This is a genomic window from uncultured Pseudomonas sp. (assembly GCF_913777995.1).
In the GTDB taxonomy this organism is placed as follows: Bacteria; Pseudomonadota; Gammaproteobacteria; order Pseudomonadales; family Pseudomonadaceae; genus Aquipseudomonas.
Map to the genome: position 1 here is coordinate 1 of NZ_CAJYVE010000028.1, position 57,671 is coordinate 57,671.

Below are 57,671 nucleotides of genomic sequence, written 5' to 3' on the forward strand. Positions count from 1 at the left end.
GTGAAAAGAGTGGATGGCAGTTGGGCTCCTACACGTGCTCCAGGGCACCGCGGCTTAACAGTTGCCATCCACCCCTCTCACCTCTGACTTTACCCTGTCGAAAGACACAAGCGGCTTCAGCCGCGAAGCGACCGCCTGTTCACAACAGATGCAGTGAATGTCCCTGGCGCTTTCGCGGCTAAAGCCGCTCCCACCGTGCCACATGCCGCTTGAGCGAACAGTATCGGAACTAAGATCCAATGGCGTCGCGATGACGAGGAAGGCATCTGGCGACTGCGCCAAGTCCCTTCCTCTATCGTGCTAACGGTGGATCGTCGATCCGCGAACAGGATACAAGCTGCGCACGGTGAGCCTGGGCAGGTGAGCATTCGGCGCACCCTGAGGCAGGCGCGGTATCAGAAAACCTCCGAAGCGGGATAACCAGCTGCGACCCCCGGCGCTGGTTGCAGCAGGGGAGGAGGCAGAGGCGAGCGTCGCCCTAGGTACAGGCAAAACGGATCGCGTCGAGAGCATATTCTGACCAATATCATCGATGCTGTTTCTGGCGACTGTCGCCATGCCAGTACTGACCGATCCCCTGCCGATGGCCGCGGACGCCTGTCCAGCGGCCCTCGCCGCCTTGGCTGCACTGGAGGCCATCGAATAGGCCGCGCCGCCGACGAGACCGGTCACGGCCGCGCCGATTCCCAGGTATTGCGCCCATTGATTGGCCTGTTCGTCTCCCGTTGCCGTCCCGATGGCGCTGGCGACGGTGGAACCGGCGCTCAGGGCGGCAGAGGTCGAGAGCGCGCCGAAGGCGACGGCGCCGGAAAGCGAAACGCCGCCTGCGCTGGCGGCGCCACCTGCCGCCGCAGAAGTGGCCGCTGTGGCACCGGCGGCTGCCGCCGTCGCCGCCGCCGTGCCTTCCGCCGCGCCAACGGCGACCGGTGTCAGTAAGCCATAGGTGGCGATAGCCGCCGCCACGGCGGCTACGGTGCCGATCACGCCCAGCGCCACGAACACCCAACCCAGGATGCTACCGCCGCTACCGCCACTGCCCCCCCAGCTCTCGTTCTCATGGTTGGTCCGCAGCCGCCCACTGAAGCCGATCGCAGCATGACCGGTGGGGTCGCGCAGGGCGATGGGGTTGCCCAGGCAATAGGTGTAGGGGTTCAGCCCGCCAGCCTCGAACGGGCTGAGGCTGTCCGGGCTGTGAAAGCGCATCAGCGCCGGGTTGTAGGCCCGGTAGCCCTTGCCCAGCAGGTACCAGCCGCTGGCTTCGTCGAGCGGCTCGCCGTTGAAGCCCAGGGCTGCGCCGAGCGGTTCCTCGCCGGAGCGCTGACCGTAGGCGCTGTACACGGCCTGACGCAGGGTGTCGGGTGTCGCGGCGCCGCGTACGCTGTGGTTGGCATCGCAGAGCAGTAGAGTCTGCTGGTCATTGCCGGGTTGCTGCTGGCCCAGGGGTTGCTCGCCCGCGGCTGCTTGCAGCCAGTGGGTCTGCACGCCGTTGTGTATCCGGCTGCTGATCCTGTCGCCTTCGTAGAAATGCAGGGCCTCGGCCTGGCCGGCCTGCTGGGTATTGACCAACTGATCGTGGCTGTCATAGCGATACTCGCCCAGCGCCTGGCCTGCGCTATCGCTGACCCGTTGCAGGCGGCTCAGGGGGTCGTAAGCCAGTTGTCGCCCCTGTTCGTCGTTGAGCTGGTTGCCATCGGCGTCGTAGCTGAAGCTCAGGTTGCCGCTGACCCTGGCCGGCGTGTAGCTGACGCCGGTCAACTGGCAGGGTGAGGCGAGGTCATAGGTGAAGCGTGCGCGTTCGCTCTGGCCATCGTCGAAACGGCTCAGCAGGGTGGTGATGTTGTCCAGCGCATCGAAGATGAACAACTGGCTGGTGATGCTTCGGCCCAGTTCATCGCGGGGCAGCAGGGTGCCGCTGCACAGGTGCTTGCTCAGGCGCCCGCGTGCGTCGTACTCGAAGTCTTCGTTGAGCAGCGTGCTGCCTGCCTGCTGCCAGTGACGGTTCTCCAGCAGCCCGTCGAGGCGCCAGCGCTGCTCGATGATCTGCTCGGGCTGGCCGGCCGGGCTGAGGGTGCGGAGGGTTTCGCGACCCTGGTCGTCGTAGTCGATCAGTGTCTGCACCTGGTTGCCGCTGCCCTGGTCATGGCTGGTGATCGTCTGTGGGCGGCCGAGGGCGTCGTAGTCGAAGGTGCCGCGCAGCTTGCCCTGTTCCAGGGTCTTGAGCTTCCCGGCCTGGTCATAGGTCCGCCGGGTTGCCAGGCCTGCGCCGCCGTCGGCGGCCGGTTCGGTGGTCTTGACCAGGCGCTCTTGCCAGGACTGTTCATACAGGGTCTGCCATTCGCGACCCTGGGCGTCGATCCAATCCTGGCTGAGCAAGCGATTGTGCTCGTCGTAGCCATAGCGGCGGCAGCCCAAGGCGTTGCCGGCGGAGGTCAGGCGTGCACTCACCGGGTCATAGTCGAAGCTGGCCGTGTCGTTCGCCGTAGCCACCGTCACGGTGGTGGGGGTGTCGGTCAGTTGCAGGTTGTATTGATAGTCCACCTGGGCGCCGGCCCCGGTGGTGCGCTGCTGCACCTGCAGATGTCCGCCCTGATAGCTGAAGTGCTCGGTGCGCTGCCCGACGCTGACGTGGCTCAGCCGCGAAAGCCCGTCGAAGCCCTGTTCGCCCATCAGAGTGTTCGCACCTGCGGCGTCGCGAACTTCGATCGCGGTGGCCAATGCCTCGCTGCTATGGGGCGCGTAATGGCGAATGATCACGCTGTTGTCAGGCAAGGTGTTCTCGGTCAGGCGCGACCAGGCGTCGTAGGCGTAAACGGTCCGTTCGCCGTACTCGTCGGTCGATTCGATACAGCGGCCCAGCCCGTCGTAGGCGTAGCCCAGATGGCTGACTTCAAGACCCTTTGCGTCCAGGCGGGCTTCTCGCGTGGGTTTGTCGAACAGGTTCATCCAGGTCTCGCTCAGGCCGCTGATCGCGCCATCGTCGCCCGCTGCCTGAGTCCAGCTGCGCACGATGGGGCCAGCGGACTCCGGTGTGCCGATGGGGTCGGTCTGGCGATGCTGGGCGACCCCATCAGGACCGACCACGCAGCGCTGCTCGCCCCAGATGTCGTATTCGTAGCGCTGGGCAAGCGTGAGAAGCTGGCCTTCCAGCTGGTCATGGTGAACCTCCTCGCTGATACGGTTCCAGGCGTCATAGCGGGCTTCATAGAGGGTCAGGCTGGCCCAGGGATCGTGGTCATCGAGGTGGTCGCGCTGTTCTTCAACGGCCCGGCCCACACCGTCGAGCAGGGTGCGGGTAGTCACCTGGCGGGCGTCGACGACCGTCTGTTCGGCGAGGATGTCGGGCCTGTCGCTCAATACATAGCTGTAGTGCCGGACCGCTTCGAAGGCCGTGCCGGGGGAGAGGGTCTCCTGCACCACTCGGTCGAGCGCGTCGTAGCGGTAGTGGCACTCCACGTCATCGATCCGGGTCAGCAGGGTTTGTCCGCTGTACAGCGCGTCCTGGCGCAATACGGTGCGGCGGGCGTCGTCGAAGCCGATCGTGGTGTCGCTCACTTCGACCACCGGCTGCCCGGAGGGCGGGTCGTCCGGTTTGCTCCAGGCATGTTCGGTCACGGTCGTCAGGCCGTTGAGCGTCACGCTTTCCCGATGCCTGCGAGCGTGGGCGAAGGCGTCCTGGGGAACGTGCAGGTATTCGAATGCGCTGTGCTGGAGTTCGACCTCCGGGGTTCCGTCGTCCCGCCACTGCACCAGTGTTTCACTTTGCGGCGCTATCCAGTCGGGTTGGCCGCTGTCATCCAGGGCCGCCAGGCTCAGGTAGCGGTGGCGTGTGCAGGTCTGCGGCGCATCCCCTTGGCCAGGTGCCGGATGGCGGGTCCTGCTTTTGAGGTGCCGTACGAAACCCTCCGGGTCCGCCGGGCAGCCGTCTTCGGAGCCATCGGCCGGATACCATTCCAGGGTCTCGGCGACGCCATTGGCCTGTTGCTGGTAAACCACGTTGCCGTGGTCGTCGAAGCGGCTGACCAGGCGCTCGCTGCGGATGCGCGTGGCATCGTCGGCCAGGCTCCAGCGGGTCTTGACCTCGCTGGGCAGTTGGCACTGGCGGGGCTGTTGCTCGAAGGGCAGGCCGTCGCGGTCATGGTAGGTATTGGTCAGCGTCTTGCGGGTATTGCCTTGGATGGTGACTTCTTCGGTCAGCAGGTGGAAACGGTTGAAGGTGCGCTGGATGGCCCGTACCGGCTTCTCGGCGACGTGCAGGGTCTCGGTGGTCTGGTATTCGTAGGGCTGGTTGTAGCGATAGAGGTTGTCCAGGCCATCGTCCAGCCAGGCGATGGGCAGCCCGGCACCCAGGAAATTGTGCTGGTTGCTGCTGTAGGTGTAGCGCACGTCCATTTCGGGCTGGCCGCGGCCCGGGTGGATCACATGGCGGGTCACACGGGGCAGGGGCGCCCGCCCACTCTGGGCCGGAAAGGCATGCCCGGCGTCGCGGTAGTAGATGTCTTCCTGGGCTCCGGTGGGGGTATGGACCGTGCTCAGGCGCAGTTGGCCGTTGATCTCGCTGTAGTTCAGGCGCCACGAGGCGGGGTCCTCGGTGGGCAGGCTGATCCGCGTGACATGATGGTCGCTGCCTTCCAGGGCCATGACGAAGCGCGCCAGCGCGCCGTCCGGGCCTGCGTAGGGGCGCAGGAGAATTTCGACTTCATGGCTGCGGCGGATGATGCTCAGCAGCGTTTCGCCGCACGCGTCGGTAATGGTCTTCAACAGGGCGTGGCCATTGTAGATGTCGTAGTCCAGGGCAATGGCATGGCCGGCAGGAGACAGCACTTGAACCGGTACAGCCGCACGTGAATTACCCACGCCGCGAACCTCGAGCATTTCCACCAGCCCGGATTTGTGCGCCAGCCGGTAACGCTCGTTGCCCAGGTCGTAGAGACGAAACCCCTCGATCTTCTGTTCTTTCATCAGCAGCCGGCCGTTGTCGCCGGTGCCGGTGACCTTGAAACTCTCGCCGCCGCTCACGGCGATCACCTGGTTGCTCAACTGGTACTGCGACAGTTGCAGGTTCCAGCCCAGGCCGAAGCCGCTGTCCGTGGTATTGAGCGGGTTGTAGGCCAGGGTCAGCGGCAGCTCCGGGCCGCGCAGCTCGTTGGCGGCCAGGGTCGGCAGGTCGATCGACAGGGTGTATTGCCCGGTTCGCGGGTCGACGCCGTTTTTCATGTAACCCATGAAGTTGAGTGCATTGGAGTGCACGGAAGTGGAAGCGGTCATCCTCTGAGCCTCGCTGTGGGGGTCTGACGCCTGGCTGAGTGGCATGACGGCTGGCGCGGTCCAGGCAGGGCGATTGTGTTCAGACCCTATCAGCCTGCGCTGCGCCGCGGACCTAGCAGCGCTGCCAGCTGTGCTGCGGCCAGGGGCAGGGGTAAAAAAGGCGCCAGTGAACAGAACGGCCGTTGCCATCGCAAGGCACCGACCTGCGCAAGGAGACCACCATGGCATTGCCCGCTCCCAAGGTGCCCGACCTGCAACCGGAGAACTGGATCGATCTGGACCAACTGGGCAGTGATGACCTGCTGACCTGGATCGATTACCCCGGCATTGCCGAGGGGGACGAGATCTTTCCCAACTGGCGCGGCTGCGGTGCCGATGGCAGTGTCCGTGACCTGTTGATGTCCGCTACGCCGGTAGTGGGGCTGGAGCCTGAAGGCTTCGCCTACCGCATACCCAATGCGCTATTGCACGAGCTGGACCAGGGGTGGGTGTTCTACTCGTACTTCATCGCCGACCTGGTGCAGCCGGGGCAGCCGGGTGAGGAGTCGCTGCGCCGGTTCTTCTACGTCGGCCAGCGTGACCGGCCGACAGGGCTGCCGGGCCTCGGCGTGCCGCAGTTCCGTGAGTCTCACGAGCTGCAGGTGGTCCTCGAATGGATCACCGGCAATTCGGCCACGGTGGTGGTGCCGCCCTATGTCGCGATGTCGGTCGATGACCAGGTCACTCTGACCCTGGCGCTGTACTTTGGCGAAGACGATCCCTTCGATGACCTGGTGCTGAAAAAGACCCTGACCGCCGCAGAAGTGGGGCAGCCGCTGAGCTGGGCGGTGCCGCGTAATGAGCTGGAAGTGATCGAGGGCGGTTATCTGGAAGCCCGTTACCAGATCGTCTATGCCACGCCCACTACCCCCACCCAGGGGCCGCTGCAGCGTTTCGATGTGGTGCGCAGCGCTTTGTCTCGACTGCCGGCTCTGAGCATCGAGGATTTCGGCGGCGGCCCGCTGGACCCCGAGCTGTTTCCCAATGGCATTACCCTGCTGGTCGAGCCCTATCCTGGCATGCAGCCCGGTGACGATGTGCTGCTCCACGCCAATGGCATCGAGGCGTTGGACCGCGCGCTGCGGATCGACGAAACGGTGGTGGACAGCGGCTTGCTGAGCTTTGCGGTCGAGCGGCCCTGGCTGGTCGCCAATAACGGCAAACAGGTGAGCTTCACTTGGCAATATGCCCGTGGGGGCGCAGCAGGCAGCAGCGAGCCGTTGTCCGTATTGCTGCGCAAACCCCTTCACCTGCCGCCGCCGGTGGTCGAGGGCGCCGAGCCGGAAGACCCGGTCGACGGTGTGCCGAGGGGTTACCTGTTCCCCGACAAGATCACCGGCGGTGTGTACGTGCATGTGCCCAATGAGGCGGTGATCGGCCCGGACGATGCCTTGCAGATGCACTGGGATGGGCATGCCAGCACGGGAAATATCGTGGTGACCGAGCCAATGCCCAGTGACCCGCTGCGGTTCTACATTCCGAAGGCGGCCATACCCGCCAATATCGGCAAGCGCCTGAACGTGTTCTATCAAGTCACGCCGCCCGGGGAACCGGCCTCCGCCTCGGAGCTGTTCGACCTGGAAATCCGCAGCATGCCTTCCGGGTGGCCGGCCCCGCAGTTGCGCAGACCCACCCAGTCTCGGCCCTTGTCGCTGGCCCAGGTACCCGCCAGCGGTGCGCTGTTCGCACTCGCCGCCTGGGTGTTCATGGCGGTGGGGCAGACGGTACGCATCGAGGCCTTAGGGCTGCTGAGCACCGGAGAACAGGACAGCCTGTTGCTGCGCGATGATCTGCCGGTCAGTGAGGATGAGTACTACGCAGGCGAACTGCAGGCCACCTTGTCCCGTGCATTCCTCGAGCGGCTCCAGCCCGGCAGCCACTTCGAAGTGCGGGTGCGTACCAGTTTCGATGATGGCCACAGTTACATCGCCTTCGTCGATGTTTCGATCCAGTTGGTGGCGTGAGGCCGGCAGGCTGGCGCCACCACCGAAGATTCGCGCCCACTCGGTGGGCCGATTGCCAGGGAGGCAACCCCATGAGTGACAATTCACTGCAAAGCCTGCTGGAGTGGATGGCCAATCCCACTACCGAAATCTTGCATGGCTGGGACTCGATCGCGGCGCTGAGCCGTGACAAGTGCAACCTGCTGTTGGCCCAGGCTTACATCGCACGATTCGATTCGGCCAGCTACCTGCCGCCCATCAGTGGTCGGGTAACGATGGTGGAGGGCAGCTTCGAGCAGCACATCCATGATTTCGTTCTGGATGTGCCACGGCTGTCGTTCGAGAACGCCAATATCGACGACTCCCGAGCCCGCTTGAGCATGTCGGTGATGGGCGGCGTGCAGGTGGCGATGAAAAAGGACGTGGACATCTGGAGCGCCGTGCGGGTCGACGAGATCGACCCGCTGCAGGGACCTCGCCTCGAGCTGGAGCTGGAACTCGACCGAGTGCCCGGCAGCGTCGAAGCCGGCGGGCGTGTGCTGCTCGACCTCAAGCACAGCGACAATTTCAGCCTGACCTTCGCTCAGACCGAACACGAGCGGCGCCTGGGCGGCGAGTTCTTCAAGGACCTGTTCAACCAGTTGCCCGATGAGCAACGCCTCTTCGTCCTGGGGAAAATCCAGCCCAACGACCAGCTGTTGCTGAGCCCGCAGTCCTTCCGCCTGCGTACCCAGAGCAAAGGTCAAGGGGATGCCGACGGCGCGATCCTGATTCTCATCTGCATGCAGCAAAGCAACGAAGGCGCCATTCCCGGCACCGGCTATCGCTATCTGATTGCGGACGACGCCGGGAAGGATTATTCGGCAACGGTGCTGCTCGACCGTGAGCGGGTGTTCGAGGCTGGTGTATTGGAAATGGTCGCCGACATGATTGGCGGGTATCACTTCACCTACCAGCGTGACGAGTATGGAAAGCTGTTGTCCGCGACGACGACGGCAGGAGCGCTGGAAATCGCCCCCATGCTGGTCCCCATGCCCCTGCCACAGTTTCCTGGCGATGGCCAGTTTTACATTTTGAACGTGCTGTGTGAAAACCTGCGTTTCTCCGCGGCGGCTCCTCATGAGCTGAAAGTGACCTTCAATGACCAAAAGGCCAAGCTTTCATGGAGCGCTACGGCGAACGGTGACCTCCGGCTCTCGCTGCAGGATATGGATGACGTATTCGTTTCCGGTGAAATCAGCTTCGACGTGCAGATGGAAGCGGAATATGAATTGTCTGCGGTTGATCTGACCATCAAACGCAGCCATTGGGAGCCTATCGTGCGTCCGATAATCCCCCCGGAGCCGCCTGAGCAGGCAAGGGGAGGAGTGAAAGACTTATTGCTCGCGATTCTGAAGGCTTCCTGGCACCTGATCTCTATTTCGATAGGTAGCACCCTTGCGCTCGGTATGGTCCTGGCGAGCATTGAAGTGCATATGGTGCTGCTGCAGCAGCTCAACAAATCATTGGAAGCCTTGGTCCGCGACAGCATCAGACTCAACTTCAGCCAGTCCATTGTCGCGGACGCGCTGTACCTGCCCCATGATCTCGGCGCCTTTGGCCGTATCGACCCGGTACTGAGTACTTTCGCCGTCACCCCCATGCAACCGCTGATCGGCGCGGGTGAGACCTGCCTGTTCGGCACGCTGCCTGCCGTGGCGGGGCTGAGCTGGAGCGTGGATGATCTGCAGCGCAGCGGCCGCGAGGCCGGCAGCATCGACCAGAACGGTCTCTACCAGGCACCGGCGGCGAGTGCCATCGAGGGGCGCTTCCTACGCGTGCGGGTCACCGCCCGCGACCCACAGACGCTCTACCAGAGTTCGGCGCTGCTCACCATCGTGCCCAGCGGCCTGACCGTGAATCCGCTCATTCAACTGTGCGATATCGGCGGGCGAGTGGAACTGGCCGCCGGCCAGCTGGGCGAAGGCAGCCTCTTCTGGTCGATCCGCGATCCGGTAACCGGCGAAAGCGGCTCGCTGCAGCCCAGCGACAAGCCCGACGGCGATCACAGTTATGTGGCCACGACCCAGCCGATTGCCCACCGGAGCTATGTGCTCGACGAAATCGAAGTGCGCAACGACAGCACCGGGCACGTGGCCCAGGCCCATGTGCTGGTGCTGCTCGAAGCTCCGGTGCTGAGCATCAAGGTGGCGCAGGATGCCGCCTTGGCTGCCGGCCAGGTGCAACTGCAGGCCTGGAAGGGCAGCAGCCAGCGCAAACCTGAGTGGTCACTGCCGCTGGGCGGGCCAGGGAGCATCGATGCCGACGGGCTGTACACCGCTGATCCGCAGGCCACCGAACGTTTCGTGCTGGTGATGGCCCGGGAAGACTTGATCGAGCTGGTGGACCTGGTCTTCGAGGGGCACATCATCCTGCCGCTGCCGCTGGCGGATTTTCCCAACGAACTGGCCGCACTGAGCGTGCCATCACCCACCATCTGAACAACGCGACACTTGCCAAGGAGGCACTGCCATGACAGGCAACTCACTGGACAGCCTGGTGGCCTGGATGAAGGATGAACCGCGGACCTACGGTTCGGATGCGATCTTCGCCCTGGCCATTCCCTGGCTCAATCAGGCGCTGCTGGATTTGTACACCACGCGCCTGAGTGCCCAGGACCACTGGCAGCTCCCGACGCTCAGTGCCGAGGTGCCAGAGACCAGCTTCACCCACTATTTTTCCGGCCTCATCCTGGGCGCGCCCGCGTTCAGCCTGCAGGGCGCTTCGCTGGAAACTCCGCGCGTCGCCCTGCGCCTGCCGCTGCTGGCGGGTCATGACCTGCTGGTCGATACCGTGGCCGGCAACCGCAGCATCGTGCGCTTGTCGTCCTGGGCGGGCGAGGACGGTATCGAGCTGCTGCTCAACGTCGAACCACAAGGTGAGCAGCGCCAGGTGAACATCGACCTGGCCGGCGCAGACAACGTGCAACTGCAATTCCCTGGCACCCCGGCCGAGCAGCGCGAAGCCGGGCGTGCGATTCAGGCCTGGTTGCAAGGATTGGAAAGCGGCGTGCGGCAATGGCCTGTGGCGGCACTGCCGAACCTCGATCACCCGCTGATGCACATCGGTTCGCTGGCCGTCCGGCTGCAGGCTGCGCCCGCCACCCAGCGGGGTGATAACGCTGATGGCGCGTTGTTGCTGTTTGTCGGCCTGGCGCCCAACAACGTCGCCAGCGTTCCCACGCAGGGCAGCGGATTTCGTTACCTGTTGCCGGATGACGCTGAGCAGGCGTTCTCTTTCACGGCATTGTTCGCGGGTCATCTGGTGCACCGCGCAGCCTTGGGGCTGGCGGTTCAGGGGCTGCTTGAGGGCGGGCAGTTCGAGTTCCAGCCGGCCAACGGTGTGCCCGCACGCATGGTGGCCACCAGCGGGGCGCTGCGCGTGCCTGCGACAAGCCTTGCCAGCCCGCAGTTCGAGTTTCGCAGCGAGGCCTTCACCCTGCAGGCCGCAGACACGGAGTCACCCTTGGCGGCGCACTTCGATCACACCGGTGCGCGTCAGGTCGGAGTCTTTGCCTGCGAGACGGCATTCAGTTTTAAAGCCCTGGATGCGTCCGGCTGGCGCACCTATACGGGTTCTTTCCAGGTGCGGGTCGAGTATCAGTTCCATGTGCTGGGCCAGGCCTCGGCCCGCTACGGCATGCAGGGGCAGCTGTTCGTGCCTTACGACCTCGGTGTCGAAGCCGAGCCGCTCAGCGGCCTGCCGGCACTGCCGGCCGAGGAAATGGAACAGATCCAGGGCTTCATCGCCCAGACCGTCAAGCGCCGTTTTCTGCATGGGCTGGCCGAGGGGCTGACCCTGCAAGCCCCGGAAAGCTTTCTCGAGAGCGTCGAAGTCAGCGAGCGTTATGCGCTGCAGCCCGATGTGCGAGCGCTGCCTCTCGATCTGGCGCTGTTTGGCCGGCTGGCCGAGCCAGGCGCGAACTGGCACGTCGTGCCGCACCCGGCGGCGGTCGTCGCCGGTGAGCGTTTGCAGCTGCGCGCTGAGCCGGAGCAAGCAGACCTGACCTGGAGCGTGCTCGGCTTGCCTGGCAGCAGCGGCGACCCAGGCAGCATCGATGCACAGGGTCTGTACCGGGCACCACCGGCGCACGCCATGAACGCCAGCGTCAGTCGTGTATTGGTGATGGCCAGGCAGACGGCCACCGGGCAGTCGCGGCTCGCGCTGCTTACGGTCTCGGACCGGCCGATCAGCGTCAACCCGCTCATCCAGGTCTGCAACCACGGCGAGCGCCTCGAGTTGACGGCCCACCATCCGGCTGGCCAGAGCCTGGAGTGGGCGATCAAGGATCCGCAACCGGGGGAAAGCGGCACCCTGGAGCCGGGTGGGCCTTTCGCGTCATGCACCTATGTCGCGGCGGCACGTGTCGCCGACAAGACTTACGTGCTCGACGAGATCCAGGTCATCGAACCGCAAAGCGGCAAGGCGCAGTCGGCCTATGTGCTGGTGCGTCAGGCCGCCTCCACCTTGGTGATCAAGCCCGACCCCGAAGCGTTCCCTGGCGAAGCGCGACTGCAGTTGCACGCTCAGGTGGGTGGTACGCCACGACAGGCGACCTGGAGCCTGCCGCTGGGCGGGCCGGGTTTCATCGACGAACAGGGCGTATACGAGGCCAGCGCCAGCGCCCGGCAGGCGTTCGTTCTGGTGTTCGCCCACGTCGCGATGCCGGAGCTGGACCTGGATTTCGACGGCCACCTCATTCTGCCCCTGCCGTTGGGCAGCGCGCCCGCCTTGTTGCGGGACCTGGCCGGTTCACAGTGATCGCCGTCCCTGGCGCGGGCCGGGGCGAGCAAGAGAGGCACATCATGTCCAATACGCTTGAAAGTCTTCTGCAACGCATGAGCGCAGGCTCCGTGACCCAGGGCTGGGGCGCCGTCGCGGTGTTCGCTCGGGACAAGATCAACATGCTGTTGCGCCAGGAGTTCATCAACAACTTCGGGCGTCAGCGCTGGCTGCCCTTGTTGACCGGCAGCCACCGCGTGATATCCGCCAGTGGCGCGGTCGCCGAGCTGGCGGATATCCAATTGGGCACGCCGCAGTTGTCGTTCGAGACCGCCTCGCTGAGCGATTCCCGGGCCGTAGTGCGCATGGACATCGTGGCTGGCCGCTATCTTTCCAGGCAGAAGGGGGCCAATGTCCCGGCTGCGCTGCTGTCGTCGTCCAGCATCACCCATGCACAAGGCTTCTGGCTGGAGATGGACATTGACCTGAGCATGGCCATTGGTGAAGTCGATCGGCGTGGGCGGGTGGTGCTTGATCTGTCCCGCGCCGTCGGGGTGCGTTGCAATCTGGCGGGCGATGACCAGGCGACCAATGAGCTGCTGGCCGAGCTGTTCCAGCGCCAGCTCGCGCGGTTGGCACCCGACCGCAGCGGGTTCCAGGTCGGGACCCTCAATCTCAAGCGCTATGGCCCATTGGCCCCGGTCGGCTTTCGCCTGCTGACCCAGGCGGCCCCCGGTGCCCGTATCAAAGAGGCGCTGAATTACGGCGACGGGGCCGTCGTGGTGTTCTTGCGTCTGCGCGCCAATATTGTCGATGGCCGATTTCCGCCGACCGCCGACTTTCCCTACCTGATTCCCAGCGACACGCACAGCCCAGGCCCCTTTTCGGCGACCTTCGTGCTGGCCATGAGCATGCGCCTGCATCTGCTGACCCATCCGCTGGAGGCTCTTGAAGACCTGCAATTTCCCAATGGTCACCGCTTCGGGGAGCAAATTCGCGAGGTACCCGCCGACCTTGCGGTGTTCGGCAATATCGAGCCGACGCAGGACTCCGTGTACATCGAACCGAGCGCGGCGGTACTGCGCCCTGGCCAGAGCAAGCAATTCACGGTGCGTTTGGGCAACGGCACACAGCCGGCCACCCAGAACTGGCGAGCGGTCAGCCTGGAGAGCCATACCGAGCAGGGGCATGGCACGATCAATGGCGGTCGCTATACCGCTCCGGCGCCGGATCAGGTCGGCCACGACACCCTCACCGTGGTCATCAGTGCCGACTACGAGGCCCAAGGCGGGACCCGCAGTGTCTCGACCCAGGTGCGCGTGGTTTACGACAGCATGAGCATCACCCCGCGCCTGGCCTCTCGCGTACCGCAAACCGTATCGGCACCGATTCGCCTGGCGGCCTCATCGCTGGAGGGGGAAGCGGTGACCTGGTCGCTGCGGGGCCCTGAGCAGGGCGAGCTGGCAGTGACCGCTGACGGGCAGGCGCTGTTCAGCCCCGCTGCGCACCTGGGGCGCACCAGCATCGAGGCCCAGGAAGTCGAGGCGTCAGGCAACGAGCGACGCCAGGCCAGCCTGCTGCTGGTCAGTGGCCAGCAGTTGCTGGGCGTGCAGGCCGCGCAGACCCGCGGTATCCGCCGCTCGGCAGGTATCCAGCTGCAGGCCGATGCCAGCCTGTTGCCGGGGTTGCCACGACGTTGGCGGCTGCTGAGCGGAGGTGGCAGCGTGAGTGCATCGGGCCTGTTCAGCGCGCCTGCCGAGGGCATCACCGCCAGCAGTGTGGTGCTCTGCGAAATCGTCGACCACGACATCGTCCTGGCCAGCGGTTATTGCGTCATGGACATGTCCGAGCAACTGGAGGAAGAACACTGGAAAGACATCTCGCAGTTCACCCTGCGGGTCAAGGGTGGGTTGGATGACGAGCGTCGTGGCAGCCTGTATGCCAATGGCTACCAACAGCTCGAGCTGGAAGTGCTGGTAGAGACCCAGCTCGTGGGTGAGCAACCCATACCGCTGAATGCCTGGGAGCTGAACTCGATCACTATCGTGGAAAATCGTGGCGATCAGTGTGTCGAGGGTATCGATCCGCAGGAGCAAGGCATCCCCGAAACGGATGTTGAACAATGGCGCACCTGGGTCCAGCGCAACCGCTTCGAACTTGCTTCGCCTGGTCAGACGCGTTCTGACCAGGCAAAAGACGCCAATCCTTCGAGGCGCATCGTGCCGCGCTACCTGCACAGCCGGCTGGGCAGCAACACGTCGGTGACTTTTTATGCACAGTTTCAGCGCTCTGACAATCTCAAATTCGAGCGCTCCACCGATAAAAGCGAGCTGTATGGCACGGTCACCGTCACCTCGCAAGCGATTCCCGCGTTCAGCCCTGAGTACTACAAATTCGAGCGCAAGCGGGTAGACGGTGGGGGCGACCCCGGCGGTCCCGATGAAGATGATTTCGACTACCACCTGCGCACTGTGGACTACTGGACTCTGAGCTACCGCCCGCCCAGCCTGAACAGTGTGCGCTTCGAGACGCTGGAGTTCGTGGCCGAAGGTGCGCTGGATGCGCTCAACCGCTCCATGGTGGCTTGGGAAAGTGAAGCCCTGTGGGAAGAGATGTTCAGCTGGACCGGCTACATCTTCGACGACCCGCAAAGCGCGACGGACGACAGCGCTTATGTGCAGTTCGACGATGACCTGGAAAAACTCGTGAAGGGTTCCGAGGAATCGAATGACGAGCGCAACTTCCCGATTGAAATCGACCGGAACTTCTTCCAGCCAGGCACTCTGGTGATCACCCTGCATCGTTCCGATCGGGTCGCCTACGTGCCTGCCAGTTCCAGCGAGCAAAGCGTGCCGCTTATTAGCCCGGTACGCGACAAGCTCTCCAGGCCCTTGATGGTGGTGCTGCGTGACCGGCAGGGCAACGTGCACAAGCGCAGGATCAGCTTCGATGCGCCCGCCAACCTGGGGCACCGCAATCGTTTGAGCCACGTGGAGTTCGACCGATACGTGGACAGCCTGGGCGTGCCGCGCAGTTGAGCGGCGCACACCGGACCGTGCTGGCCTTAACCCAGCACTGCTCGGTCAGGCGTTATGTGCCTCGCCAGGAGCGGCTTCAGCCGCGAAAGCGCGAGGAAATTCAGCGCATCTGTTGTGAACATGCGCTCGCTTCGCGGCTGAAGCCGTTCCTGCAGGCGAGAAGCCGGCCAGACCGAACAGCATCAACCTTGAACCCCGATCATCCGCTACAGACCTGTTGCCGTTCACGGGCCTCTTTGCCACAGGAACATCGACATGACCGTTTCCACTTCCGTGCATTCCAATGCCTTCAACTTCATGAGCTTCGTCAAGGGCGGGGTGGACCCGCGCACCGGTCAGTACACCCTGGCCATCGAGTTGCCCGCCCTGCAAGCCAACGACCTGCGCGGCCCCGGCCTGCCGCTGAGCTTGGGCTATAACCCGCTCAACGGCACCGACAGCGGTTTCGGCCTGGGCTGGAGCCTGCGCCTGTCGCAGTACATGCCCGGCAACCAGGTGGTGTCGCTGGCCAGTGGCGAGTCGTTCAAGGTTACTGAGAGCGGTGACGCCGGTCGGCTGCTGATGCGCGAGCAGAAGATCGATAGCTTTCACTTCTATCAGGTTGCCCAGGATCGTTATCGCATCGCCCACAAATCCGGCCTCACCGAGTGGCTGGAAGTCCGTGGCAGCGCTTCGCATCTGGTGGCGGTACCGGTACAAGTGCAGGCACCGGAAGGCCACGTCCTGAATCTCGACTACACGACCTTCAACGGCACCTACCCGCTGCTGAACAGCGTCACCGACCAGGCCGGGCAGATGCTGCTGAGCGTCGAGCGGACCAGCAGTGAAGTGCGGATCCTGATGAATCCGGGGGCGGGTGAGGCGGGCGAGCCCCTGGCCTCTTTCATCATGAGCCTGGTGGGCAGCGACCATCATGTCATCCGCATTACCCTGCCCACTGAGGAGCAGGCCAGCTGGCGCTTCGGTTACCAGCGGGTCAACGAGCATCTGTGCCTGAGCAGCGTCGAAACCCCTACCGGTGCCCAGGAGCAGCTGTTCTATCAGGACGGCGGGCACCAGCTGCCGGCCAATGCCGGGCGCACGCCGCTGCCTCGGGTGACCCGGCATCGGGTCGAACCCGGTTTCGACCAGGCTCCGGTGGACGTGCATTACAGCTACGGGCCTGGGGTGCACAACTTCCTGGGGGGCGGCCTGAACATCGGCTGGGCAGAGGATGGCCTGGACAATCTGTACCGGCATGGCGGCACCTATGAGTATCAGTGCACCGAGACCCTGCATGTCGATGAGCAGCCGGTGCGCAGCATCCAGCGCACCTTCAACCGCTTTCACCTGGTCACCGAGGAGGTCACCACCCAGGGCAAGGCGCGCAAGAGCGTCAAGACCCTTTATCACGACCATGACGGTGTGCCGTTCGAGCAGCAGCCCCGGCAGTGTCAGCTGCCCAGCGAGACCACCACCAGCTGGGGCCTGACCGATGACGCCACGCGCTTTCGCAGCGAGAAGGTGACCACGGCTTATGATGACCACGGCAACCTGACCCGTGAAGTGCAGGCCACGGGTGTCACCGAGGTGAGTACCTGGTATTCCGCTGCGGGTGAAGGCGACGACTGCCCGCCAGACCCGGAAGGCTTCGTGCGCTGGCTGAAGGACAAGACCGTGACCCCGGCCACTGCCGAGGGCGACGCACCGCTGCTGCGCACGCGCTACCGCTACCTGGGCCTGCCTGCCCTGGACGGCAGCGGTCAGCCCGATTGGCTGGCCACCCACAGCGAAACCCTGGTGCAAGTATCGGGTGCGCAGGAACAGACCCTGCAGCAAACCACCTTCGAGTACCTGGACACGCCAGATGACGCCTTCCTGCATGGTCGTACGGACAGCGAGACGCTGTCGCTCAATGGTCATGACACCGTCACTCGTTCGCTCTACAGCAAGGAAAGCAGCCCATTGTTCGGCCAGAGCATCCTGCGCACGGTGCAGACCCTGAGCGGTTTCGATGGCGAGCAGAAGGTCATCACCCTGGAACACTCGCTGTTCACCGGCGAGCCGTTGCTCAATCGCGATGACAACGACGTGGAAATCCGCTACCACTACGACGCCCTGCGCCGGGTGGTGGAGGAAACCGTAGCGCCAGGTACGCCCTGGGAAGCTTCGCGAACCTACAACTACCAGCTGTGTGCGAAGCCTGGCGAACAGGCTTGGCAGAGCCAGGTGGATGTCAAGGGCGTGCAGACCGTCTCGTTCTTCGATGGCCTCAACCGGGTGGTACGCGAAACCCGGGCAGACGCCGACACCCTCGGCCGGCAGGACCAACAGCGGCCGATCTACGCGGCCCGCTACGACGCCTGGGGGCAACTGCGCGAAGAAACCGAGTTCGACTGGCTGGAAAGCCGGCAGTTGGCCCTGAGCAGCCAGTACGACTATGACGACTGGGGTGAGCAGCGCTGCGTGACCGGCCCCGACGGGGTGCGCAGCATCGAAGAGACCGACCCCATAGGCACCCCGGCCAGTGCCGGGCCGATCCGTCGCAGCTGGCGTGAAGAGGCGGGGGGCTCCGCTCTGCGCACCGGCGTTACCGAGACTTGGTTGAGCCTGTTCGAGCTGCCGACGCGGGTCGAGCGCTTCGACCGCAGTGGACAGTCGCTGAGCCTACTGTCGTACGACTACGACGGGTTGGGCCGCAAGATTGCAGAACGCCAGACCGTGGACCAGGGCGGGCGTGTCACCGCTTACCGCTATGACGCTTTCGACCGTGAGACCGAAACCACCCTGGCCGACGATGCGGTGGTGCATCGAGGCTATGCCGCGCACAGCGCGGAGGATTTGCCGGTGCGCATCAGTGTCGAGCACAACGGCGCTGACAAGCTGCTGGGCGAGCAGGTGTTCGACGGCCTCGACCGGCGCAGGGAAGCCATCACCGGCGGGCGTCGCCAAGTGTTCACCTACGAGCCGGGATTGTTCCAGCCCAAGGACATGACCACCGCCAGCGGCGAGTTGGTGGAGTACGAATACCAGCCGCAACTGGGCACCGAGCCGGTACGCCGCCGCCTGCCCGGCAGTGTGCAGGCGGAGTACGGTTACGACGTGAAGAACGCCTTGCTGCTCGATTGTCAGGAGCAGGGCGAGTTCCTCGCCCGCGAATACTTCAGCACCCAGCAGCTCAAGCTCGAGACCCGGCGTTCCGGCGACGGCACCGAGTACCAGATGCACTACCGCTATAGCCGCCTGGGCCGCCTGCTGGGCTACACCGATGTACTCGGCCAGGAGCAGACCTGCACCTACGATGACCAGGGCCGCTTGACCGACACCGACCTGGGCAGCACCCATGCGCACCTGGAGTACGACGCGCTGGGACGTTTGCAGTCAGTCGTGACCCGTGATGACCAGAGTGGCCAGCAGTTGGGCACCGAGTTGGCCTATGACGACTTCGACCGCGAAACCCTGCGCACCTTCGACCTCAATGGCACGGCCCAGACCCTGGAGCAGCATTGGAACGAGGACGACGAGCTGACCCGGCGAACCCTGAAAGAGGGCAGCGAGCTGCTGCGTGACGAGACCTATGCCTACGATGCGCGTGGGCGCTTGAGCAACTATGAGTGCAGCGGCAGCCAGCCGCCGGTCGACCCTTATGGCAAGCAGGTGCAGCGCCAGGTGTACATCTACGATGCACTGGACAACATCACCACCGTGATGACCTATTCCGACGCCGGTACCAACCGCGCGCGGTATTTCCACGAGGGTCCGGACCCGGCGCAATTGACCCGTATCGAGAACAACCACGCCGATTACCCGACGGTCATCCATCTGGATTACGACGACAACGGCAACCTGCTGCGCGACGAGGCGGGCCGCACCCTGACCTACGACGCGCTCAACCGCCTGCTGACGGTCAGCGGCCCTGGCGCAGGGGGCAGCTACCGCTATGACCCGCTGGACCGGGTGGGCGGGCAGGACGACGAGCAGCGCTTCTATCAGGGCGACCAACTGGCGACCCGCCAGGGCGTCCAGGGCAGCAGCAGTTACCTGCGCGGCGGCGACCTGTTGCTGGCCGAAGCCGGGCAGACCCTGCTGGGCACTGACCAGCACAACAGCGTGCTGCATGAGCTTCGCGCCACGGGCGATGAATCGAGGGCCTACCTGCCCCATGGGCAAGAAGGTGACTCCCCAAAGCCTGATGGCGGCCCGGCGTTCAACGGTCAGTACGCCGAGCCCGCCATTGCTTGGCAACTGCTGGGCAACGGCTACCGGGCCTACAACCCGGCGCTGTTGCGCTTTCATGCCCCGGACAGCCTGAGCCCGTTCGACGAGGGCGGGTTGAATGCCTATGCCTATTGTGAGGGGGACCCGGTGAATGGCGAGGATCCGAGTGGGCATTCTCCATGGGGGGCTTTGATTCGGATGTTCAGGAACACGAAGACCACCCGTTCGGAGATTGCCAGCAAGATTCCCGCACCGTTGAAGGCAACGAAGGCTGATACACCTGAGCGGTTGAGCAAGATAACCAGCAAAGACGTCGAGCGCTCCAGAGAACTCGTCCAGATAACGACGGCGCAGCATCAAAAAGCGCGCGCGCGCCTCCAGAGAGCTATCCCTCAGGGACGTGTAAATCCCGACGAGTTGCGAAGGCTTGATGCAATTGAAGGGAGCGCATTCTCGACAGCACAAGAGGCGACGGAGGCGTATGACTACCTCAAGACCAACATCGGGCATCAAGGGATCACGCTCGAAGCGCGCCGAGCCACGAAGCATGAACTGCTGAGGTTACGCAAGTTTATTCGGGATGAGATTGCCGAGACCAGTAGACAGGTTCGTCTCCAGCTCCATGCTCAACGCGTCCAAGAAAGAGGCATAGCCGTAAGTATGGGGTGATTGCGTTCCGCTAAGGGGGGCAGCATGGGTCTATCGCTACCACGGTGTGCGCTGATAGCCGGAGGATGAGAATGAGCATTGAACTGCAGCATAGCGTGGCGGCAGCCAGTGTCGGCTGTGGCACGTACTCTCCCTATGGTTATCGGTCTTTGCCCGCCGATGGCGGTGGGCAGGGCTTCAACGGTGAGTTGCACGAACCCGGCCTTGCCTGGCAACTGCTCGGCCACGGCTACCGCGCCTACAACCCGGCGCTGATGCGCTTTCACAGCCCGGACAACCGCAGCCCGTTTGCAGAGGGCGGGTTAAATGCGTATGCCTACTGTCGTGGGGATCCGCTGAACAGGACCGATCCCAGCGGGCACGGTTCGTTGTTCGATCCCTTGCTACGGCATTTCACGACCGCGTCCAGCAAGGCCGTCAAGGTGCCCAGGCTGCTGAAGGCTGTCAGCCCGCAAAAATTGCAAGGTGAGCAGCCTGCTACCAGTCGTTTCAGGGATATCACCGGCCAGGACATCAACGACCTTAGAACCATCAAGCTGCACTACGAGCAGCAACTGGCGGTGCAGCGAAAACTGCCCAACCCGCCGCAAGCCCTGAGCGCCAGCAGTGACGCCGGGTCGCTGTCTAAAACGGTACACCCGCGGTCGCTGATTCCTGCCGGCTTGACTCACGGTGAAGTTGAGCAGGCGTATGTCTACTCGCTGGTCAATCTGGACAATCCAGGCATTACGAAATACTCCCGTGCTCTCGTCTCCCGGCTCGCCGAGCAGATTCGTGTCGCACATGGGCGCCCAGCAGGAGCACGGTTTCCATGACAACCGACCTGAGCAGACGCACGTGTTTCATGCAGTCGTCGCTATTCGCTTACACCCCGTACGGCTGGCCCAACCCACCGTGCCAGCGCAGCGGGCCAGGATTTGCCGGAGGCTTTCATGAGGCGAGCCTTGTCTGGCAGCTCCTGGGCAATGGCTATCGTGCCTACAACCCGGTGCTGATGCGTTTTCACAGCCCGGACAACCGCAGCCCGTTTGCCGAGGGCGGGTTGAACGCCTATGCCTATTGCCAGGGCGATCCGCTCAACCGGACTGACCCCTCGGGCCATGGCTGGCTGACGGCGCTGGGCTTCAGGCGGATGCGCACTTCACCAGGCAGCGTCTCCGACAGGCCGCCGATGCTCGAGGTGCTTGGGCCTGGCAGACAGCGCAGCCGCCTATGGTCGTTGACAGGAGACGATCAGGGCGCGCTCGAACTGATCGTGGCCGAGCGTGAAAGTCGTGCGGCCGAGCTTGGAAGCCGCTTGCTCGGCGCTGAGCAGGCGATGAAGAAATACCAGGCCAACCCTGGCCGCTTTGCTCAAGAGCTGAAAGTGCATCGGCCGCTACTTGAAGGTGCGCGCAGTGCTCATAACGCCAGTCTGGAGCTGTTGCAAAGTGCGCAAGCGGCGCTTCTCTACACCCAGGAAAACCTGGGCCGACCGGGTATCACGCGGCATGCGCGGGCGGCGATCAACGCTCGCGTAACGGCGATTCGCAAGCACCGCAACGACAGCTATGAAGCGCAGCTTGCCGCGCTGGCACGCCATCGCCAATCCCGCGGCATTCGCCACTGACGACAGTGCCTGCCACCGCGTGGCAGGCAGTGTGGCGTCAATCCAGACGAATGATCCCCTGTTCGATGGCGCGCACCAGCGCCAGGCGCATGGTGCACACGCCGAACTTGCGGCGGATGTTGCTCTGGTGGAAGTTGATCACGGCTTCGCTGCGGCCAAGAATGCGCGAGATTTCCCAGGCGGTCTTGCCCATCGCCACCCAGTGCAGGGTTTCCAGTTCCTTGTGGGTCAGCCTGACCGGGCAGGGGGGGTCGCAGGCAGTTGCGTTGTGGTGGTTCATGACAAGTTCCTCATCCATGGAAACTTGCCGGCCAGCATAGCGCCGATACGGCGGCGGCGAACCTGACAGAAATGACACTTCGGCACCGGGCGGCCCGGCAGACGGTTGTTGGCGCTTGCTCACGAAGGCGCCGGAAAATTCACTGCATCTGTCGTGAACAGGTGGTCGCTTCGCGGCTGAAGCCGCTTACCCGGCCTAACTGACCAGTACTGCGCCTGACGCCCGGCCCGCCTGCATCTTTACGCATTCTTTATGCCGCCAGGCGGCCTTCGATCTCGTTCCTTTACGCCCCCTTTGCGGACAATTTCCCTACACGGCCGTCGCCGTACAAGGGGAATTCAATGAGCGTTCTGGATGGGGTTTCACTGTTGCTCGGCATCGGGCTGATCGTCTACCTGCTCGTCGCGCTGCTGCGCGCCGACCGCCAGTGAGGGAACGGCCATGCACAGCTATGACTATCTGCTGATCGGCGCTTTTCTGCTGTTGCTGCTGGGCAGCGCGCCGCTGCTGGGGCGCTTCTGGTATCGGGTCATGGAGGGCGAACGCACCTGGCTCACGCCGTTGCTCGGCCCGCTGGAGAAGGGCTGCTATCGACTGTCCGGGGTCGACCCGGCTGCCGGTCAGGATTGGAAGACCTACGCGCTGGCGTTGCTGGGCTTCAACCTGGCGGGTTTCGTGCTGCTGTTCGCCCTGCTCATGCTGCAGGGCGAGCTGCCGCTCAACCCGCAGCAACTGCCGGGCCTGGAGTGGACCCTGGCGTTCAACACCGCGATGAGCTTCGTCACCAACACCAACTGGCAGGCCTACAGCGGTGAAGCTTCGTTGAGCTACCTGAGCCAGATGCTCGGCCTGACCGTGCAGAACTTCGTCAGTGCCTCCACCGGCATTGCCGTGCTGGCGGTGCTGTGCCGGGGTATCGCACGGCGCTCCACCCGCGACTTGGGCAACTTCTGGGCCGACCTGACCCGTGCCACCCTCTATGGCCTGCTGCCGATCAGCCTGCTGCTGGCGCTGCTGCTGGTGTGGCAGGGCGTGCCGCAGAACTTCGCCCACTACGTCGATGCCCTGACCCTGCAAGGCGCCGACCAGAGCTTGCCGATGGGGCCGGCGGCCAGCCAGATCGCCATCAAGCAACTGGGCACCAACGGCGGGGGCTTCTTCGGCGTCAACTCGGCGCACCCGTTCGAGAACCCCACGGCGCTGAGCAACCTGCTGGAGCTGGTGTCGATCCTGCTGATCCCGGCCGCGCTGGTGTTCACCTTCGGTCATTACGTGAAGGACATGCGCCAGAGCCGCGCGATTCTCGCCTGCATGCTGGTGCTGCTGCTGATCGGCGGCGCCGTGGCGCTGTGGGCCGAATACCAGCCCAACCCGACGCTGGCCATGGCTGGCGTCGAGCAGGCCGCACCGCTGGAAGGCAAGGAGGCGCGCTTTGGCGTCACCGGCACCACGTTGTGGGCAGTGGCCACCACGGCGGCCTCCAATGGCTCGGTGAACGGCATGCATGACAGCCTCAATCCGCTCACCGGCCTGGTGGCACTGGCCAACATGATGGTCGGCGAGGTGATCTTCGGCGGAGTCGGCGTGGGCCTCAACGGCATGCTGCTCAACGTGCTGATCGCCGTGTTCCTGGCCGGGCTGATGATCGGCCGTACCCCGGAATACCTGGGCAAGAAGCTCCAGGCCCACGAGGTCAAGCTGCTGGTCGCCACCTTGCTGGTGATGCCCCTGGGCGTGCTGGTGCTGGGTGCCATCGCCGCCAGCCTGCCCGGCCCGGCAGGTGCGGTGAGCAATCCGGGGGCGCATGGCTTCAGCCAGCTGCTGTACGCCTACACCTCGGCCACCGCCAACAACGGCTCGGCATTCGGTGGCTTTTCCGCCAACACAGCGTTCCACAACCTGATGCTGTCGCTGGCGATGTTCCTCGGGCGTTTCGGCTACATCCTGCCGGTGCTGGCTTTGGCCGGCAGCCTGGCGGCCAAGAACACCGCGCCGCAGGGCAGCGACAGCTTCCCGACCCATGGCCCGCTGTTCGTGGTGCTGCTGACCGTGACCATCCTGCTGGTGGGTGGGCTGACCTTCCTGCCGACCCTGGCGCTGGGTCCCATCGCCGATCAACTGACCCTGGTGCCTTAGAGGCGATGTATGCGCAGCCAAGACCGTTCACTCATCGAATCCGAATCAGGTAGCACTGACATGAACATGCTCGCCGATAAAACCCAGCAGGCGCGTGCGCCTGCCGAACCGGCCGCCACCGGCCTGGCCGCGCTGTGGCGCCCGGCGCTGGTGCAAGCCTTCGTCAAGCTCGATCCGCGCCAGCTGGTGCGCTCGCCGGTGATGCTGGTGGTGGAACTGACCGCCATCCTCACCACCGTGCTGTGCCTGGTACCCGAAGCCGGGGTGCCGACCAGCGTGGCGCTGCAGATCGCCCTGTGGCTGTGGTTCACCGTACTGTTCGCCAACTTCGCCGAGGCCCTGGCCGAGGGGCGGGGCAAGGCGCGGGCCGACAGCCTCAAGGCCGGCAGCGAAGGGCTCAAGGCGCGTCTGTGTGACGAGCAGGGCCAGTTCCGCATGGTCGATGCGCAGAGCCTGCGCAAGGGCGACGTGGTGCGCGTCGAGGCCGGCGAGATGATCCCCGGCGACGGCGAGGTCATCGAGGGCATCGCGGCGGTCAACGAGGCGGCGATCACCGGTGAATCGGCACCGGTGATCCGCGAGTCCGGCGGCGACCGCTCGGCGGTCACCGGCAATACCCGGCTGGTTTCCGACTGGCTGCTGATCCGCATCGGCGCCAACCCTGGCGAGTCGACCCTGGACCGCATGATCGCCCTGGTCGAAGGCGCCAAGCGCCAGAAAACGCCTAACGAAATCGCCCTGGACATCCTGCTGATCGGCCTGACCCTGATCTTCCTGCTGGTGGTCATGACCTTGCAGCCGTTTGCGCATTTCGCCGGTGGCAGCCTGCCGCTGGTGTTTCTGGTGGCGCTGCTGGTCACCTTGATTCCCACCACCATCGGTGGCCTGCTGTCGGCCATCGGCATCGCCGGCATGGATCGCCTGGTGCGCCTCAACGTCATCGCCCGCTCCGGGCGGGCGGTGGAGGCGGCCGGTGACGTGCACGTGCTGCTGCTCGACAAGACCGGCACCATCACCTTCGGCAACCGTCGTTGTGCCGGCCTGTACGCGGCACCGGGCGTGACCGCCCAGCAACTGGCCCAGGCCGGCCTGCTGGCCTCGCTGACCGACGACACCGCCGAAGGCAAGTCGATCGTCGACTACCTGCGCAACCTGCACCCGCTGCAGGAGCCGGCCGCGCACGAGATCGTCGGCGTGCCGTTCAGCGCCGAGACGCGCCTGTCGGGTGTCGACTACCAGGGCAAGGTGTATCGCAAGGGCGCGGTGGACTCGCTGCTGATGTTCCTCGGCCAGACCCGCGAAGACCTGCCCGTGCCCCTGGCCCGCGAGGTCGAGCGCATCGCCAAGTCGGGCGGCACGCCGCTGCTGCTGTGTGGCGAAGGCCGCCTGTTGGGCGCCATTCACCTCAAGGACGTGGTCAAGCCGGGCATTCGCGAGCGCTTCGAAGAGCTGCGCAAGCTGGGCATCCGCACCGTGATGGTCACCGGCGACAACCCGCTGACCGCTGCGGCCATCGCCGCCGAGGCCGGGGTGGATGACGTGATCGCCGAAGCCACGCCGGAGAAGAAACTCGAACGCATCCGCTACGAGCAGGCTCAGGGGCGCCTGGTGGCGATGTGCGGCGACGGGGCCAACGATGCCCCGGCGCTGGCCCAGGCTGACGTGGGCGTGGCCATGAACGACGGCACCCAGGCCGCTCGCGAGGCCGCCAACATGGTCGACCTGGACAGCGACCCGACCAAGCTGCTGGACGTGGTGCAGGTCGGCAAGGAACTGCTGGTGACCCGTGGCGCGCTGACCACCTTTTCCATCGCCAACGACGTGGCCAAATACTTCGCCGTGCTGCCGGCGCTGTTCGCCGCCATCTACCCGCAACTGGCGGTGCTCAACGTGATGCACCTGGCCAGCCCGCAGAGCGCCATTGTCTCGGCCATCGTGTTCAACGCGCTGATCATCGTCGTGCTGATCCCCCTGGCCCTGCGTGGGGTGCGGGTGCAGGCCGCGAGTGCCGCGCACCTGCTGCGCCGCAACCTGCTGATCTACGGTCTGGGCGGGCTGGTGGTGCCGTTCATTGGCATCAAGCTGATCGACCTGCTGCTGGTCGCCCTGAAGCTGGTGTAGGGCAAGGGTTCAGCCCGGCGAACCGGGCAGGAGCGGCTGCAGCCGCGCATGGCGCACACCGCTCCCTATCAGCGCGAATCAATCGAATCAAGAGGATCACCCATGAACGCAATCCTTCGTCCCGCCCTGAGCATGCTGGTGTTGATGACCCTGGCCACCGGCGTGGCCTATCCGCTGGCCGTGACCGGCGTGGCACAACTGGCGTTCGCCGAACAGGCCGACGGCAGCCTGGTGCGTGATGCCCAGGGCCGGGTACGTGGCTCACAACTGATTGCCCAAGGCTTCGACGGCGCACAGTGGTTCCAGCCACGCCCGTCGGCCGGCGCCTTCGCCACCGTGTCCAGCAGCGCCAGCAACCTGTCGCCGGGTAACCCGGCACTGGCCAGCCGCATCGCAGCGGATAGCGCGCGCCTCAAGGCGCAAGGGTCGGGCGATGTGCCGCTGGCCCTGCTGACCACCTCTGGCAGCGGCCTGGACCCGCACCTGCCGCCGGAGGCCGCCTATTGGCAGGCCAAACGCGTCGCCGCCGCCCGGCAACTGCCGGAAGGGCAGGTGCGCAGCCTGATCGAGGCGAACACCGAACGGCCGCTGTTCGGCCCGCCGGTGGTCAACGTCCTGGCCCTGAACCGCAGCCTGGAAGCTGAAACCACAGCAGCAAACCGGTAATCTCGGCTGGCCGCTTCCGCTGGGAGCGGTTTGCGCCGCGACTGTCCATTTCTCCCTGATCGAGCGAGCATCCTGTGAGTGATTCCGGCCGAGCCGATGCCATCCTGGCCCAATTGCCCCGCGAAGGCCGTGGGCGCCTGAAAGTCTTCCTTGGCGCCGCGCCGGGGGTTGGCAAGACCTACGCCATGCTGCAGGCCGCCCACGGCCAGTTGCGCCAGGGTGTGAAGGTGCTCGCCGCCGTGGTGGAAACCCATGGTCGGGCGGAAACCGAAGCCTTGCTGGGCGGCCTGCCGCAGTGGCCGTTGCTGCGCAGCCAGTACCGGGGCATGACCTTGGAGGAAATGGACCTCGATGGGCTGCTGCAGGCCGCGCCCGATCTGGCGCTGGTCGACGAACTGGCGCACAGCAACGCGCCCGGCAGCCGCCACGCCAAGCGCTGGCAGGACGTCCAGGAACTGCTGGCCGCCGGCATCGACGTGTACACCACGGTCAACGTTCAGCATCTGGAGAGCCTCAACGACCAGGTTCGTGCCATCACCGGCGTGCAGGTGCGTGAAACCCTGCCCGACTGGGTGCTGCAGGAAGCCTTCGAGCTGGTGCTGATCGACCTGCCACCCCGCGAGCTGCTGGAGCGCCTGCGCGACGGCAAGGTCTACGTGCCGGAGCAGGCCCGCGCCGCCATCGACGCGTTTTTCAGCCAGACCAACCTCACCGCACTGCGCGAGCTGGCGATGCAGACCGCCGCGGCGCAGGTGGACAACGACCTGGCCCAGGGCTACCGGCAGTTGGGGCAGACCGCCCCGGCGCTGCGGGGGCGCCTGCTGGTGGGGGTGGATGGAGATGCCCAGGCCGACCTGCTGGTGCGCCATGCCAGCCGCGTCGCGCAGCGTCGTCATCTGCCCTGGAGCCTGGTGCATGTGGATGCTGACCGGCCGCTGGACGAGCAGGGCCGGGCCTACCTGCAAAGCGCCCAGCAATTGGCCGAGCGCCTGGGCGGCGAAGTGGTGACCCTGCGTGCCGGGGAAGTGGCGCGTACCCTGTTGCAACATGCCGAGGAGCGCCGCGCCAGCGTGGTGCTGGTCGGCCAGTCGCGGCACCGCTGGCGGCGCCGGCTGAGCGGTGGCGGGGTGGCCGAACGGCTGTTGCGCGAGGCCCATGGCCTGGAAATCAGCGTACTCGACAGCGACACCTCGCCAACCCGCCCGCGCCGCCGCGTCGGGCTGCCGTCACGGGGGTTCGACTATGCCTTGGCGGTGCTTGCCACCGTTCTGGCCAGCGCGGCAGCCTGGGCGATTTCCGGCTGGTTGGCGTTGCCGAACATCTCGCTGATCTTCCTCATGGCGGTGCTGCTGGTGGCGGTGCGCAGCAGCGTAGGGCCGGCGCTGGCCTGCGCCGCGTTGTCGTTCCTGGCCTACGATTTTCTGTTCATACCGCCGAACTTCTCCCTGAGCATCCAGCGCGAAGAAGACGTGCTGACCCTGGCGTTCTTCCTGTTAATGGCAGCGCTTACCGGCCAGCTCGCCAGCCGCCAGCGCCGCCAGTTCAAGGCGTTGCGTGCCACGCAGGAAGAAACCAGCACCTTGCTCGACCTGTCGCGCAAGCTCACCGCAGCCACGGACCGTCAGGCCGTGCTCAACGCCGCCGGGCAGCACCTGGGCGGCTCGCCGCACCAGCAGATGTGCCTGCTCGGACGCGACGCCGAGGGGGCCTGGACGGTGGAGGTGGGCGGGCCGCTGGCGTTTTCCGACGCCGAACGCGTGGCGGCGGACTGGGCCTGGGAGCATGACCAGCCGGCCGGGCGCGGCACCGGGACCTTGCCGTCAGGACGCTGGTGGTGGTGCCCGGTGTCGGCCGAGGAAGGCCCGCTGGCACTGCTCGGTGTATGCCCGCGCAACGGCCAGGGGGTCAGTGCCGAGCAGCGGCGCTTGCTGAGCGCCCTGTGTCAGCCGCTGGCCCAGGCCCTGGCTCGCGCGCAGCTGGCCCAGGACCTGGAGTCGGCGCGCCTGCATGGCGAGACCGAGCAATTACGCAGCGCCTTGCTGGCCTCGGTGTCCCACGACCTGCGCACACCGCTGACCGCCATGCGCGGCAGCATCGACAGCTTGCTGGCACTGGGCGAGGCGATTGGCGTGGACGACCGCCGCGAGCTGCTGGAAGGCACTCGCGATGAGGCCGAGCGCCTGGACCGCTACATCCAGAACCTGCTGGACATGACCCGTCTGGGCCACGGTTCGCTGAAGCTGGCACGCGACTGGGTGGCGCCGGCGGACCTCGTCGGCAGTGCGCTGAACCGCCTGCGTGCGGTGCTTGCACCGCTGCAGGTGGAGGTGCAGGTCGCCGATGGCTTGCCCTTGCTGTACGTGCACGCGGCGTTGATCGAGCAGGCGCTGGTCAACGTGCTGGAGAACGCCGCGCGCTTCTCGCCGCCCGGCGGGCGGTTGCTGATGCAGGCCGAGGCGCAGGACAGTGAACTGCGCCTGGCGGTGAGCGACCAGGGGCCGGGCATTCCCGAGGCCGAGCGCAGCAAGATCTTCGACATGTTCTACACCGCCGCACGCGGCGACCGGGGCGGGCAGGGCACCGGCCTGGGTCTGGCGATCTGCCAGGGCATGGTCGGTGCGCATGGCGGGCGGGTCAGCGTCGGCGAGGGGCTGGACGGGCAGGGCACCTGCATGACCTTGCACCTGCCGTTGCCGACGCAGCCGCAAGGTGAAGTGGAATGAGGTAGGGTAATGCACATTTGCGCAGGGCAATCATGAGCCAGACTTCGACCATTCTCGTCATCGATGACGAACCGCAGATCCGCAAGTTCCTGCGCATCAGCCTGGCATCTCAGGGCTACAAGGTGCTGGAGGCGGCCAATGGCGCCGAAGGTCTGAACCAGGCGGCGCTGAATCGCCCCGACCTGGTGGTGCTCGACCTGGGCCTGCCGGACATGGACGGCCAGCAGTTGCTGGTGGAACTGCGCGAATGGCTGCATGTGCCGGTGATGGTGCTCTCGGTGCGCGCCAGCGAGGCGCAGAAGGTCCAGGCCCTGGACGGCGGCGCCAACGACTACGTGACCAAGCCCTTCGGTATCCAGGAGTTCCTCGCCAGGGTCCGCGCCCTGCTGCGCCAGCGGCCCGAGGGCCAGCCGGCAGCGGCGGCCCTGCAGCTGGGCGCCTTGCACATCGACCTGGCCAGCCGCCGGGTGCAGCTCAATGCGCAGGACGTGGCCCTGACCCGCAAGGAATACGCGGTGCTGGCCGAACTGGCTCGCCACCCTGGGCGGGTGATTACCCAGCAGCACCTGTTGCGTGAGGTCTGGGGGCCGACCCACACCCAGGACACCCACTACCTGCGCATCGTCATCGGCCACCTGCGCCAGAAGCTGGCCGACGACCCGACTGCGCCGCGCTACATCATCACCGAGGCCGGCGTCGGCTACCGCCTGGCCGCCGCCGAGGCCTGAAAGGCGCGGCTCAAGCCACTGTCACCCAGCCTTGCTGTGCCGCGCGGCTCAGCGCCCTTCGCCTTCATAACGGTCCAGGGTGTCGCGGGCGATTTCGCGACCCAGGGCGATCAGTTCCGGGGCCTTGTAGAACTCGAAGAAGCGGCACACCCGCTTGGGCACGTTGATGAGGATATCCGGCGGGTAACCGGCGATCTTGTACTGCGCCAGGGAGGTCTGCATCACCTCGAAACTCTGGTTGATCAGGTCCAGCAGCGAGGCCGGGCCGACGTTGTCGACGATCACCGTGCCGGTGGCAGATTTCGGCGCGCCTGGCGCCTGGGGCGCGGCGGCGGGCTGCTGGCCCTGAGGGTCGGCACTGGTTTCGGTCAGCCAGGGGTTGGGCGGTTGCGGGGTGGGCAACAGCGTGTCGTCTTCACCGGCCAGCTTGCGCCGGAACGGCAGGCGCGAGCCCAGCGAGTCGAGCAGCAGGTCGAAGCGCTTCTTCACCGCCGGCGGACGTTCGATCACCGGCAGGCTGTAGTGCTGCTGGTGCGAGGCGTTGAGGTTGACGGCGACGATCAGGTCGCAATGGCTGGACACCACCGGCACGATGGGCAGCGGGTTGAGCAGCCCGCCGTCGACCAGCATGCGCGAGCCCTGCAGCACTGGGGTGAACAGACTGGGGATGGCCGCCGAGGCCCGCATGGCCTGGTGCAGGCAGCCTTCCTGGAACCAGATTTCCTGCTGGTTGGTGAGGTCGGTGGCCACCGCCGTGTAGGGAATCGCCAGGTCCTCGATGTTGATCTCGCCGACGATCTCGCGGATCTGGCCGAACACCTTTTCGCCACGGATCGCTCCCAGGCGAAAGCTCACATCCACCAGGCGCAGCACGTCGAGGTAGTCCAGGCTCTCGATCCACTGGCGGTAGTGCGGCAAGCGCCCCGCGGCGTAGATGCCGCCGACCACTGCGCCCATCGAGCAGCCGGCGATGCAGGCGATCTGGTAGCCGCGCCGTTCCAGTTCTTCGATCACGCCGATGTGCGCATAACCCCGTGCACCGCCCGAGCCCAGGACCAGTGCTATTCGTTTGCTCATTGCCAGGTTCCTTGTGCGGATTGATGTGAGGGCATCGCAAGCCGGGGGCGAGAAAAAACTGGGGTGAAACGCCGGTCGTCATGGCACTTTCGCGGCAATGCACCGTCAAAGCCGTTACCCCCAATTCTCTTCGAGGAACCATTCCCATGAAAGCCTGGATCTGTCTGCCCCTGGTCATGGTGGCGCTTGCGGGCTGTGCCGGCAAGACCAACTATCGGGCCAGCTGCGGCACCGAACTCGATGCAGCCTGGCATGAACTCGATCTGGCCAAGGCCGAAGGCTTCGCCGGCACGGTCAGTTACTCCAAGGCGCTGTCGCTGCTCACCGCGGCGAAGACCCAGCAGCAGTTCGAAGGTTTCGAAGGCTGCACCCAGAAAGCCGAGAAGGCCCGCTTCTACATTCGCGAGTCGCGCGCCGGTCGTTGATCGGTGCGTCACGCAAAAGCTTGGCCAGCGAGCCCCGTTCTGCGAGGAAAGCGCCTACGCTAACTCTATAGCGTGCTCACCTGTGGCATTGTAATGGCCACGAGCAGATGTCGAGAGAGGCTGGGTAATGGGCAGAACACTGGATGCATGCCTCAGTGCGATCAACGAAATCGTGCTGGGCAAGGAAGCGCAGGTACGCCTGGCCATGACCTGCCTGCTGGCCGGCGGTCATCTGTTGATCGAGGACTTGCCCGGCATGGGCAAGACCACGCTCAGCCATACCCTGGCCCGGGTACTGGGCCTGAGTTACCAGCGCATTCAGTTCACTTCCGACCTGTTGCCGGGGGACATCCTCGGCACTTCGGTATTCGATCGCGAAACCGGGCAGTTCACCTTCCACCCGGGGCCGATCTTCACCGAGCTGGTGCTGGCTGATGAAATCAACCGCGCCACGCCCAAGAGCCAGAGCGCGCTGCTCGAAGCCATGGAAGAAGGGCAGGTGTCGATCGAGGGCGCCACGCGTCTGCTGCCCGATCCGTTCTTCGTCATTGCCACTCAGAACCCGTTCAGCTCCGGCGGTACGTTCGCCTTGCCGGAATCGCAACTCGACCGCTTCCTGATGCGCATCTCCATGGGTTACCCGTCGCGTTCGGCAGAGCGCGCCTTGCTGCTTGGCCAGTCACGCCGCGTCTTGCTGCCCCAGGTGCAGGCGCTGCTCAACCATGCCGAGCTGGGCCTGCTGCAGGCCCAGGCACGTCAGGTGCGGGCCAGCGATGCGCTGGTCGACTACGTGCTGCGTCTGGTCGAGGCCACCCGCAGCCAGCCGCAGTTCGCCTTTGGCCTGTCGCCCCGCGCCAGCCTGGCGATCCTGGCGGCGGCCAGGGCCTGGGCGCTGCTGCTCAATCGCGACTATGTCATTCCCGAAGACGTCCAGGCCATTCTGCCTGCGGTGGTCGGCCATCGCCTGCGTGAGCGCAGCGACCCCACCGGGCATGGTGGCAACGCCCTGGTGCAGTGGTTGCTGCGCGAGGTGCCGGTGCTGTGATCGGCCCCTTCAAGCCGTTCTGGCATCGCTGGCTGGCCCGCCGTATTCCGGCGGCGCCCCGGGTGGTGCTCGACCACCGGCGCATCTTCATCCTGCCTACGCGCAGCGGCGCGGCGTTCGCCCTGGTATTGGTGCTGATGCTGTTGGCCTCGATCAACTACCAGAACAGCTTGGCCTATGCATTGACCTTTCTGCTGCTGTCGTTGGGCGTGCTTGCCATCCTGCACACCTACCGTAATCTCAGTGCGCTGGTGCTCAGTGCCAGCGCGACACGCGCGGTGTTCGTCGGTGAGACCGTGCTGCTGCGCCTGCGTCTGGACAGCACCGGCCAGTCGCACCAGGCCATTGGCGTGGGCTGGAGCCGCGAGCAACTGCAGTGCCGCGACGTGGCCAGCAACGGTCACAGCGAGCTGGAGCTGGCGCTGCCATCACAAGCCCGTGGTTGGCTGAAGGCGCCGCGTATCCGTGTCGAAAGCGTGTTCCCGCTGGGCCTGCTGCGCGCCTGGAGCTGGCTGGACCTGGAGCAAAGCGTGCTCATCTATCCGCAACCGGTGGCCGGGCGCATACCGCTGTTGGCCGGGGTGCAGCCGCACGCCGAAGACGATGGGCAACTGACCCGTGGCCAGGGGGTGGACGACTACCAGGGTTTGTGTAATTACGTGCCGGGTGACAACCTGCGGCGCCTGCACTGGAAGGCCTGGTCGCGGGGGCAGGGGTTGCTGGTCAAGGAATTCAGTGACCTGAGCGGCCACGACCTGTGCCTGGACTTCATGGCCATGGCCGGTGATATCGAAGAGCGCCTGTCGCGCCTGTGCTACTGGGTGCTGGAGCTTTCCCAGCGCCAGCAACCCTTTGCCCTGCGCCTGCCGGGTTACGAGGTGGCCGCCGACAGCGGCGAGGGCCACCGCGACACTTGCCTGCGCGCCCTGGCGCTGTACGGCGTGCGCCCATGAACGGCAGCGCCGCCGAGCTGGGCCGGCCCATCACGCGCACCGCACTGACCTGGCTATTGCTGGCCCAGGCGCTGATCATCGTCCCTTTCATCCCGCACATTCCCGTGCCGCTGGTGGGCCTGTGGCTGGTCTGCACGCTGTGGCGCATCCAGATTTTTCGCATGCGTGCGCGCATCCCGGGCACCTGGGTCAAGGCCGCCCTGATGGTCGGCACCGCCGGCGGAGTGTACCTGGCGCGGGGCAGCCTGGTGGGGTTGGAAGCCGGCGCGGCGCTGCTGATCGCCGCCTTCGTACTGAAGATGCTGGAGATGCACAGCCACCGTGATGCCCAGGTGCTGATCTTCCTGGGCTTTTTCTGCGTGCTGGTGGGCTACCTGTTCGAGAGTGCCCTGGGCTGGGCGCTGTTCACCCTGCTGCCGGTGACTACGCTGCTGGCGGCGATGATCGGCCTGCAGCGCAGCGACCCCAGCGGCCACCCGGCCGCCTCGCTGCGCCTGGCGGTGAAGCTGGTTGTACAGGCGGTGCCGCTGATGCTGGTGCTGTTTCTGTTCTTTCCGCGCCTGGACCCGCTGTGGTCGTTGCCGCAGCCCAGCAACAAGGGCCTTACCGGGCTTTCCGACAGCATGTCGCCGGGGGATATCGCCGAGCTGGGACGTTCCTCGGCGCTGGTATTCCGTGCCAGCTTCGAGGGCGACCTGCCGCCACGCGAGCGTCTGTACTGGCGTAGCCTGACCCTCGACCTGTTCGATGGCCGGCGCTGGTCGCAGTCACCGCAGACGCAGAGTGTGCAGTTTCCCGACTGGCAAAAGGACGGCGCGCCGCTGGCCTACAGCATTGTCATGGAGCCCAGTGGCAAGCCCTGGCTGCCGAGCCTCGACGTGGCCCAGACCGATCAGCCTGACGTACGCCTGATGGGCGACTTTCGTCTGCAGCGCCGCCGCCCGGTGAGTCAGTCGCTGATGTACAACGTGAAGTCCTGGCCTGAAGCCGTGCGCGACCTGCAGCCGGGGGAGGGCGTGCAGCATCAGGCGCTGCAACTGCCGGCGCGGGGCAACCCGCAGGCGCGCCAATGGGCGGCTGACCTGCATCGACGCTACCCGCAAGCCGACCGACTGGTCGGGGCGCTGCTCGACACCTTCCGCCAGCCGCCTTACCGCTATACCCTCAAACCGCCGGTGCTGGGGCCGGACAGTGTCGATGATTTTCTGTTCAACAGCCGCCAGGGCTTCTGCGCCCACTATGCCGGCGCCATGGTCTTCGTGCTGCGCGCCGCCGGTATCCCGGCGCGTGTAGTGGCCGGCTACCAGGGCGGCGAACTCAATCCCGAAGGCGAGTACCTGACCATACGCCAGTTCGACGCGCATGCCTGGGTCGAATACTGGCAGCCGGGGCGTGGCTGGCTGAGCGTCGACCCGACTGCCGCCGTAGCGCCGTTGCGCATCGAGCAAGGCCTGGAGCAGGCCCTGGCCGCCGACGAAGCCTTCCTGGCCGATGCCCCGATGTCGGTGCTGCGCTATCGCCACGTGCCGTGGGTCAACGCGCTGCGTCTGAGCTGGGACAATCTCAACTACAGCTGGCAGCGCTGGGTGCTGGGCTACCAGGGGCAGCAGCAGTTGCAGATACTCGACCGCTGGTTTTCCGGTTGGCAGGCGCTGGCCTTTCTGGGCGGCTTGCTGCTGAGCCTGGGGCTGGCCGCGCTGTGGCTGTTCAAACCGTGGCTGCGTGAAAGCGACGCGCAACTTCGGCTGTTCAATACGTTCGAACGCTTGTTGGCGCAGCACGGACTGCAACGCCTGCCGGGCGAGGGGGCCCAGGCATTCGGCGAGCGGGCGGCTCGTCATTTTCCAAGGCAGGCCGGCGCCATAACGGCGTTCACCGGACAATTCGTGGCGTTGCGCTACGCCGCGCCTGCCAGCTCGTTGCACGGCCTGCGCCGCGCGCTCAAGGATGTGCGTCGTCAATTGCCATGGCGACGGGCTGCTGGCAAGACCACAGAATCCTGAGCGGGGGTAGATCATGACATCGATGGTGGGGCATCTGATTGCCGAAGTCCTGGCGCTGGAAGTGCGCCTGTTTGCCTGCCAGGCACGCCTGGCGGTTTCCACTGACAGCGAGGCCTTGCACGACCTGCGTACCACGGTACGTCGTCTGCGCAGCGTGTTGCGACCCTTGCGGGGAATTGACGGGGTCGACGAACTGGAAGACGCGGCGCGGGAGGTCGGGCGCGTAACCACACCGTTGCGTGACCAGCAGGTGCTGTGCGAATACCTCAATGCGCACGGCTGGCAGAGCCTGGCCAGGCCACGTGACCAGCATCTGCAGCAGACCTGTCCGAAAGTGGCCCTGAGCCCGGAACTCAAGCGTCTGTTCGAACGGCTGGGCAAGTTCCCTGAACGGCTGCGCGAGCAGCAGCGCGAAGGGCATTTGCGCGGCCTGCGCAGACGCATCGGAAAGCGCCTGGACAAGCAATGGGACAAGCTGCGCGAGGCGATGGCCGATCCCGAGCATGATCGGCATCACCTGCGCCTGCTGATCAAGCGGGTACGCTACGCCGCCGAAGTCTATCCAAGGCTCAGCCATCAACCGTCCGGCATGGCGGCTCATCTCAAGCGCGCGCAAGGTGCCCTGGGCGATTGGCACGACCGTCTGCAATGGCTGGCCCTGGCCGAGCGCCATGCAGACCTGGCGCCCTGTGTCGCGCTGTGGCAGTCCGGTATCGAAGAAGCGCAGCGGCACTCGGATATCGCCTTGCAACGCCTCGGGCAAGCCTGTTTCGAGGCCTGAGGCGGCATCAATGGCGTAAATGCCTTTTTGCAGTTGCAAGCGAGCTGGCTAAGCTGTGGCGGTCCTCAGACCACAACGAAGCGGAGCCTTGCATGAATTTCACCGACCTGTTGGCTGCAGCCGCTGACAATCCGGCAGCCGTGACCATTCCCACCGAGTGGGCCCAAGGACGGGCCAGCTTCGGCGGCCTGGTGGCTGCCTTGCAATACCAGACGATGCGCCGCCGGGTGGATGCCGCGCGCCAGGTGCGTTCACTGGCCATTACCTTCGTCGCGCCGGTCGCGCCCGAGGTGCCGGTCACCTTCGACGTGGAGATTCTGCGTGAGGGCTCGTCGGTAACCCAGGTGCTGGGGCGTGCCTCTCAGAATGGCCAGGTAACGACGCTGGTGCAGGGCAGCTTCGGCGTTTCACGGGATTCGGTGGTGCTGTACGGCCAGCCGCCGTGCTACGAGGGTGTCAAGCCGCGAGAGCAGAGCCCCGCGCTGCCATTCGTCAAAGGTGTGATGCCAGACTTCCTGCAGCATCTGGAAATCCACTGGGGCCTGGGCGGCCTGCCTTACAGCGGTGTTCCGGCGCCGGCCATCGGTGGCTATGTACGCCTGCGAGACTGCCAACCCGGCCCGCTGAACGAAGCTCATGTGCTGGCACTGGTCGACGCCTGGCCACCCGGCCTGCTGGGCTGGCTGAAGAAGCCGGCGCCGCACAGCTCACTGACCTGGACCATCGAGTTCATCCACCCGCAGCTGTCACTGACCACGCATGACTGGTGTATCTACCATGCCGAGGTCGAGCACGCCAATAACGGCTACGGACACACCGCTGCCACGCTGCACAGTCCGGAAGGGGAACTCATCGCCATCAGCCGACAGACCGTCACGGTGTTCGGCTGAGCCTTGCGGGCGCCACTGACTGTGGCGCCCGACGTCAATGCCGGTGGCGTTCCTTCCAGGCGCGCCACCAGGCACCGCTGAGCAGAAAGCGCGGAAAGGTCACGAATTGTTCCATCAGCAGGCGACTGACCGCGTCTTTGCGGTTGGCGAACGGTTCGGGTGGCTGGCGCTCCAGGCGATGCCCATGGCCTTGCAGGCCCAGGGCGGCAATCAGCCCGATGACGCCTACGGCGATCGAGGTCAAGCTAAAGGACCACACACCGTCGAGCAGCAGCAGGGCCGCCAGAATGAACAGCGGGACTGCGAGCAGGTGCAAGGCCAGATTGGTGGAGTTGCGGTGGTTGGCGGCATAGCCGCGCCATTGCCAGGTGTGGAGGTTGGGAAGTCGCTTGGCCATACTGCAGTCCTCTTCAAGACATGACCGCGTACCGTGTGCGGTCGGATGTGTGAAGTCTAGGTCGACTGCAAGTGGCTGGCGAATCGAGGTTGGCTATAGGGCTTATAGCAATACAGGTTCGTTAAGCGCCTGGCTTGTGGGAGCGAGCTTGCTCGCGAAAAGCTGGCAAAGTCGCTGATTTTGCTGTGAAGTTGACGCCGCCTTCGCGAGCAAGCTCGCTCCCACAGCCTAACTGACCTGTATTGCGGCTAAGGCCAATACTGGTCAGTTAGGCCGGGCGGCTGCGGCTTTAGCCTTGCTGCGCTCTACAGTTTCAGGCGGCCAATGGACTTGTTCAGCTCGCCGGCCAGGGTCGCCAGGTCGCTGCTGGTGCTGGCCGAGTCGACGGTCTGCGACACGGTGCGGTCAGTGACGTCGCGGATGCTCACCACTGCACGGTTCATGTCTTCGGCCACCTGGCTCTGCTGCTGGGCGGCCACCGCGATCTGGGTATTGCTTTCGCGCATCTGCGCCACCGCGTCGGCAATCGCGGCCAGGGCTTCGCCCGCTTCGCGCGCCTGCTGGACGCAGTCGTCGGCCTTGTGCGAGCTGTCCTGCATGAAATCCACGGCGTCCCGTGTACCGGCCTGCAAGTCGCCGATCATGCTGGTGATTTCATCGGTGGAGGTCTGCACGCGCTTGGCCAGGTTACGCACTTCATCGGCCACCACGGCGAAGCCCTGGCCCATTTCGCCAGCCCGTGCCGCCTCGATGGCGGCGTTGAGGGCCAGCAGGTTGGTCTGCTCGGCGATGCTGTGGATCACGCTGACCACGCCACTGATCTTCTGGCTGTCTTCGGCCAGGCGCTGGATCATCTCGGCGGTCTGTTGCACGCCACTGGACAGTCCGGAGATGGACAGCTGAACGCGGTCGACCACTTCCTTGCCGCTGCCCGCAAGGCGGTCGGCGGTCTGCGACTGGTCACGGGTGGTGGTGGCATGCTGGGCAATGTGGTGGACGGTCGCCGACATCTCGTTGATCGCGGTAGCGACCTGATCGGTTTCGCTCTGCTGGCCGAGCATGCCCCGGCGTACGTCGCTCATGCCACTGGCCAGGTTGGCAGCGCCCTGGTCGAGCCGCGCGGCGGTCTGCGACACGGTGTTGACCACGCGCTGGTAGCCGGCCTGCATGGCATTGAAGGCCTTGGTCATCTGGCCCACTTCATCTTCGCTGCCGCCCGGCGCCCGCGCCGACAGGTCACCGCTGCGTTCGACATGCAGCATCACATCCTTGAGAGCGTTGAGCTGGCTGAGCAGGAAGCGGATCAGCAACTGCGAAGCGCAGAGCATCAGCACCATGAGCAGGAACACCGCCACCGCATACTGCACGAAGCGTTCGAACAGCAATTGTTCGATGCTCGGCGCATAGGCCGGGACCGCCAGGCGCTGGCCATCGCTGCGCGCTACCACCTGGGCACCGTAGAGAGTGCGGTCCTTGAGGGGCTGGTTCAGCTCGACCCAGCCGCTGGCCGAAGCCAGCGCCTGCAGCGGCTGGCCGTTCAGGCTCGGGGTCTGGCCGGCCGTGTAGCTGAGGACCTCGCTGGCGCCTGGCAGCGGCTGGCCGACGGGCCAGGCCGCCAGCAGACGGGCCTGGCCTTGCGCAGCCTGCTGCGCCAGTTCCTGGCGGGTCTGCTGCTCCAGGTGCAAGGCGTAGAGCACCAGCATCAGTGTCGTGAAAAAGGCCACCGTGTTGACGGCCCAGAACTTGTACTTCAATGAGAGGTTGCTAAGCCATGAGCCCATGATTGGTCTTCTTCTGCTCGTCGTGAGAGGTGATCGCAAGGTAATAGCACCTTGCCTCAGTCAGTCCTTGGAGGCTTGATCTGCATCAATGAAGCTGCAGCTTTCATCTGTGGCCAACGGCAGCCCGAAAAAGCGCCGGGCACAGGCCGTGGTATGGCGGGCCAGTGCCTCTGGACTTTCGCCGCGATGCAGGGCCACTTCACGCAGCACTTCGGGCAGAAATGCCGGCTCGTTGCGGCCATTCTTCGGCTTGGGGCGCAGGCTGCGCGGCAGCAGCCAAGGCGCATCGCTTTCCAGCATCAGCCGGCCTTCAGGAATGTCGCGCATCAGCGGATGCAAATGAGTGCCACGGCGCTCGTCGCAGATCCAGCCGGTGATGCCGATATGCAGGTCGAGGTCGAGGTAGCGATACAGGGCCTGCTTGTCACCGGTGAAGCAATGCACCACGGCGGCAGGCAAGTGGTCGCGGTAGTCACGCAGGATCCCCAGCAGACGTTCGCTGGCATCGCGCTCATGCAAAAACACCGGGCGCTGCAGCTGCGCCGCCAGGGCCAGTTGGGCATGCAGGGCGCTTTCCTGCTGGGGGCGGGGCGAGAAGTCACGGTTGAAATCCAGCCCGCATTCGCCGACCGCGCGCACCCTGTCGTGCTGCAGCAGGGCCTTGAGCTGGCCTTCGCTGTCGGCGTTCCAGTCGCTGGCGTGATGCGGGTGGAAACCGGCGGTGCAGAACAGTCGCTGAGCGGACTCATCGAGTTCGAGACACAGGGCCAGACTCTCTTCGCTGCAGGCCAGGTCGGTGCCGGTCAGCACCAGTTGCGCGACCCCGGCAGCGAGGGCTCGCTGCAGGACCGCCTGTCGGTCGGTGGCAAAGCTGGCGTTGGTCAGGTTGACGCCGATATCGATCAATTGCATGGTTTCACCTCTGGCCATATGCCCGGGAGCATACCAGAGCCTCTCGCTTTAACTGAAAGTGCTTTGCATTCAATACCTTGAACCGGTCGGTTCAACGCTTTTGGCAACAACCCAGGGGATCGAACGGCGTTTTTGCCGGTCATAGCGGTCCCTACTTGTCTGTCTATCTGTCTGGTTTGATCCACGGAGAGCGAATGATCCGAGCCGCGCTATTGTCCATCGTCTGCCTGTCGGTCGCCGCTCCCCTGCTAGCCGACCCGCGCAAGCCCGTGCATAACGGCCCGCAGGCGGTACACAAGCGCACTCAGGCCAGGGACCTGCCGGTCATCCGCAGCAGCAAGGTGCTGCGCGTGCTGGTCAACCAGAGCCGCAACAGCTCCGGCGACGTCAAGGGCCAGGAAGTCGGCATCGAATATGCCCGCCTGCAGGCCTTCGAAAAATTTCTCAATGCCCAGAACGGCGGCAAGCTGACCTTCAAGATCATTCCCAAGGCCAAGAACCAGCTGGTGGCGGCCTTGCTGCGCGGTGAAGGCGACCTGATCGCGCCGGGCGAACTGCTCGACACCAGCGACAAGGCCGTGGTGGCCAGCCGGCCCATCGTCGCCGATGTGCCGCTGGTGGTGGTCGGTAGCCGGGGGCAGCGCAGCTTCCGCCAGCTCGACCAGCTGTCCGGGCGGACCCTGAGCCTGCCCACCGGCAGCGTGGCCGACGAAGCCCTGCATCGCCTCAACCAGGGCCTGGCGCAGCGCAAGCTGGCCCCGGTGCATATCGAATGGGTCGACCCGAGCCTGGCGGTAGAAGACGTGCTGGAAATGGTCGAGGCCGGGATCTACCCCATGACCCTGGTAGAGCAGCCGATCGCCGAACGCTGGGCGCGGGTGATGCCCAAGCTGCGCGTGGAGCGTAACCTGAAACTCCATACCGAAGGCAATATCGGCTGGTTCGTGCGCCAGGACGCCCCGCTGCTGCGCGAAAGCATGGACCGCTTCCTGGCCTCCTACCGTGCGCCCGGTAATCAGGACGCGGTGCTGGCCGCCGCCTACAAGCCGCTTTACCGGGTCAACAATCCGCTGGCTCGCGCCAACCTGCAGCGCCTCAAGGAGTTGCGACCGCTCCTGCAACGCCACGGCGAGGCTCAAGGCATCGATTGGCTGGACCTGGCGGCGCTGGCCTTCAAGGAATCCAAGCTCGACCCGTCGGCCAAGGGCAGTGGCGGGGCGACTGGCCTGCTGCAGATTACGCCGTCGGCGGCGCGCCGCGTCGGGGTCGATAACATCAATAGCGCCGAAGGCAACGTACAGGCCGCCGCGCGCTACATGGCGCTGATTCAGCGCAAGTTCTTCGCCAGCCCGAGAATCAATGAGCGCGAGCGCATGGCTTTCGTCCTGGCCGCCTACAACCTCGGGCCGGAGCAGGTCCAGGCACTGCGCCAGGAGGCACGCCGCCGGGGCTTGAACGCAGACCAATGGTTCTTCCAGACCGAGCGGGTGGCCATGGAGAAGAAAGGCACCGGTGTGGTGACCTTCGTCAACAGCGTGAACAAGTACTACCTGGCCTTCGATCGCCAGCGCGAATCCCTGGAGCAGGCTCCGGCGGGGCGCAAGTACGTCACGCGAAACTGATCTATAAATTAGATAATTACGTCGCATTAATTGCGGTATTCATATTGGTTTGTTCGATTATGATGGCGCCATTCCCGCTCATCACTCCTTGGAATCGCCACTATGAAAAAGCTCCTCAACACTGTTGTCTCCACCCGCGCCGGCCTGGGCCTCACCGCCATCCGCCTGGTCGTCGGGATCATCTTCATCGCCCACGGCAGCCAGAAGCTGTTTGGCGCATTCGGTGGCTACGGCCTGGAAGGCACCGCACAGTGGATGGCAAGCATCGGCCTGACCCCGGGCTACCTGATGGCGCTGCTGTCTGGCAGTGCCGAGTTCTTCGGCGGCCTGGCTGTGCTCATCGGCCTGCTGGCGCGCCCGGCTGCGGCGGTGCTGATCTTCCTGCTGCTGGTGGCGATCATCAGCGTGCACCTGGCCAACGGCCTGTTCATGGCCAACAACGGCTACGAGTTCGCCCTGGCCCTGCTGGGCGGTGCGGTCGCGGTACTGTTCGAAGGCGCCGGCAAGTTGTCGGTGGACCGCGCCATCGCCGCGCGGGTCTGAACCCTGCAGCCGTTCCTGAACCAGTGGCTGGCCCGGCTTTCCGGGACCGGCCACAAGCAGTGCTTGCATTGCCGTGATTGCTGGCCCTAAGATGGCCACCAGCGCCGATTTAACAACTACTTGCGGGGCGCCGGCCTAGGCCAAATACCGCTAAAACGTTGGTTCGGTGTCGCCTCCCACCGCTGCCCAGCGGAAACTGTGAGGCGGAGAACACTGTCATGAGCCAGACCCAGCATCGTCCCCTGCGTATTTCCCCCATCACTGCCTACATTGGTCGCAAGAATCCGCGCATCCTGCTCGGCGGCGCTCACCAGCCTACTTTGCTGCGTTATCTCGACGGCTGGCCGCGCAAAGGCGGCAAGGCCAGTGCCTTTCTCCTGCAGTTCGTCGATACCGCGCAGCCGCTTTCAGGTTACGCCAACGACCAGTTCGACCTGGCAGTGATCCATGCCCCGGATGCCGACAACGCCGCCGTGGTGATCCACGACCTGACCCGCATTGCCCGCCAGGGGTTGATCACACTGGGTTGAGCGGCTTTCTCGGACTTGGATAGTTGTTGACCAGCGAACGAAAAAGGCTTGCGGCCATCCTATGGCTTTACCCCAGCCTGCCAGGCAGTCAGAAGGTACGACCATGATCCGTCAAATCGAGGAACTCATTCACGCGACAACGACACGTAGGCATGCTGATTTTCCAGCCTCGGTCGTGGAGGCTCACCAACGCACCATCGAGCGCCATATCCATCTCGACGTGGCCTACAGCGCCTTAGAATCACTGCGGACCTCTGAAGAAGATGATCTGCGCAGCGAGCTTCGGGCCAGGCTCGCAGAACTCGCTGACGTTCTGGCTTTGGCCGATCTGGAAGCGCGTCTGCAACAGGTGGGGGAGGGTATTTATCTGGCCATCCCCTATATGTACACCTGCAGTGACAAACAGCCCGTCTATCTCGTCAACCGCACCGCCGAGGAGGTCATCTATATCGGCAGGCGGCTGTATGCTTTCGCCAGCGATGGTGATGACATCGTCGACTACAATGCTGCAGGGAGCGCCTTCGCAGACGGAATCGCGGCGTCTGCAACTCTTTCCCCAGGCGAGAAGCTTGCGGTGGATGAATATTCGATGGGCTTCGATGGCGACTTTATCGGCACCCATCGCATTCGCGTGATGATCAGGGGGGAGCAGGTCGAGTTGCGCACCCGGGTTGGCCGGCTTGGTGGATACAGCGGGGGAAGTCTGTCCGAAACGCCCGGGATTCACTTGCTCGAAGTGGCTGCGCCAGCAACCTGAGTGCCCCCGAGCCTGTGTGGGCGTACTTCACGCACATTTGCACTGGCTGCACGGACCTTGGGCGAGGCCTGGTGGCCAGTGAAGGTCTGCTCGGCCTCTTTCGGGGGGCGGATCACGGTTGGTAGGTAATCTGGTTGACATACCAGGTGGCCTCGCCGTCCGGAATCTTCACCACCACTTCATCGTCGCGCTGTTTCTTCAGCAAGGCGCGAGCCATTGGCGAGTCGATGGAGATGTAGTCGTTGCGGCCATAGATTTCGTCGTGGCCAACGATGCGGAATTTCATTACCTGGCCTTCGTCGTTCTCGACTTCTACCCAGGCACCGAAGAACACCCGGCCCTCCTGTTCCGGGGAGTAGTCCACCACCTTCACGTCTTCCAGGCGCTTGCGCAGGTAGCGCACGCGGCGGTCGATCTCGCGCAGCAGCTTCTTGTTGTATTGGTAGTCGGCATTCTCGCTGCGGTCGCCCAGCGAGGCGGCCCAGGAGACTTTCTGGGTGATCTCCGGGCGGTACACGCGCCACAGGTGATCCAGCTCTGCCTTGAGCTTGTCGTGGCCTTCCCGGGTAATGATGTTGGTAGCCAAGCCGCCTCCTTGAATGGTTTTACCGATGCGCGTCGCCCTGGACGGACGCCGGCGCTGACTATAACGGGCTGGCGCCGGTGGTGGGAGAGGGATGTTCGACACGGGCCGGGGGCGCGGGAACCTCCGGTCTGTGGCAGGATCCATCATGCACCTTGTCGTGCCGGTAGGTTCCGGTACGCTTTTTTCGCCTGGAGGAACCGGCCCATGCGCCTGGCAGCTGCCGCTCTTGCAATGACTCTTTCGTGGACGGCCGTCGCCGAGACCTCCGAACCGACCGTCACGCGCTGGACTCTGCTGGATCAGCATGACAAGTCCTACACCCTCGACGATCAGGCCCAGGTGCTGCTGGTGGCACGCAGCATGTCGGCGGCGCGCCTGCTCAATGCCGCCATCGAAGATCAGCCGCCGGGTTACCTGGAGGCGCGGCGGGTCATCTATGTCGCCGATATCGAGATGCTGCCCGCGGTGATGAAGCCGGTGATCGTTCCGGCGATGCGCTCGGCGAACTATCGCATCCTGCTGGACCGCGACGGCCGTGTGGCGGGCCGCTACGACGGCGACCGCGATACGCTGCAGTGGCTGCAGCTGGACAAGGGCAGGGTGGTGAAGGAGCAGCGCTTCGACGACGGCGCGCAACTGGTGCGGGCCATCGCAGCGTTACCTGCGCCTTGATGAAGGCGGGTCGCGCTCAGCGGATCGCGACCTTGGCGAAGATCAGTTGCAGGAAGTCGCCCAACTGGTGGTCTCGGCCCAAGGCTTCGTCCAGGCAGGCCTGTGCCTTGCGCAGGTGCTCGTACAGGCGCAGGGTGACGCCTTCCGGGCCATACAGCGCCATCAGTGTCGACTTGCCAGCGTCCTTGCCCTGGTCCTTGGCGGTGTCCGGGCTGCTGTCGTGAAGGTCGTCGTAGAGCTGGAAGGCCTGGCCCAGCTCCAGCGCGAAGTTCTGTAGCGGCGAGCGCTTGCAGGGGGTCGCACCGCTGACCAGCCAGGCCATGTCCATGATGGCGCCGAACAGCACGCCGGTCTTCAGGGTGTTGGTCAGGGCGATCTGCTCGGCAGAGCGTGCCTGCTGGCCATCGCGCAGGTCCTGGAACTGGCCGCGTACCAGGCCTTGCATGCCGACGGTATTGGCCAGCACTTCGACCAGTTGGGTGCGCGTTGCCGCTGGCAGCTCGGCAATGCCCGCTACTACGCCAAAGGCCCGGCTCAGCAGGGCAATGGCGGTGAGAATCGCCACGTCCTCGCCGAATTTCAGGTGTACCGTCGGGCGGCCACGGCGCAATTGCGCGTTGTCCATGCACGGCATGTCGTCCAGCACCAGTGAAGCGGCATGGATCATTTCCACCGCGCAACCCAGTTCCAGGGCCTGAGCCCCGCGATGACCGAGGCTGTTGGCGGCCAGTACCAGCAGAATGGGGCGCATGCGCTTGCCCGGCGCCAGTGTGCTATCGCGCATGGCCAGGGCGATCAGGTCGCGTTCGTTGCCGCTTTCCGGCAGCAGTTCGTCCAGGCGCCGGTCGATGCTGACCCGCAGTTCGGCGAGGTGATCGGCGAAGGTCGATTCGCTGGTGCCGCAGGTCTTTACTGTCAACATGGCTGCGTCCGTGGTGATGGGCGAAAGTATTGTCGTCCGCTTGCGTATCGTAAGGGAACGACTGGCGCGCCGGGATGCCTGAGGAGCATCTTATACGCAAGTTGTGCGAAGCTGAGGTCTTGTATAGCTTTTGCCAGTACAAGGGACAACATCCGGCAGTGAATGATTCCAGGGATATGTAATGTCATGAGCGAACATGATTTGAGTCGGCGCAAGGATGATCATCTGGATATCGTGCTGGCCGGACTCGATGCTGGCGTACGTACGACCTCTGCCTGGCAGCGGCTGCGTTTCGAGCATTGTGCCTTGCCGGAACAGAGCATGGACGACATCGACCTGTCCTGCCAGTTGCTCGGCCGTCCATTGCGCGCACCGCTGTTGATCAGCTCCATGACCGGCGGGGCGCAGCGCGCCACAGCCATCAACCGGCATCTGGCCGAGGCCGCTCAGGCGCTGGGCATCGCCATGGGCGTCGGCTCGCAGCGTGTCGGGCTGCAGGGCGGCAGCGACCAGGGGCTGACCCGCGAGCTACGGCGCCTGGCGCCAGACGTGCCGTTGCTGGGCAATATCGGTGCTGCGCAGTTGCTCGGGCCTGCTGGCCTGGACCTGGCGCGGCGCGCGGTGGACAGCCTGCAGGCCGATGCGCTGATCATTCACCTCAACCCCCTGCAGGAAGCTGTACAACCTGAAGGCGACCGCGACTGGCGCGGCGTGCTGGATGGCATCGCCAGGGTCGCCGCGCACCTGGAGGTGCCGTTGATTGCCAAGGAGGTCGGCGCCGGCCTGAGCCCGGCAGTGGCCCAGGCGCTGGTCCGGGCCGGGGTGCAGGTGCTGGATGTGGCTGGCCAGGGCGGCACCAGCTGGGCCGCCGTGGAGGCCGGGCGGGCGCGCAGCGAAGCCGATCGCGCGGTGGCCATGGCCTTCGCCGACTGGGGCATTCCGACTCCCGAAAGCCTGGTGGGCGTGCGCCGGGTGCTGCCCGAGGTGCCGCTGATTGCCTCTGGCGGGATCCGTGACGGGGTGGACGCCGCCAAGGCGATTCGCCTGGGGGCCGATCTGGTCGGCCAGGCGGCCGGGGTGCTGCGTGAGGCGACGTTGTCTACCGAGGCGGTGATCGAGCATTTCCAGATTTTCATCCGCCAACTGCGCGTCGCCTGCTTCTGCACCGGCTCGGCCGACCTGGCGGCGCTGCGTCAGGCCCGCTTGCTCGCAGGCGAGCCGTCATGAGTCATTTCGCGGTCGTCGCCCCGGCGTACTACAGCCATTTCCAGGCCTTCCAGGCGCTGGCCGTGGAGCTGATAGAGCGCGGCCACCGCGTGACCTTTTTCCAACAGGCCGATGCACGTGCCTGGCTCAGCGATGCGCGCATCGGCTTTCACGCTTTGGGGCGCAGCACCCATGGGCCTGGTTGCCTGGCCGACAGCCTGAGGCGCGCCGGGCAGCCCTGTCATCCGCTGGGCTTGAAGCGGCTGATCGACCAGCTGGTTTCCAGCACCGCCATGTTGTGCGCCGAATTGCCCGCCGCGCTGGCCCGGCAGGGCATCGACGCCGTGCTGTGCGACGAAATGGAGGCCGCCGGCGCGTTGGTCGCCGAGGCCAGCGGCCTGCCGTATATCTCGGTGGCCTGTGCCTTGCCGGTCAACCGCGAGCCGCACTTGCCGCTGTCGGTCATGCCCTTCGCCTATGCCGAGGACGAACGCAGCCTGCGCCTCTATGAAGGCAGCCGCAAGGTGCACGACTGGCTGATGCGCCCGTTGCGTCAAGTGCTGCATGAGGCCGCCCGGCAGTTGCACGTGGCGCCGCGCGACGGTGTTCACGAAGGGTTGTCGCCCCTGGCGCAGATCAGCCAGACCATTGCCGCGTTGGACTTTCCGCGCCGCGCCGCACCGGCGCACCTGCATCACGTCGGACCGCTGCGGCCCACGCTGCCCGAACCCTGTGGCGGCTGGCCGGTGGACCCGTTGCGCCCGCTGATATTCGCCAGCCTGGGCACCCTGCAGGGCGAGCGCCTGGGCATGTTCCGCCAGATGGCGCGGGCCTGTCGGCAGATGAACCTGCAGTTGCTCATCGCCCATTGCGGTGCGCTGGACAAGACCCGCGAAGCCTTGCTGCTCGACGAAGGTGCCATCTGGGTCACGGCCTTCGCGGCGCAACGCCAGGTGCTGCAACAGGCCGATGCGGTGATCACCCACGGCGGGCTGAACACGGTGATGGACGCCATCGCCACCCAGACGCCGATGTTGGTGATGCCCATCGCCTTCGACCAGCACGGTGTGGCCGCGCGGGTCAGCTACAGCGGGGCTGGGCTGCAGCTCAACCGCCGGGCGCGGGCACCGCGCATCGCCGAGGCGCTGGACGAGCTGCTGGCCCGCCCGCTGCCGCGTCTGGCGCAACTGGCAGCGCAGTTGCAGCAGGCCGGCGGCACCCGGCGCGCGGCGGACATCGTCGAGCAGGTGCTGCGCAGCGGGCGTCCGGTGCTGGCCGAGGCGACGCCATGAGCTATGACCTGATTCTCGCCGGTGCCGGCCTGGCCAATGGCCTGATTGCGCTGCGGCTCAAGCGCCTGCGCCCGGAACTGCGCATTCTTTGCGTGGAGCAACAGCCCGAGGCGGGCGGCAACCACACCTGGTCGTTTCATCAACATGACCTCAGCCGACGCCAGCGCCACTGGATCGAGCCGTTGATCGTCAAGTCCTGGCCCGCCTACGACGTACACTTCCCGCAGTTGTCGCGGCGCCTGCACAGCGGTTACGCGAGCATCACCTCGGAGCGCTTCGCCAGTGTGTTGCAGCGGGTCATGGGCGACGACCTGTGGACCGGTCGGCGCATCGAGCAGGTCACGCCGCACAGCGTCACCCTGGAAGGCGGCGAGCGCCTGCAGGCGCGCGCGGTCATCGATGGCCGTGGCCTGCAGCCCGACCCGCACCTGGTGCTGGGGCGCCAGGCCTTTCTCGGCCAGGTCCTGCGGCTGCAGGCGCCCCATGGCCTGGAGGCGCCGATCATCATGGATGCCCGCGTCGCCCAGGAGGGCGGCTACCGCTTCGTCTATGTACTGCCGTTTTCCAGCGATACGCTGCTGATCGAAGACACCCACTATGTCGACCGGCCACTGGCCTCTGCCGAGCGCCTGCGCCAGCACATCATCGACTATGCGACTCAACACGGCTGGCAGATCGCCGAAGTGCTGCGCGAGGAGACCGGTGTGCTGCCGATTACCCTGGCCGGGGATTTCGATGCCTTCTGGGGGCAGGTCGGCGACCAGCCGCTGTCTGGACTGCGCGCCGGCCTGTTCCACTGCACCACCGGCTATTCGCTGCCCGAAGCCCTGCGCCTGGCCGACTGGCTGGCCGGACAGAGCGTACTCGACGCCGAGGTGCTGGCCAGCGGCATTCGTGAGCATGCGCGGCGCCAGTGGCAGCGCCAGGGTTTCTATCGCCTGCTCAACCGCATGCTGTTCCTGGCCGGGCGTGCCGAGGATCGCTGGCAGGTGATGCAACGTTTCTATCGATTGCCCGAGGGGTTGATCGGTCGCTTCTACGCCGGAGACACGCACGCGCTGGACAAGCTGCGCATACTCTCCGGTAAACCTCCCGTCCCCGTCGGCGAAGCCTTGCGCGCCTTGTTGCGCCATTCGCCGCGACATTTCGAGAACACCTTATGACCCAGGCTAGAAAAGCAGTGGTGATCGGTGCAGGCTTCGGAGGCCTGGCCCTGGCGATTCGCCTGCAGGCGGCAGGCGTGGCCACCACGCTGCTGGAGCGCCGCGACAAACCGGGCGGGCGCGCGTATGTCTATGAAGACCAGGGCTTCGTCTTCGACGCCGGACCGACGGTGATTACCGACCCCAGCGCCATCGAAGAGCTGTTCACCCTGGCCGGGCGGCGCATGGACGACTACGTGCAATTGCTGCCCGTGGTGCCGTTCTACCGCTTGTGCTGGGAGGACGGTACGCAGTTCGACTACGCCAACGACCAGGCCGCCCTCGACCGGCAGATCCACGCCCTCAATCCGCGCGACGTGGCCGGTTACCAGCGCTTTCTGGCCTACTCCAAGGCGGTGTTCGAGGAAGGCTACCTGAAGCTCGGCGCGGTGCCGTTCCTGTCGTTTCGCGACATGATCCAGGCCGGCCCGCAACTGGCTCGCCTGCAGGCCTGGCGCAGTGTGTACGGCAAGGTGTCGCGCTTCATCGAAAACGACAAGCTGCGCCAGGCCTTTTCCTTCCATTCGCTGCTGGTGGGTGGCAACCCGTTCGCGACTTCGTCCATCTATACCCTGATCCACGCCCTGGAGCGTCAGTGGGGGGTGTGGTTTCCCAAGGGTGGCACCGGTGCCCTGGTGCGCGGACTGGTGCGCCTGTTCGAAGACCTGGGCGGGGAGCTGGCGCTGAATGCCGAGGTGGCACGCATCGAGGTGCGCGATGCCAAGGTCTGCGGGGTGCGTTGCCAGGATGGACGCTTTTGGGCGGCCGATTGCGTGGCTTCCAACGCTGACGTCATGCACACCTATGCCGACCTGCTGGGCCATGAGGCGCGTGGCCGCGACGAGGGGCGGCGCCTGGCGGGCAAGCGCTTCAGCAATTCGCTGTTCGTCATCCACTTCGGCCTCAAGCGGCCGCAGCCGCAGCTGCAGCACCATACGGTGTGCTTTGGCCCGCGCTATCGCGGCCTGATCGACGAGATCTTCAAGGGGCCGGGCCTGGCCGAGGACTTTTCCCTGTACTTGCACGCGCCCTGCGTCACGGACCCGGACCTCGCGCCGCCCGGCTGTTCCAGCCACTATGTGCTGTCGCCGGTGCCGCACCTGGGTAACGCGCCCATCGATTGGGAAGTGGAGGGGCCGCGCTATCGCGAGCGGATCTTCGCCTACCTGGAGAAGCACTACATGCCGGGGCTGCGCGAAGACCTGGTGACCAGCCGGATCTTCACCCCACATGATTTCCGCGACGAACTCAATGCCCATCTGGGTTCGGCGTTTTCCCTGGAGCCGGTGTTGCAGCAAAGTGCCTGGTTCCGCCCGCACAACCGCGATGCGCACCTGAGCAACCTGTACCTGGTCGGGGCTGGTACGCATCCGGGCGCTGGCGTGCCAGGGGTGATCGGCTCGGCCAAGGCCACCGCCGGGCTGATGCTCGAAGGAATCGCCCATGCATGACACGCCTGACGAGCAGCGCCAGTTGCTGGCGCATGCCACGCGCAGCATCGCAGTCGGTTCCAAGAGCTTCGCCGCCGCCTCACGGCTGTTCGATCCGGCCACGCGCAGCAGTGCGGTGATGCTGTATGCCTGGTGCCGGCATTGCGATGACGTGATCGATGGCCAGCAGGCCGGCCATCAGGCGCGCCCGCTGGCCGACGACGAAGTGCAGCAGCGCCTGGCCGGGCTGCTGGCCCAGACCGAGGCGGTGTATGCGTTGCAGCCGGTGGTCGAGCCGGCTTTCGCCGCGCTGCGCGAGGTGGTGGCGCGGCATGGATTGCGCCGCGCCTATGCGCTGGATCACTTGGCCGGCTTCGCCATGGATGTCGATGGCCGCGAGTACCGCAGCATCGAAGACACCCTGGAGTACTGCTACCACGTGGCCGGGGTCGTGGGGCTGATGATGGCCCAAGTGATGGGCGTCAGTGACGAGGCGACCCTGGAGCGGGCCTGCGACCTGGGCATGGCGTTCCAGCTCACCAATATTGCCCGGGACATCGTCGAAGACGCCGAGGTCGGGCGTTGCTACCTGCCGCAGCAATGGCTGGACGAACAGGGTATCGCGCGTGAGCGGCTGACAGCCCCGGAGTATCGCGAGCGCCTGGCGGTGCTGGGGCAGCGCCTGGTGGACATGGCCGAGCCCTTCTACGAAAGTGCCCAGGCCGGCGTCACGGCCTTGCCATGGCGTTCGGCCTGGGCCGTGGCGACCGCCGGGGCGGTGTACCGCGAGATCGGCGTCAAGGTACGTGAAGCAGGAGCCCAGGCTTGGGACAGCCGCGTGTCGACCAGCAAGGCTGACAAGCTGCGCCTCGTGGCGCTGGGCGCCTGGCGCGCGATCAGTTCCCGGGGTCGGCGCTGGCCGCCGCGTGATCCGGAGCTTTGGCGGCGTCCGCCGGCGGGCGCTGCAGCGGGCCATCATGCAGTGCTCGCAGCTGGGCCCGCAGGCTTGCCGTCGAAGGCGCGATGAGGAAGCCGAACGATACGCAGCGCTCGCGGCCCTGCACGGCGTGATGCATCAGGTGCGCCTGGTACAGACGCTTGAAGTAGCCCTTGCGCGGTACATAGCGAAACGGCCAGCGCTGGTGCACCAGGCCGTCGTGGGCAATGAAATACAGCAGGCCGTAACCGGTCATGCCGGCACCGATCCATTCCAGCGGGTGCAGGCCGATGCTGCCCAGGGCGATCAGCACGATGGCCACCCCGGCGAACACCACGGCATACAGGTCGTTCTTTTCGAACCAGCCGTTACGCGGCTCATGATGCGAGCGATGCCAGCCCCAGCCCCAGCCATGCATGATGTACTTGTGAGCGAACCAGGCAAAGCCTTCCATGCCCACCAGGGTCGCGAGAAAAACCAGCGTGTTGACGATCATCGACCTGACCTGTGAATGTCCTGGCCATGGGACTGCCAGCCAGGTATGAATGTTCGATTCGGCGGACAGAAAATCCCTCCCGCGTTGACTCCCGTCAATCCTGGCCGCCAGCACGTGCCCCTCTGTCGCCGGCTTGGCTCGTAGCATTGAACCCTGCGCTGCAACGTCAGGTCATCCGCCTTGAGCATGAGGCTCCGGGGCGCCTGGCAGAGCCTTGCCTGCGCTCGACCACAGGAAGGAGGCAACAGCATGAACACAGCGAAGCGGACAGTGCAGGTGGTGCTGGCCGGCACCTTGCTCGGCGGTTGTGCCGGTCATGATACGCCTTCGGCGGTACAGGCGTCTGGCGCTGACAAACGGACGTCGACCCAGGTACTCGAGGCGGGGGCTGCGTTGCTGCAGGGTCGTCCGCCGGTCGAGGCGTTGAACGCCTATCTCGACGGTTTTCATTTCTACAACGGACGCCCGCACCAGCAGATGGAGGCCCACCACTATTGCGCGATCCTCAACGACGAAGTGGTCCAGTGCACGATCTTCGATGGTAACGGCCGTGATGCGAAGCTGATGGGCGTGGAGTACATCATCAGCGCCAGGTTGTTCGCCGGCCTGCCAGAGGCGGAGAAGGCGCTGTGGCACAGCCATGTGCACGAGGTGAAGTCCGGACAGTTGCTCGCCCCTGGCATTCCCGAGGCCGCCGAACATGCGCTGATGGAGAAGCTGGTAGGCACCTATGGCAAGACCTGGCACACCTGGCATACGGACATGCACAAGGGGCTGCCACTGGGCATGCCCCAACTGATGATGGGTTTCACCGCCGAAGGCCAGGTCGACCCGGCGATGGTTGGCGAGCGTGACCGACGGCTGGGCATCGACAGCAGCGAGCGCCGGCGCAGCCGTGCGGACATCCCGGCGCCCGGGGTGGACCCCGCCGCCGATGCCTGGCAGCGTGGGCAGGTGATCCAGATACCCGAGCCGGCACCCATGCCGCATCGGCTTGCCCCACGCTGAACGAGGGCAGGGCGATGATGGTCGAAACCGGCACGTTCATCATCGTCGCCGGCTTGCTGCCTGGCGCTTCAGGAGCCTTTTATGGAAACGTCCGTGTGGAATGCCGACCCTCTGACCTGGGGCCACGGCCCGCGTACCTTCGAGATGTTTCTCGAACCGACCTGTCCGTTCTCGGTGAAGGCCTTCGGCAAGCTCGATGAATTCCTGGCCACGGCTGGGGAGGACCGGGTTACCGTGAAAATTCGCCTGCAGTCGCAACCCTGGCACCTGTATTCCGGGGTACTGGTGCGCTGCATCCTGGCAGCCTCGACCTTGCCCGGCGGTAAGGACACGGCGAAAAAGGTCATGGCGGCGATTGCCGCGAATCGCTCGAAATTCGAGTTCGACCAGCACGCTGGTGGCCCGAACATGGACACCACGCCGAACCAGCTCATTGCCCGCCTGGAGAAGTACAGCGGCGTGTCGCTGGTCGAAGCCTTCGCCCAGGCGCAGCTGGAGCACGCGATCAAATGGCACTGCAAGTACGCCCGCCAGAATGGCATCCATGTCTCGCCGACTTTCATGCTCGACGGTCTGGTACAGGCGGATATCGGCAGTGGCGACTCGGTGCAGGAGTGGATCGACAAGGCCCGGCTCTGAGCCGAGCGTTTCCCGGACAGCTTCAGCTGCGAAGAGGCCAACACATTCAGCGCATCCGCTGTGAACATGAGGCCGCTGCGCGGCTGAAACCCGACCTGTCGATCAAATGCTCAACCTTCGCGCAAGACGTTGAGCGGGCTGGCGTTCAAGGCCCGGCGCGTGCCGTAGATGCCGGCACCGCCTACCAGCACGGCGCCGATCAGAGGCAGCACCAGCAGCCAGGGGTGTGGCGACCACTGCAGGCTGAACGCGAAGCGATACAGCACGAAACTCACCAGTTCGCAGCCCAGTGCCGCCAGCAGGCCGCTGGCTGCGCCCAGCAGGCCGAACTCGATGCGCCGGGCGCGGACCAGCAGGTAGCGGCTGGCGCCTAGCGCACGCAGCAGCGCGCCTTGGCGAATACGCTCGTCCAGGGTGGCCTGCAGGCCGGAGAACAGCACTGCCACCCCGGCAGCCAGCACGAACAGCAGCACGAACTGCACTGCCAAAGTCACCTGGTCGAGAATGCTGCGCACCTGGGCCAGCAGTGCTTCTACGCCGAGGATGCTGATCGACGGGTAGCTGCGCGACAGCTCGACGATCTGCCGGTCGTGCTGCGGTGGCAGGTAGAAGCTGGTCATGTAGGTGGTCGGCAGGTCGGCCAGTGTGCCGGGCTGGAAGATGATGAAGAAGTTGGGCTGAAAGGTATCCCAGTTCACGTCGCGCAGGTTGGTCACCACGGTCTCGCGGGTCAGTCCGCCGACGTTGAAGCCCAGCCGGTCGCCCAGCTTGATGCTCAGGCTGTCGGCCAGCTTGGCTTCCACCGAGACGCCAGGCGGCTGATCGGCGGCGGGAGGCTGATCCGGTGTCGACCACCACTGCCCGGCAGTGATGCGGTTGCCCTCCGGCAGGGCGGCTGCCCAGGTCAGGTTGAGGTCGCGGCGCGTGGCGTTTTCGCCCCGCGAATCCTTGGTCACGAACTGGGCGACCGGTTCGCCGTTGATGGTCATCAGGCGCCCCGGCACCACCGGGTACAGCGGTGCAGCATGGCTGGACAGCCCGCCCAGAGTCTGGGCGAAACGGTCCTTGTCAGTCGGCAGCACGTTGAGCACGAAGTAGTTCGGTGCGTCTTTGGGCAACTGATTCTGCCAGGTGTCGAGCAGTTCGCCGCGCAGCAGCGCGATCAACCCCATGGCCAGCAGGATAAGGCCGAAGGCCAGCGCCTGGCCGGCAGCGGCCAACGGGTGGCGTAGCAGTTGGCCCAGGCCCAGACGCCAGGCCAGTGGGGCACCGGCCAGCAGGCGGCGCAGGCTGTTCAGGCCAGCCAGTAGCAGGGCGCCGAACAGCAGGGCGGCGACGACGCCTCCGCCGAGCAGGGCGAAGGTCAGCACCAGGTCCAGGCTCAGACGCCACATGATCAGGCCCAGGGCCAGGATGGCGGCGCCGTACACCAGCCAGGAGCTGGCCGGCACCGGCAGCATGTCGCGGCGCAACACCCGCAATGGTGGCACTCGGCCCAGCGCGGCCAGCGGTGGCAGGGCGAAGCCGGCCAGGGCGACCAGCCCGGTGCCGATGCCGGCCAGTGCGGGCATGAGGCCGCCGGGCGGTACCGTGGCGGGCAGCAGGTTATGCAGCAAGGCGAACAGCCCCAGTTGCGCCAGCCAGCCCAGCAACGCACCGCCGAGGCTGGCGAACAGGCCGAGCAGCGCCAGTTGCAGGCCGAACAGCTGCAGCGCCTCGCCCCGCGACAGGCCCAGGCAGCGCAGCAGGGCGCTGGCGTCGAAGCGCCGCGCGGCGAAGCGGGCCGCCGACATCGCCACCGCTACACCGGCCAGCAGCACGGCGACCAGACTGGCCATGTTCAGGTAGCGTTCGGCCTTGCCCAGCGCACCGCCAATCTGCTGGCTGCCGTCGCGGGCGTCCTTGATTTCCTGGTGCGGTTGCAGGCCCGGTTCGATGGCCTGGCGGTAGGCTGCCAGGGCCTGTGGCGTGCCGGTCCACATCTCGCGATAGGTCACCCGGCTGCCGGGCTGCACCACGCCAGTGGCCTGCAGGTCCTGGAGGTTGATCATCACCCGTGGCGTGAGGCTGTAGAAGTTGCCGGCGCGGTCCGGCTCGTAGGTCAGGATGCGGGTCAGCTTGAGCGGTTTGGCGCCGACGTCGAGGGTGTCACCGACCTTGAGATTGACCGCTGGCAGCAGCCGCGCCTCGACCCAGGCTTCGCCGGGCGGCGGGCCGCTGCCGGGCTGGTCAGGCTGGTAGGGGGCCGGCGCGCTCTTGAGTTCGCCACGCAGCGGGTAGGCATCGTCCACTGCCTTGATGCTCGACAGCTGGATGCCGTCGTCGGTGGCGATGACGCTGGAGAAGATCACGATCTGTGCGTGCTTCAGGCCCAGGCGCTGCCCGGCTTCGCGCTGCTCGGCGCTGGCCGGGCTGGAGCCTTCGAGGATCAGGTCGGCGCCGAGGAACTCGGTGGCGCGCAGCAGCATGGCGGCATTCAGGCGCGCGCCGAAATAACCGATGGCGGTGCTGGCCGCCACGGCGACCAGCAAGGCGAAGAACAGCACGCGCAGTTCGCCGGCGCGGGCGTCACGCTGCAGCTGACGCACCGCGAGGCTGAACAGGCGGGGAAGGGGCATGCGTGCCATCAAGGCTCCAGAGGGGCGACCTGGCGCCCGGCTTCGAGGCGGATCAGGCGACGGCAGCGATGCGCCAGCCGCTCATCATGGGTGACCAGCACCAGGGTGGTGCCGCGTTCCTTGTTCAGCTCGAACAGCAGGTCGCTGATGCGCTCGCCGGTATGGCTGTCGAGGTTGCCGGTGGGTTCGTCGGCGAACAGAACATCCGGGTCGGCGGCAAACGCTCGGGCAATGGCCACGCGTTGTTGTTCGCCGCCGGAGAGCTGGCGGGGCGTGTGGCTCAGGCGCTGGCCCAGGCCGACGCGCTCCAGGAGGCTGCGCGCGCGCTCACGGGCGTCCTGGCGGCCCTCCAGTTCCATGGGCAGCATGACGTTCTCCAGGGCATTGAGGCTGTCGAGCAACTGGAACGACTGGAAGACGAACCCGACGTGCTCGGCACGGACCCTGGCGCGTTCGTCTTCGTCAAGCTGGCTGAGGTTGCGCCCGGAGAGCATGACGCTGCCGGCGCTGGGCAGGTCCAGCCCGGCGAGCAAGCCCAGCAGAGTGGATTTTCCGGAACCGGATGAGCCGACGATGGCCAAAGTGTCGCCCTTGTTCAGTTCAAGGGAGAGTTCGTGCAGGATAGTCAGCTCACCTTCGGTGCTGGGCACCACTTTGCTGAGGCTCTGGGCACTGAGAATGCTTTCACTCATGGAGAATCCGATGCGTGCGTGGTTATTGAGTAGCGCCTTGGGCCTGTTGCTGCTGTCTCAGGGCGCGGTGGCGGGCACGG

Annotated in this window: 41 protein-coding genes and 2 pseudogenes (1 of these 43 running past the window's edge); 32 read left to right on the forward strand and 11 right to left on the reverse strand. The window is 65.3% G+C overall.

All coding sequences use genetic code 11. From position 1 onward, the window contains the following. Positions 1–300: 300 nt before the first annotated feature. Positions 301–5,265: an RHS repeat-associated core domain-containing protein gene (locus tag QZ497_RS12025; RefSeq protein WP_295474908.1), complete on the reverse strand. Its 4,965-nt coding sequence runs from the start codon at positions 5,263–5,265 to the stop codon at positions 301–303. Between the two features lie 221 nt (positions 5,266–5,486). Between QZ497_RS12025 and QZ497_RS12030 the strand changes: the two genes are divergently transcribed. The 7 genes from QZ497_RS12030 to QZ497_RS12060 all read left to right on the forward strand — a co-directional run bounded on the left by QZ497_RS12030 (position 5,487) and on the right by QZ497_RS12060 (position 21,521). Continuing rightward, positions 5,487–7,268: a hypothetical protein gene (locus tag QZ497_RS12030; RefSeq protein ID WP_295474910.1), complete on the forward strand. Its 1,782-nt coding sequence runs from the start codon at positions 5,487–5,489 to the stop codon at positions 7,266–7,268. A gap of 71 nt (positions 7,269–7,339) precedes the next feature. Further along, entirely contained in the window at positions 7,340–9,727 is a 2,388-nt protein-coding gene (locus QZ497_RS12035) for a hypothetical protein (protein ID WP_295474913.1), read from the forward strand. A gap of 31 nt (positions 9,728–9,758) precedes the next feature. Continuing rightward, entirely contained in the window at positions 9,759–12,047 is a 2,289-nt protein-coding gene (locus QZ497_RS12040; RefSeq protein ID WP_295474916.1) for a hypothetical protein, read from the forward strand. Positions 12,048–12,091: 44 nt separating this feature from the next. Next, positions 12,092–15,046 (forward strand): hypothetical protein, encoded by a 2,955-nt coding sequence (locus QZ497_RS12045; RefSeq protein ID WP_295474919.1) that lies wholly within the window; start codon positions 12,092–12,094, stop codon positions 15,044–15,046. Positions 15,047–15,301: 255 nt separating this feature from the next. Then, a complete protein-coding gene (locus tag QZ497_RS12050; protein ID WP_295474923.1) occupies positions 15,302–19,912 on the forward strand; it encodes an RHS repeat-associated core domain-containing protein in 4,611 nt (1,536 codons plus the stop codon). Between the two features lie 71 nt (positions 19,913–19,983). Next, entirely contained in the window at positions 19,984–20,727 is a 744-nt protein-coding gene (locus tag QZ497_RS12055; RefSeq protein WP_295474926.1) for an RHS repeat-associated core domain-containing protein, read from the forward strand. Continuing rightward, a complete protein-coding gene (locus QZ497_RS12060; protein WP_295474929.1) occupies positions 20,724–21,521 on the forward strand; it encodes an RHS repeat-associated core domain-containing protein in 798 nt (265 codons plus the stop codon). The genes QZ497_RS12055 and QZ497_RS12060 overlap by 4 nt, the downstream gene beginning before the upstream one ends. 37 nt (positions 21,522–21,558) lie before the next feature. On the opposite strand, the pseudogene QZ497_RS12065 reads toward QZ497_RS12060, so the two are convergent. Continuing rightward, a pseudogene (locus QZ497_RS12065) lies at positions 21,559–21,759 on the reverse strand (helix-turn-helix domain-containing protein); the annotation flags it as partial. Between the two features lie 383 nt (positions 21,760–22,142). Here QZ497_RS12065 and kdpF point away from each other — a divergent pair. The 6 genes from kdpF to QZ497_RS12095 all read left to right on the forward strand — a co-directional run bounded on the left by kdpF (position 22,143) and on the right by QZ497_RS12095 (position 30,175). Further along, a complete protein-coding gene (gene kdpF / locus QZ497_RS12070) occupies positions 22,143–22,232 on the forward strand; it encodes a K(+)-transporting ATPase subunit F (RefSeq protein ID WP_253110809.1) in 90 nt (29 codons plus the stop codon). 10 nt (positions 22,233–22,242) lie between these two features. Further along, a complete protein-coding gene (gene kdpA / locus QZ497_RS12075) occupies positions 22,243–23,937 on the forward strand; it encodes a potassium-transporting ATPase subunit KdpA (protein ID WP_295474937.1) in 1,695 nt (564 codons plus the stop codon). Between the two features lie 60 nt (positions 23,938–23,997). Next, on the forward strand, positions 23,998–26,058 hold the full coding sequence (gene kdpB / locus QZ497_RS12080) for a potassium-transporting ATPase subunit KdpB (protein WP_295474940.1): 2,061 nt from the start codon (positions 23,998–24,000) through the stop codon (positions 26,056–26,058). A gap of 102 nt (positions 26,059–26,160) precedes the next feature. Beyond that, positions 26,161–26,724, forward strand: coding sequence for a potassium-transporting ATPase subunit KdpC (kdpC, locus tag QZ497_RS12085; protein WP_295474943.1), 564 nt, complete (start codon positions 26,161–26,163; stop codon positions 26,722–26,724). A gap of 74 nt (positions 26,725–26,798) precedes the next feature. After that, complete coding sequence (locus QZ497_RS12090; RefSeq protein WP_295474946.1) at positions 26,799–29,447, forward strand: sensor histidine kinase KdpD; 2,649 nt, start codon at positions 26,799–26,801, stop codon at positions 29,445–29,447. A gap of 32 nt (positions 29,448–29,479) precedes the next feature. Next, entirely contained in the window at positions 29,480–30,175 is a 696-nt protein-coding gene (locus QZ497_RS12095) for a response regulator (protein WP_295474949.1), read from the forward strand. Positions 30,176–30,223: 48 nt separating this feature from the next. Here the strand turns inward: QZ497_RS12095 and QZ497_RS12100 are convergent, their stop codons facing one another. Continuing rightward, positions 30,224–31,252: a patatin-like phospholipase family protein gene (locus tag QZ497_RS12100; RefSeq protein WP_295474952.1), complete on the reverse strand. Its 1,029-nt coding sequence runs from the start codon at positions 31,250–31,252 to the stop codon at positions 30,224–30,226. Between the two features lie 146 nt (positions 31,253–31,398). Between QZ497_RS12100 and QZ497_RS12105 the strand changes: the two genes are divergently transcribed. From QZ497_RS12105 to QZ497_RS12130, 6 genes are all read left to right on the forward strand, one after another. Next, on the forward strand, positions 31,399–31,677 hold the full coding sequence (locus QZ497_RS12105) for a hypothetical protein (RefSeq protein ID WP_295474954.1): 279 nt from the start codon (positions 31,399–31,401) through the stop codon (positions 31,675–31,677). Positions 31,678–31,804: 127 nt separating this feature from the next. Further along, entirely contained in the window at positions 31,805–32,722 is a 918-nt protein-coding gene (locus QZ497_RS12110; protein WP_295474956.1) for an AAA family ATPase, read from the forward strand. Continuing rightward, positions 32,692–33,675, forward strand: coding sequence for a DUF58 domain-containing protein (locus tag QZ497_RS12115; RefSeq protein WP_295474957.1), 984 nt, complete (start codon positions 32,692–32,694; stop codon positions 33,673–33,675). The genes QZ497_RS12110 and QZ497_RS12115 overlap by 31 nt, the downstream gene beginning before the upstream one ends. Then, positions 33,672–35,678, forward strand: a complete 2,007-nt coding sequence (locus QZ497_RS12120; RefSeq protein WP_295474960.1) for a DUF3488 and transglutaminase-like domain-containing protein — start codon at positions 33,672–33,674, stop codon at positions 35,676–35,678. The genes QZ497_RS12115 and QZ497_RS12120 overlap by 4 nt, the downstream gene beginning before the upstream one ends. Positions 35,679–35,700: 22 nt before the next feature. Next, the gene (locus tag QZ497_RS12125) at positions 35,701–36,459 is read left to right on the forward strand and encodes a CHAD domain-containing protein (protein ID WP_295475106.1); all 759 of its coding nucleotides are present in this window, start codon (positions 35,701–35,703) and stop codon (positions 36,457–36,459) included. 92 nt (positions 36,460–36,551) lie between these two features. After that, positions 36,552–37,349, forward strand: coding sequence for a thioesterase family protein (locus QZ497_RS12130; RefSeq protein WP_295474963.1), 798 nt, complete (start codon positions 36,552–36,554; stop codon positions 37,347–37,349). 34 nt (positions 37,350–37,383) lie between these two features. Here QZ497_RS12130 and QZ497_RS12135 read toward each other — a convergent pair whose 3' ends face one another. From QZ497_RS12135 to QZ497_RS12145, 3 genes are all read right to left on the reverse strand, one after another. Continuing rightward, positions 37,384–37,746 carry an Mpo1-like protein gene (locus QZ497_RS12135; RefSeq protein WP_295474966.1) on the reverse strand — a complete coding sequence of 121 codons (363 nt, stop codon included), beginning with the start codon at positions 37,744–37,746 and terminating at the stop codon, positions 37,384–37,386. A gap of 305 nt (positions 37,747–38,051) precedes the next feature. Then, positions 38,052–39,527, reverse strand: coding sequence for a methyl-accepting chemotaxis protein (locus QZ497_RS12140; protein WP_295474969.1), 1,476 nt, complete (start codon positions 39,525–39,527; stop codon positions 38,052–38,054). 60 nt (positions 39,528–39,587) lie between these two features. After that, a complete protein-coding gene (locus QZ497_RS12145) occupies positions 39,588–40,439 on the reverse strand; it encodes a TatD family hydrolase (protein ID WP_295474972.1) in 852 nt (283 codons plus the stop codon). Between the two features lie 194 nt (positions 40,440–40,633). On the opposite strand from QZ497_RS12145, the gene QZ497_RS12150 reads away from it, so the two are divergent. The 4 genes from QZ497_RS12150 (at position 40,634) to QZ497_RS12165 (ending at position 43,891) form a co-directional block, all read left to right on the forward strand. Then, on the forward strand, positions 40,634–42,061 hold the full coding sequence (locus QZ497_RS12150) for a transglycosylase SLT domain-containing protein (protein WP_295474975.1): 1,428 nt from the start codon (positions 40,634–40,636) through the stop codon (positions 42,059–42,061). 102 nt (positions 42,062–42,163) lie between these two features. Beyond that, entirely contained in the window at positions 42,164–42,604 is a 441-nt protein-coding gene (locus tag QZ497_RS12155; RefSeq protein WP_295474978.1) for a DoxX family protein, read from the forward strand. 218 nt (positions 42,605–42,822) lie between these two features. Beyond that, positions 42,823–43,134, forward strand: a complete 312-nt coding sequence (locus QZ497_RS12160) for a class I SAM-dependent methyltransferase (RefSeq protein ID WP_295474981.1) — start codon at positions 42,823–42,825, stop codon at positions 43,132–43,134. Positions 43,135–43,237: 103 nt separating this feature from the next. Further along, positions 43,238–43,891, forward strand: coding sequence for a hypothetical protein (locus tag QZ497_RS12165; protein WP_295474984.1), 654 nt, complete (start codon positions 43,238–43,240; stop codon positions 43,889–43,891). Between the two features lie 112 nt (positions 43,892–44,003). Here the strand turns inward: QZ497_RS12165 and greB are convergent, their stop codons facing one another. Then, a complete protein-coding gene (gene greB, locus QZ497_RS12170; protein WP_295474987.1) occupies positions 44,004–44,477 on the reverse strand; it encodes a transcription elongation factor GreB in 474 nt (157 codons plus the stop codon). 204 nt (positions 44,478–44,681) lie between these two features. On the opposite strand from greB, the gene QZ497_RS12175 reads away from it, so the two are divergent. Continuing rightward, complete coding sequence (locus QZ497_RS12175; RefSeq protein WP_295474989.1) at positions 44,682–45,149, forward strand: hypothetical protein; 468 nt, start codon at positions 44,682–44,684, stop codon at positions 45,147–45,149. A 16-nt stretch (positions 45,150–45,165) separates the two neighbouring features. Here the strand turns inward: QZ497_RS12175 and QZ497_RS12180 are convergent, their stop codons facing one another. After that, positions 45,166–46,071 (reverse strand): polyprenyl synthetase family protein, encoded by a 906-nt coding sequence (locus tag QZ497_RS12180; protein WP_295474992.1) that lies wholly within the window; start codon positions 46,069–46,071, stop codon positions 45,166–45,168. A 186-nt stretch (positions 46,072–46,257) separates the two neighbouring features. Here QZ497_RS12180 and fni point away from each other — a divergent pair, with 186 nt between their 5' ends. From fni to QZ497_RS12205, 5 genes and pseudogenes are all read left to right on the forward strand, one after another. Further along, positions 46,258–47,298, forward strand: coding sequence for a type 2 isopentenyl-diphosphate Delta-isomerase (fni, locus tag QZ497_RS12185; protein WP_295474995.1), 1,041 nt, complete (start codon positions 46,258–46,260; stop codon positions 47,296–47,298). Next, complete coding sequence (locus QZ497_RS12190) at positions 47,295–48,569, forward strand: glycosyltransferase (RefSeq protein WP_295474998.1); 1,275 nt, start codon at positions 47,295–47,297, stop codon at positions 48,567–48,569. Before fni ends, QZ497_RS12190 begins: the two co-directional genes overlap by 4 nt. Further along, complete coding sequence (gene crtY / locus QZ497_RS12195) at positions 48,566–49,732, forward strand: lycopene beta-cyclase CrtY (RefSeq protein ID WP_295475000.1); 1,167 nt, start codon at positions 48,566–48,568, stop codon at positions 49,730–49,732. Before QZ497_RS12190 ends, crtY begins: the two co-directional genes overlap by 4 nt. Next, positions 49,729–51,222, forward strand: a complete 1,494-nt coding sequence (locus QZ497_RS12200) for a phytoene desaturase (RefSeq protein ID WP_295475003.1) — start codon at positions 49,729–49,731, stop codon at positions 51,220–51,222. The genes crtY and QZ497_RS12200 overlap by 4 nt, the downstream gene beginning before the upstream one ends. Beyond that, positions 51,215–52,153, forward strand: a pseudogene (locus tag QZ497_RS12205) (phytoene/squalene synthase family protein); the annotation flags it as partial. The gene QZ497_RS12200 and the pseudogene QZ497_RS12205, both read left to right, overlap by 8 nt. Here QZ497_RS12205 and QZ497_RS12210 read toward each other — a convergent pair. Then, positions 52,098–52,634 (reverse strand): sterol desaturase family protein, encoded by a 537-nt coding sequence (locus QZ497_RS12210; RefSeq protein ID WP_295475005.1) that lies wholly within the window; start codon positions 52,632–52,634, stop codon positions 52,098–52,100. The pseudogene QZ497_RS12205 and the gene QZ497_RS12210 sit on opposite strands and share 56 nt — an antisense overlap. 249 nt (positions 52,635–52,883) lie before the next feature. Here QZ497_RS12210 and QZ497_RS12215 point away from each other — a divergent pair, with 249 nt between their 5' ends. Then, on the forward strand, positions 52,884–53,642 hold the full coding sequence (locus QZ497_RS12215) for an OBAP family protein (protein WP_295475008.1): 759 nt from the start codon (positions 52,884–52,886) through the stop codon (positions 53,640–53,642). Between the two features lie 81 nt (positions 53,643–53,723). Beyond that, the gene (locus QZ497_RS12220; protein ID WP_295475011.1) at positions 53,724–54,281 is read left to right on the forward strand and encodes a thioredoxin; all 558 of its coding nucleotides are present in this window, start codon (positions 53,724–53,726) and stop codon (positions 54,279–54,281) included. A 110-nt stretch (positions 54,282–54,391) separates the two neighbouring features. Here the strand turns inward: QZ497_RS12220 and QZ497_RS12225 are convergent, their stop codons facing one another. Continuing rightward, positions 54,392–56,908 carry an ABC transporter permease gene (locus QZ497_RS12225; RefSeq protein ID WP_295475013.1) on the reverse strand — a complete coding sequence of 839 codons (2,517 nt, stop codon included), beginning with the start codon at positions 56,906–56,908 and terminating at the stop codon, positions 54,392–54,394. Then, positions 56,908–57,591 (reverse strand): ABC transporter ATP-binding protein, encoded by a 684-nt coding sequence (locus QZ497_RS12230; protein ID WP_295475017.1) that lies wholly within the window; start codon positions 57,589–57,591, stop codon positions 56,908–56,910. Before QZ497_RS12230 ends, QZ497_RS12225 begins: the two co-directional genes overlap by 1 nt. 10 nt (positions 57,592–57,601) lie before the next feature. On the opposite strand from QZ497_RS12230, the gene QZ497_RS12235 reads away from it, so the two are divergent. Next, a protein-coding gene (locus QZ497_RS12235; protein WP_295475020.1) for an arylesterase crosses the window boundary here: on the forward strand, positions 57,602–57,671 show its 5' end (the start). It continues 536 nt past the right edge of the window; only the first 70 of its 606 coding nucleotides appear in the window; it begins with the start codon at positions 57,602–57,604; its stop codon lies beyond the right edge, outside the window.

Coding starts and splice junctions, on each gene's coding strand:
- QZ497_RS12025 (WP_295474908.1), bottom strand. CDS start 5,265: ATGACCGCTTCCACTTCCGTGCACTCCAATGCACTCAACTTCATGGGT.
- QZ497_RS12030 (WP_295474910.1), top strand. CDS start 5,487: ATGGCATTGCCCGCTCCCAAGGTGCCCGACCTGCAACCGGAGAACTGG.
- QZ497_RS12035 (WP_295474913.1), top strand. CDS start 7,340: ATGAGTGACAATTCACTGCAAAGCCTGCTGGAGTGGATGGCCAATCCC.
- QZ497_RS12040 (WP_295474916.1), top strand. CDS start 9,759: ATGACAGGCAACTCACTGGACAGCCTGGTGGCCTGGATGAAGGATGAA.
- QZ497_RS12045 (WP_295474919.1), top strand. CDS start 12,092: ATGTCCAATACGCTTGAAAGTCTTCTGCAACGCATGAGCGCAGGCTCC.
- QZ497_RS12050 (WP_295474923.1), top strand. CDS start 15,302: ATGACCGTTTCCACTTCCGTGCATTCCAATGCCTTCAACTTCATGAGC.
- QZ497_RS12055 (WP_295474926.1), top strand. CDS start 19,984: ATGAGCATTGAACTGCAGCATAGCGTGGCGGCAGCCAGTGTCGGCTGT.
- QZ497_RS12060 (WP_295474929.1), top strand. CDS start 20,724: ATGACAACCGACCTGAGCAGACGCACGTGTTTCATGCAGTCGTCGCTA.
- kdpF (WP_253110809.1), top strand. CDS start 22,143: ATGAGCGTTCTGGATGGGGTTTCACTGTTGCTCGGCATCGGGCTGATC.
- kdpA (WP_295474937.1), top strand. CDS start 22,243: ATGCACAGCTATGACTATCTGCTGATCGGCGCTTTTCTGCTGTTGCTG.
- kdpB (WP_295474940.1), top strand. CDS start 23,998: ATGAACATGCTCGCCGATAAAACCCAGCAGGCGCGTGCGCCTGCCGAA.
- kdpC (WP_295474943.1), top strand. CDS start 26,161: ATGAACGCAATCCTTCGTCCCGCCCTGAGCATGCTGGTGTTGATGACC.
- QZ497_RS12095 (WP_295474949.1), top strand. CDS start 29,480: ATGAGCCAGACTTCGACCATTCTCGTCATCGATGACGAACCGCAGATC.
- QZ497_RS12100 (WP_295474952.1), bottom strand. CDS start 31,252: ATGAGCAAACGAATAGCACTGGTCCTGGGCTCGGGCGGTGCACGGGGT.
- QZ497_RS12105 (WP_295474954.1), top strand. CDS start 31,399: ATGAAAGCCTGGATCTGTCTGCCCCTGGTCATGGTGGCGCTTGCGGGC.
- QZ497_RS12110 (WP_295474956.1), top strand. CDS start 31,805: ATGGGCAGAACACTGGATGCATGCCTCAGTGCGATCAACGAAATCGTG.
- QZ497_RS12120 (WP_295474960.1), top strand. CDS start 33,672: ATGAACGGCAGCGCCGCCGAGCTGGGCCGGCCCATCACGCGCACCGCA.
- QZ497_RS12125 (WP_295475106.1), top strand. CDS start 35,701: ATGGTGGGGCATCTGATTGCCGAAGTCCTGGCGCTGGAAGTGCGCCTG.
- QZ497_RS12130 (WP_295474963.1), top strand. CDS start 36,552: ATGAATTTCACCGACCTGTTGGCTGCAGCCGCTGACAATCCGGCAGCC.
- QZ497_RS12135 (WP_295474966.1), bottom strand. CDS start 37,746: ATGGCCAAGCGACTTCCCAACCTCCACACCTGGCAATGGCGCGGCTAT.
- QZ497_RS12140 (WP_295474969.1), bottom strand. CDS start 39,527: ATGGGCTCATGGCTTAGCAACCTCTCATTGAAGTACAAGTTCTGGGCC.
- QZ497_RS12145 (WP_295474972.1), bottom strand. CDS start 40,439: ATGCAATTGATCGATATCGGCGTCAACCTGACCAACGCCAGCTTTGCC.
- QZ497_RS12150 (WP_295474975.1), top strand. CDS start 40,634: ATGATCCGAGCCGCGCTATTGTCCATCGTCTGCCTGTCGGTCGCCGCT.
- QZ497_RS12155 (WP_295474978.1), top strand. CDS start 42,164: ATGAAAAAGCTCCTCAACACTGTTGTCTCCACCCGCGCCGGCCTGGGC.
- QZ497_RS12160 (WP_295474981.1), top strand. CDS start 42,823: ATGAGCCAGACCCAGCATCGTCCCCTGCGTATTTCCCCCATCACTGCC.
- QZ497_RS12165 (WP_295474984.1), top strand. CDS start 43,238: ATGATCCGTCAAATCGAGGAACTCATTCACGCGACAACGACACGTAGG.
- QZ497_RS12175 (WP_295474989.1), top strand. CDS start 44,682: ATGCGCCTGGCAGCTGCCGCTCTTGCAATGACTCTTTCGTGGACGGCC.
- QZ497_RS12180 (WP_295474992.1), bottom strand. CDS start 46,071: ATGTTGACAGTAAAGACCTGCGGCACCAGCGAATCGACCTTCGCCGAT.
- fni (WP_295474995.1), top strand. CDS start 46,258: ATGAGCGAACATGATTTGAGTCGGCGCAAGGATGATCATCTGGATATC.
- QZ497_RS12190 (WP_295474998.1), top strand. CDS start 47,295: ATGAGTCATTTCGCGGTCGTCGCCCCGGCGTACTACAGCCATTTCCAG.
- crtY (WP_295475000.1), top strand. CDS start 48,566: ATGAGCTATGACCTGATTCTCGCCGGTGCCGGCCTGGCCAATGGCCTG.
- QZ497_RS12200 (WP_295475003.1), top strand. CDS start 49,729: ATGACCCAGGCTAGAAAAGCAGTGGTGATCGGTGCAGGCTTCGGAGGC.
- QZ497_RS12210 (WP_295475005.1), bottom strand. CDS start 52,634: ATGATCGTCAACACGCTGGTTTTTCTCGCGACCCTGGTGGGCATGGAA.
- QZ497_RS12215 (WP_295475008.1), top strand. CDS start 52,884: ATGAACACAGCGAAGCGGACAGTGCAGGTGGTGCTGGCCGGCACCTTG.
- QZ497_RS12220 (WP_295475011.1), top strand. CDS start 53,724: ATGGAAACGTCCGTGTGGAATGCCGACCCTCTGACCTGGGGCCACGGC.
- QZ497_RS12225 (WP_295475013.1), bottom strand. CDS start 56,908: ATGGCACGCATGCCCCTTCCCCGCCTGTTCAGCCTCGCGGTGCGTCAG.
- QZ497_RS12230 (WP_295475017.1), bottom strand. CDS start 57,591: ATGAGTGAAAGCATTCTCAGTGCCCAGAGCCTCAGCAAAGTGGTGCCC.